This window comes from Sphingomonas prati, from assembly GCF_014643515.1.
GTDB lineage: Bacteria > Pseudomonadota > Alphaproteobacteria > Sphingomonadales > Sphingomonadaceae > Sphingomonas_R > Sphingomonas_R prati.
Map to the genome: position 1 here is coordinate 284,404 of NZ_BMJP01000003.1, position 57,671 is coordinate 342,074.

At 68.8% G+C, this 57,671-nt stretch carries 40 protein-coding genes and 4 pseudogenes (1 of these 44 running past the window's edge); 20 read left to right on the plus strand and 24 right to left on the minus strand.

Annotated elements, in window-relative coordinates; all coding sequences use genetic code 11:
• Positions 1-53: the 5' end (the start) of a protein-disulfide reductase DsbD family protein gene (locus tag IEX50_RS11850; RefSeq protein WP_373285307.1), read on the minus strand. Its footprint begins 1,996 nt before the window's first position; only the first 53 of its 2,049 coding nucleotides appear in the window; the start codon lies at positions 51-53; its stop codon lies beyond the left edge, outside the window.
• Positions 54-132: 79 nt separating this feature from the next.
• Between IEX50_RS11850 and IEX50_RS11855 the strand changes: the two genes are divergently transcribed.
• Positions 133-1,764 carry an alkaline phosphatase family protein gene (locus IEX50_RS11855; protein WP_157176196.1) on the plus strand — a complete coding sequence of 544 codons (1,632 nt, stop codon included), beginning with the start codon at positions 133-135 and terminating at the stop codon, positions 1,762-1,764.
• Positions 1,765-2,133: 369 nt separating this feature from the next.
• On the opposite strand, the gene IEX50_RS11860 is transcribed toward IEX50_RS11855, so the two are convergent.
• The 5 genes from IEX50_RS11860 to IEX50_RS11880 form a co-directional block, all read right to left on the minus strand.
• Positions 2,134-3,063, minus strand: a complete 930-nt coding sequence (locus IEX50_RS11860) for a right-handed parallel beta-helix repeat-containing protein (protein WP_157176109.1) — start codon at positions 3,061-3,063, stop codon at positions 2,134-2,136.
• A gap of 206 nt (positions 3,064-3,269) precedes the next feature.
• A complete protein-coding gene (metH, locus tag IEX50_RS11865; RefSeq protein WP_184075214.1) occupies positions 3,270-5,906 on the minus strand; it encodes a methionine synthase in 2,637 nt (878 codons plus the stop codon).
• 68 nt (positions 5,907-5,974) lie between these two features.
• Positions 5,975-7,036 carry a homocysteine S-methyltransferase family protein gene (locus tag IEX50_RS11870; RefSeq protein ID WP_157176110.1) on the minus strand — a complete coding sequence of 354 codons (1,062 nt, stop codon included), beginning with the start codon at positions 7,034-7,036 and terminating at the stop codon, positions 5,975-5,977.
• Between the two features lie 162 nt (positions 7,037-7,198).
• A complete protein-coding gene (gene metF, locus IEX50_RS11875; protein ID WP_157176111.1) occupies positions 7,199-8,146 on the minus strand; it encodes a methylenetetrahydrofolate reductase [NAD(P)H] in 948 nt (315 codons plus the stop codon).
• Positions 8,143-9,099: an ArsR/SmtB family transcription factor gene (locus IEX50_RS11880; protein ID WP_157176112.1), complete on the minus strand. Its 957-nt coding sequence runs from the start codon at positions 9,097-9,099 to the stop codon at positions 8,143-8,145. The genes metF and IEX50_RS11880 overlap by 4 nt, the downstream gene beginning before the upstream one ends.
• 112 nt (positions 9,100-9,211) lie before the next feature.
• Here IEX50_RS11880 and IEX50_RS11885 point away from each other — a divergent pair, with 112 nt between their 5' ends.
• The 3 genes from IEX50_RS11885 to IEX50_RS11895 all read left to right on the plus strand — a co-directional run bounded on the left by IEX50_RS11885 (position 9,212) and on the right by IEX50_RS11895 (position 12,197).
• Positions 9,212-10,279 carry an MlaA family lipoprotein gene (locus IEX50_RS11885; RefSeq protein WP_184075212.1) on the plus strand — a complete coding sequence of 356 codons (1,068 nt, stop codon included), beginning with the start codon at positions 9,212-9,214 and terminating at the stop codon, positions 10,277-10,279.
• A gap of 22 nt (positions 10,280-10,301) precedes the next feature.
• Complete coding sequence (locus IEX50_RS11890; RefSeq protein ID WP_157176113.1) at positions 10,302-10,607, plus strand: hypothetical protein; 306 nt, start codon at positions 10,302-10,304, stop codon at positions 10,605-10,607.
• A 216-nt stretch (positions 10,608-10,823) separates the two neighbouring features.
• Positions 10,824-12,197: a glycosyltransferase family 4 protein gene (locus IEX50_RS11895; protein ID WP_157176114.1), complete on the plus strand. Its 1,374-nt coding sequence runs from the start codon at positions 10,824-10,826 to the stop codon at positions 12,195-12,197.
• Here the strand turns inward: IEX50_RS11895 and IEX50_RS11900 are convergent.
• The 6 genes from IEX50_RS11900 to IEX50_RS11925 form a co-directional block, all read right to left on the minus strand.
• On the minus strand, positions 12,168-13,130 hold the full coding sequence (locus IEX50_RS11900) for a phytanoyl-CoA dioxygenase family protein (protein WP_229673941.1): 963 nt from the start codon (positions 13,128-13,130) through the stop codon (positions 12,168-12,170). The genes IEX50_RS11895 and IEX50_RS11900 overlap by 30 nt on opposite strands.
• Positions 13,123-14,268, minus strand: coding sequence for a DegT/DnrJ/EryC1/StrS family aminotransferase (locus IEX50_RS11905; RefSeq protein WP_229673943.1), 1,146 nt, complete (start codon positions 14,266-14,268; stop codon positions 13,123-13,125). The genes IEX50_RS11900 and IEX50_RS11905 overlap by 8 nt, the downstream gene beginning before the upstream one ends.
• A 66-nt stretch (positions 14,269-14,334) precedes the next feature.
• Complete coding sequence (locus tag IEX50_RS11910; RefSeq protein WP_157176115.1) at positions 14,335-15,042, minus strand: CpsD/CapB family tyrosine-protein kinase; 708 nt, start codon at positions 15,040-15,042, stop codon at positions 14,335-14,337.
• A 70-nt stretch (positions 15,043-15,112) separates the two neighbouring features.
• On the minus strand, positions 15,113-16,582 hold the full coding sequence (locus tag IEX50_RS11915; RefSeq protein WP_157176116.1) for a GumC family protein: 1,470 nt from the start codon (positions 16,580-16,582) through the stop codon (positions 15,113-15,115).
• The gene (locus tag IEX50_RS11920) at positions 16,579-17,748 is read right to left on the minus strand and encodes a hypothetical protein (RefSeq protein ID WP_157176117.1); all 1,170 of its coding nucleotides are present in this window, start codon (positions 17,746-17,748) and stop codon (positions 16,579-16,581) included. Before IEX50_RS11920 ends, IEX50_RS11915 begins: the two co-directional genes overlap by 4 nt.
• Positions 17,729-18,337, minus strand: coding sequence for a polysaccharide biosynthesis/export family protein (locus IEX50_RS11925; protein WP_229673946.1), 609 nt, complete (start codon positions 18,335-18,337; stop codon positions 17,729-17,731). The genes IEX50_RS11920 and IEX50_RS11925 overlap by 20 nt, the downstream gene beginning before the upstream one ends.
• A gap of 344 nt (positions 18,338-18,681) precedes the next feature.
• Between IEX50_RS11925 and IEX50_RS11930 the strand changes: the two genes are divergently transcribed.
• The gene (locus tag IEX50_RS11930) at positions 18,682-19,554 is read left to right on the plus strand and encodes a WecB/TagA/CpsF family glycosyltransferase (protein WP_229673948.1); all 873 of its coding nucleotides are present in this window, start codon (positions 18,682-18,684) and stop codon (positions 19,552-19,554) included.
• A gap of 15 nt (positions 19,555-19,569) precedes the next feature.
• Here the strand turns inward: IEX50_RS11930 and epsE are convergent, their stop codons facing one another.
• Both epsE and IEX50_RS11940 read right to left on the minus strand, forming a co-directional pair.
• Positions 19,570-20,793, minus strand: coding sequence for an exopolysaccharide biosynthesis GT4 family glycosyltransferase EpsE (epsE, locus tag IEX50_RS11935; RefSeq protein ID WP_157176119.1), 1,224 nt, complete (start codon positions 20,791-20,793; stop codon positions 19,570-19,572).
• Between the two features lie 34 nt (positions 20,794-20,827).
• Positions 20,828-22,855 (minus strand): hypothetical protein, encoded by a 2,028-nt coding sequence (locus IEX50_RS11940; protein ID WP_188699474.1) that lies wholly within the window; start codon positions 22,853-22,855, stop codon positions 20,828-20,830.
• 218 nt (positions 22,856-23,073) lie between these two features.
• Here IEX50_RS11940 and IEX50_RS11945 point away from each other — a divergent pair, with 218 nt between their 5' ends.
• Together IEX50_RS11945 and IEX50_RS11950 are read left to right on the plus strand one after the other, a co-directional pair.
• Entirely contained in the window at positions 23,074-24,429 is a 1,356-nt protein-coding gene (locus IEX50_RS11945) for a glycosyltransferase family 4 protein (RefSeq protein WP_221237601.1), read from the plus strand.
• A 5-nt stretch (positions 24,430-24,434) separates the two neighbouring features.
• A complete protein-coding gene (locus IEX50_RS11950; RefSeq protein WP_157176122.1) occupies positions 24,435-25,973 on the plus strand; it encodes an O-antigen ligase family protein in 1,539 nt (512 codons plus the stop codon).
• Here IEX50_RS11950 and IEX50_RS11955 read toward each other — a convergent pair.
• The 3 genes from IEX50_RS11955 to IEX50_RS11965 are packed head-to-tail and all read right to left on the minus strand — an operon-like array spanning position 25,917 to position 29,862.
• Entirely contained in the window at positions 25,917-27,266 is a 1,350-nt protein-coding gene (locus tag IEX50_RS11955; RefSeq protein ID WP_157176123.1) for an oligosaccharide flippase family protein, read from the minus strand. The two genes, IEX50_RS11950 and IEX50_RS11955, sit on opposite strands and share 57 nt — an antisense overlap.
• Positions 27,267-27,296: 30 nt before the next feature.
• Complete coding sequence (locus IEX50_RS11960; protein ID WP_184075210.1) at positions 27,297-28,445, minus strand: glycosyltransferase; 1,149 nt, start codon at positions 28,443-28,445, stop codon at positions 27,297-27,299.
• A gap of 13 nt (positions 28,446-28,458) precedes the next feature.
• Positions 28,459-29,862, minus strand: a complete 1,404-nt coding sequence (locus IEX50_RS11965) for a glycosyltransferase family 4 protein (protein ID WP_157176125.1) — start codon at positions 29,860-29,862, stop codon at positions 28,459-28,461.
• 152 nt (positions 29,863-30,014) lie between these two features.
• Between IEX50_RS11965 and IEX50_RS11970 the strand changes: the two genes are divergently transcribed.
• The 10 genes and pseudogenes from IEX50_RS11970 (at position 30,015) to IEX50_RS12000 (ending at position 45,304) form a co-directional block, all read left to right on the plus strand.
• Positions 30,015-31,220, plus strand: a complete 1,206-nt coding sequence (locus IEX50_RS11970) for a glycosyltransferase family 2 protein (protein ID WP_157176126.1) — start codon at positions 30,015-30,017, stop codon at positions 31,218-31,220.
• Complete coding sequence (locus IEX50_RS11975; protein ID WP_157176127.1) at positions 31,217-32,128, plus strand: glycosyltransferase family 2 protein; 912 nt, start codon at positions 31,217-31,219, stop codon at positions 32,126-32,128. The genes IEX50_RS11970 and IEX50_RS11975 overlap by 4 nt, the downstream gene beginning before the upstream one ends.
• Before the next feature lie 131 nt (positions 32,129-32,259).
• Positions 32,260-32,505, plus strand: coding sequence for a hypothetical protein (locus IEX50_RS11980; protein ID WP_157176128.1), 246 nt, complete (start codon positions 32,260-32,262; stop codon positions 32,503-32,505).
• Positions 32,506-32,618: 113 nt separating this feature from the next.
• A pseudogene (locus IEX50_RS17865) lies at positions 32,619-33,392 on the plus strand (formyltransferase family protein); the annotation flags it as partial.
• Positions 33,393-33,398: 6 nt separating this feature from the next.
• Positions 33,399-34,853, plus strand: a pseudogene (locus IEX50_RS17870) (AMP-binding protein); the annotation flags it as partial.
• 57 nt (positions 34,854-34,910) lie between these two features.
• Positions 34,911-36,746, plus strand: a pseudogene (locus IEX50_RS17875) (MupA/Atu3671 family FMN-dependent luciferase-like monooxygenase); the annotation flags it as partial.
• Positions 36,747-36,827: 81 nt separating this feature from the next.
• The gene (locus tag IEX50_RS17880) at positions 36,828-37,160 is read left to right on the plus strand and encodes a phosphopantetheine-binding protein (protein ID WP_444544619.1); all 333 of its coding nucleotides are present in this window, start codon (positions 36,828-36,830) and stop codon (positions 37,158-37,160) included.
• A gap of 4 nt (positions 37,161-37,164) precedes the next feature.
• On the plus strand, positions 37,165-43,650 hold the full coding sequence (locus tag IEX50_RS11990; protein WP_157176130.1) for a type I polyketide synthase: 6,486 nt from the start codon (positions 37,165-37,167) through the stop codon (positions 43,648-43,650).
• Positions 43,647-44,651: a glycosyltransferase family 2 protein gene (locus IEX50_RS11995; protein ID WP_157176131.1), complete on the plus strand. Its 1,005-nt coding sequence runs from the start codon at positions 43,647-43,649 to the stop codon at positions 44,649-44,651. Before IEX50_RS11990 ends, IEX50_RS11995 begins: the two co-directional genes overlap by 4 nt.
• A gap of 38 nt (positions 44,652-44,689) precedes the next feature.
• Positions 44,690-45,304: a 4'-phosphopantetheinyl transferase family protein gene (locus tag IEX50_RS12000; protein ID WP_157176132.1), complete on the plus strand. Its 615-nt coding sequence runs from the start codon at positions 44,690-44,692 to the stop codon at positions 45,302-45,304.
• 7 nt (positions 45,305-45,311) lie between these two features.
• On the opposite strand, the gene IEX50_RS12005 is transcribed toward IEX50_RS12000, so the two are convergent.
• The 5 genes and pseudogenes from IEX50_RS12005 to IEX50_RS12025 all read right to left on the minus strand — a co-directional run bounded on the left by IEX50_RS12005 (position 45,312) and on the right by IEX50_RS12025 (position 50,633).
• Positions 45,312-46,832, minus strand: coding sequence for an undecaprenyl-phosphate glucose phosphotransferase (locus tag IEX50_RS12005; RefSeq protein ID WP_157176133.1), 1,521 nt, complete (start codon positions 46,830-46,832; stop codon positions 45,312-45,314).
• Complete coding sequence (locus tag IEX50_RS12010; RefSeq protein ID WP_157176134.1) at positions 46,825-47,085, minus strand: helix-turn-helix domain-containing protein; 261 nt, start codon at positions 47,083-47,085, stop codon at positions 46,825-46,827. Before IEX50_RS12010 ends, IEX50_RS12005 begins: the two co-directional genes overlap by 8 nt.
• A gap of 153 nt (positions 47,086-47,238) precedes the next feature.
• Positions 47,239-47,457 carry a response regulator transcription factor gene (locus tag IEX50_RS12015; protein WP_157176135.1) on the minus strand — a complete coding sequence of 73 codons (219 nt, stop codon included), beginning with the start codon at positions 47,455-47,457 and terminating at the stop codon, positions 47,239-47,241.
• A 54-nt stretch (positions 47,458-47,511) separates the two neighbouring features.
• On the minus strand, positions 47,512-48,225 hold the full coding sequence (locus tag IEX50_RS12020; RefSeq protein ID WP_157176136.1) for a response regulator transcription factor: 714 nt from the start codon (positions 48,223-48,225) through the stop codon (positions 47,512-47,514).
• Between the two features lie 815 nt (positions 48,226-49,040).
• Positions 49,041-50,633: pseudogene (locus tag IEX50_RS12025) on the minus strand (inorganic phosphate transporter).
• Between the two features lie 289 nt (positions 50,634-50,922).
• On the opposite strand from IEX50_RS12025, the gene IEX50_RS12030 reads away from it, so the two are divergent.
• On the plus strand, positions 50,923-52,329 hold the full coding sequence (locus tag IEX50_RS12030; protein ID WP_229673950.1) for a dicarboxylate/amino acid:cation symporter: 1,407 nt from the start codon (positions 50,923-50,925) through the stop codon (positions 52,327-52,329).
• Here IEX50_RS12030 and IEX50_RS12035 read toward each other — a convergent pair.
• Both IEX50_RS12035 and IEX50_RS12040 read right to left on the minus strand, forming a co-directional pair.
• The gene (locus IEX50_RS12035) at positions 52,306-53,253 is read right to left on the minus strand and encodes a methyltransferase (RefSeq protein ID WP_157176137.1); all 948 of its coding nucleotides are present in this window, start codon (positions 53,251-53,253) and stop codon (positions 52,306-52,308) included. The genes IEX50_RS12030 and IEX50_RS12035 overlap by 24 nt on opposite strands.
• A 72-nt stretch (positions 53,254-53,325) precedes the next feature.
• Positions 53,326-54,294 (minus strand): hypothetical protein, encoded by a 969-nt coding sequence (locus IEX50_RS12040; protein ID WP_157176138.1) that lies wholly within the window; start codon positions 54,292-54,294, stop codon positions 53,326-53,328.
• Between the two features lie 261 nt (positions 54,295-54,555).
• Between IEX50_RS12040 and IEX50_RS12045 the strand changes: the two genes are divergently transcribed.
• Together IEX50_RS12045 and uxuA are read left to right on the plus strand one after the other, a co-directional pair.
• Positions 54,556-56,226, plus strand: a complete 1,671-nt coding sequence (locus IEX50_RS12045) for an MFS transporter (protein WP_157176139.1) — start codon at positions 54,556-54,558, stop codon at positions 56,224-56,226.
• Positions 56,227-56,427: 201 nt separating this feature from the next.
• Positions 56,428-57,615 carry a mannonate dehydratase gene (gene uxuA, locus IEX50_RS12050; protein ID WP_157176203.1) on the plus strand — a complete coding sequence of 396 codons (1,188 nt, stop codon included), beginning with the start codon at positions 56,428-56,430 and terminating at the stop codon, positions 57,613-57,615.
• Positions 57,616-57,671: the final 56 nt, after the last annotated feature.

Here is a 57,671-nt window from a genome sequence, read left to right on the forward strand (position 1 = left end):
AACTGCGCTTGCGCCACACCGGGCAGCACGATCAGCGCCAGCAGCCATGTCATGATTCGGAAACAGGATCCGCGCATCGCCACTCCCAACATGCTGCCGCCGCGCTATAGCATGCCGTTCGCGCTGTGGAGAATGCCCGTGTCCTTGTCGCCTTTCGTCGTTGCGACCGCTCTCGCCGCGGCTGCCGTCGCCCCCGCAGCGGCCCAGCAGCCGGCTCCGAAACTGCTCGTCGCCATCTCGGTCGACCAGTTCTCGGCCGATCTGTTCGCCGAATATCGCCCGCTCTACACCGCCGGGCTCAAGCGCATGTCGACCGGCGCGGTCTTTCCGTCGGGTTATCAAAGCCACGCCGCCACCGAAACCTGCCCGGGGCACAGCACGATCCTGACCGGATCGCACCCCGCCCGCACCGGCATCATCGCGAACAACTGGTACGACCTGTCGCTCGCCCGCGCGGACAAGAAAGTCTACTGCACCGAGGACCCGACCGTCGCCGGCTCCAGCTCGGACAACTACACCGTGTCGCCGCAATATCTGAAGGTCCCGACGCTCGGCGACCGGATGAAGGCCGCCAACCCGGCCAGCCGCGTCGTCTCGGTCGCCGGCAAGGATCGCGCCGCCGTCATGATGGGCGGCCACGCGATCGATCAGGCCTGGTATTGGGGCGGCAAGTCGTTCGTCACGCTGCCCGGCCGCACCGGCGCGGTGCCCGCCACCGTCAACCGGATCAACGCGGACGTGCTGGCGACGCTCGCCCGCCCCGGCCGCGCGGTCCTGCCCGCCGCCTGCGCGTCGCATTCCGCCGCGGTCCATGTCGGCACGCGCGACGTCGGCGTGCTGATCGACCGCAAGGCGGAGGATTTCGCCCGCTTCCGCACCGCGCTCGATTTCGACCGCGAGGTCGCCGACCTTGCCATCGGCCTGATCGGCGAGCTGAAACTCGGCAGCGGCCCGGCCCCCGACGTCATCTCGATTGGCCTGTCCGCCACCGACTATGTCGGCCACGGCTACGGCACCGAGGGCGCCGAGATGTGCACGCAGCTGCTCGGCGTGGACAATGCGGTCGGCCGCATCCTGGCTGCGCTCGACGCGCGCAAGGTGCCTTATGCCGTCGTGCTGACCGCCGATCATGGCGGCACCGACCTGCCCGAACGGAGCCACGCGCGCGGCGTGCCGGACGCGGTCCGCGTCGACAAGGCACTGCTTCCGGATGCGATGGGCGCAGCACTCGCCACGGAGTTCAAGCTGACTGGCCGCGTGCTCTACGGCGACGGCCCGTTCGGCGACATGTACCTGTCGCGCGACATCCCCGCCGAGCTCCGCTCGCGCGTGCTGGCCGCCGCCAAGGCGCGCTACCTCGCCAGCCCGCAGGTCGCCGCCGTGTTCACCGCGGACGAACTGCGCCGCATGCCGACCCCGACCTCGACCCCGGTCGAGGAATGGTCGCTCGCCGACCGCTTCCGCGCCAGCTTCGACCCCGAACGCTCGGGCGACTTGCTCGTCGCGCTCAAGCCCCACGTCACCCCGATCGCCACGCAAGGCGGCACCGTCGCGACGCACGGCTCCCCCTGGTCCTACGACCGCCGCGTGCCGATGCTGTTCTACCGCCCCGGCATGATCGGCTTCGAACAGCCGCTGTCGGTCGAGACGGTCGACATCCTGCCGACGCTCGCCTCGCTCATCGCCCTGCCGGTGCCGAAGGCGGAGATCGACGGGCGTTGTCTGGATCTGGATCCGGGCCCCGCCGACACCTGCGCGAGGTAGCGGCTACTTCTTGACAGGGCGCAACCCCGAACGAACACCATTCTTAACCGACCGGCATCCCGGACTTGATCCGGGGTCCAGGTCGCAAGCGCGACGGTCTTTGTCATGTGAGGTCGCTCAATCCCCCACCCTCGTTCGGTTCGAGCCTGTCGAGAACGCTGCGCAACGTTCTCGACAGGCTCGAACCAAACGGGTGGAGCGTAAGCAACCAGCCAAGCCCGTCCATCCCAGGCGAAGTCGAGGTACCCTTCGACGCAGTCGAGAAGCCGACACCACCCCCCTCAGCTACGCTCGGGGGAAAGCGTGCCTCGACTTCGCTCGGCATGGACGGGGGTTGGAGGTCGCGCTCAGCCTACGCTGTAGAGCCCCTCAGTTCCGCACATCCAGCAAGGTGATCCCCTTGCCCAGCTGGTTCCCCGAGATCTTCAGCGGCTCATGGCTCCAGTCCGCCACGAAGTTGCTCGGCGAGGTCACCCCCGGCGCCAGCGACGCGCGGTTGCCCGTGATCACCAGCCCCGCGGACGGGTTCGTGCGCGCTTCGGGCGCCACGGTGATGAACGCGCTGTGGTTTTCCTTGTCCTTGCCCATCACGAATTCGTTGCCCGCGATCCGCCCGGTGGAGCCGCTCGACAGGTCGATCATGTAGTTGGTGGTCTTGCCCTGCGTATCGTCGAAACTGTTGTCGACGATCGTCACGCGCCGCGCGCGCGCCTTGGCATAATGCCCGCCACGCCCGCGCTCGAACCGGTTGTTGGTCAGCTCCAGCGTCCCACCCGTGCCGGTATACAGCCCGTGCGCGCAACCGCCCGCCCCTTCGCAGGTGCCGAGGCCGGAGAAGGTCGACCGCCGCACGGTCAGCACCTGCGCCGGATCGTCGGTGGTCAGGATCCCCTGCTCGCTGTCGCGGAACGCCGTGCCCGTCACGGTCAAATTGCCCTTCTCAAGCCGGATGCCCGCGCCATTATGGTCCGGCACCGTCACGCCCCGGAACACCAGCCCGTCCACCGCCGCGTCGCGCCCGCGCAGCACCAGCGTCGCCTTGCCCTCGCACGTGCCGCCGTCGAAGATCGCGGTGCCCGCCGTCACGGCCGCGAACGCCACGCGCCCGTCGCTCACGATCGCGCAGTCCTTGTACGTGCCCGCCGCGATCCGGATCGTCCCGTCGCCCCCACCGATCGCGTTCACCGCATCCTGCAACCGGAAGAACCCGCGCCCGGTCTCCGCCACGGTGAACGGACCGGAGCCTTGCGCAAACGCGGAGGCGGACAGCAGGGCGGCGGCAAGGATCAGCTTTTTCATAGGCCGGACTATGCCGCCGACCGCGCGGAAGTCGAGCCGCTTTCCGCGCTACGCGACCCGATATGGGACCGGTCAAATGCCCTGCCCCCAAACACTCCGTTCGCTTCGAGTAGCCGTCGAGCCTGTCGGGACGGCGTATCGAGAAGGGATCGACATCGTCGTGCTGCCGTAGTTCTCGACAGGCTCGAACCGAACGGAAGCGGCGACTAGTCGAGGTTCGGCCGCACCCAGCGCTCCGCCGTCTCGATATCCACCCCGCGCCGCGCGGCATAATCCTCCAGCTGGTCCCGCCCGATCCGCGCCACACCAAAATATTCGCTGTCCGGATGCCCGAAGTAGAACCCCGAAACCGCGGCCGTCGGCAGCATCGCGAAACTCTCGGTCAGCGTGATTCCCGTCGCATCGGTTGCCTTCAGCAGGTCGAACAACGCCGGCTTCAGGCTGTGGTCCGGACACGCGGGATACCCCGGCGCCGGCCGGATGCCGCGATACTGCTCCTTCACCAGCGCCTCGTTGGTCAGCTGTTCGCCCGTGGCATAGCCCCACAGGTCGGTGCGGACATGCTTGTGCAGCCGCTCCGCGAACGCCTCGGCCAACCGGTCGGCCAGCGCCTTCAGCAGGATGTCCTGATAGTCGTCGTGCGTCGCCTTGAACCCGGCGAGATGCTCGTCGATCCCGTGGCCCGCGGTCACCGCGAACCCGCCGATCCAGTCGCCCGCCGGATCGACGAAATCGGCTAGGCACATGTTCGGCCGCCCGCTGCGCTTCGCGATCTGCTGGCGCAGCATCGCGAACGGCACGTCGCCGTCTTCGGTCTGCACCACGATATCGTCGCCGTCGCGCCGGCACGGCCACAGCGCCGCGACACCCTTTGCGGTCAGCCACTTCTCCGCGATAATCCGGTCGAGCATCGCCTGCGCATCCTCCCACAGGCCGCGCGCGCTTTCGCCGACGATCGGATCCTGCAGGATCGCGGGATAATTGCCCGCCAGCTCCCACGCGCGGAAGAACGGCGTCCAGTCGATATAGTCGCGCAGATCCTCCAGCGGCCAGTCGGCGAACACATGCGTCCCCGGCTTCAGCGGCGCACCCGGCTTCTGCGTGAAATCGGCGACGAAGCCATTGGCCCGCGCCTCGGCAAGCGGGGTCAGCGCATTCTGCCCCTTGCTCGCCCGCGCGACGCGCACCGCCTCATATTCCGCTGCGGTCCGCTCGACGAAGCCGTCGCGCTGCGTATCGGACATCAGCGTCGACGCCACGCCCACCGCGCGGCTCGCGTCCAGCACATGCACCACCGGTCCGTCATAGACCGGCGCGATGCGCAGCGCGGTGTGGACCTTCGACGTCGTGGCCCCACCAATCAGCAGCGGCATCGTCATGCCCTTGCGCGCCATCTCGACCGCCACCGTCACCATTTCGTCCAGCGACGGCGTGATGAGGCCCGACAGCCCGATCATGTCGACATCGTTGTCCGCGGCGCATTTCAGGATGTCGACCCACGGCACCATCACGCCCATGTCGATCACTTCGTAGCCGTTGCACTGCAACACGACGCCGACGATGTTCTTGCCGATATCGTGCACGTCGCCCTTCACGGTCGCCATGATGATGCGGCCCTTGGCGCGCGCGCCCGGCTCCTTCTGCGCCTCGATGTAGGGCAGCAGGTGGGCGACCGCCTTCTTCATCACGCGGGCCGATTTCACGACCTGCGGCAGGAACATCTTGCCCGATCCGAACAGGTCGCCGACCACGTTCATGCCGTCCATCAACGGCCCCTCGATCACCTCGATCGGCCGGGCGTACAGCTGCCGCGCCTCCTCGGTATCGTCCACGACATGCGCGTCGATGCCCTTGACCAGCGCATGTTCCAGCCGCTTGACCACGTCCCAGCCGCGCCATTCGGCCGCCGCCTTCTCGGCCACCGCATCGGTCCCGCGGAACTTCTCGGCCAGCGCGATCATCCGCTCGGTCGAATCCTCGCGCCGGTCCCAGATGACGTCCTCGCACGCCTCGCGCAGTTCCGGATCGATCGCGTCGTACACGTCGAGCTGGCCGGCATTGACGATGCCCATGTCCATCCCCGCCTGGATGGCGTGGTACAGGAACACGCTATGCATCGCGCGCCGCACCGGCTCGTTCCCGCGGAACGAGAAGCTCAGGTTCGACACGCCGCCCGAGATATGGGCATGCGGGCAACGCACGCGAATATCGCGGCACGCCTCGATGAAATCGATCGCATAGCGGCGATGCTCGTCGATCCCGGTCGCGATCGCGAAAATGTTGGGATCAAAGATGATGTCCTGCGGATCGAACCCGATCCCGACCAGCAGGTCATAGGCCCGCGAACAGATCTCGACCTTGCGCGCGCGCGTGTCGGCCTGCCCCACCTCGTCGAACGCCATGACGACCACGGCCGCGCCGTACGCCATGACCTTGCGGGCATATTTCAGGAACTCTTCCTCGCCCTCCTTCATGCTGATCGAATTCACGATCGGCTTGCCGGACACGCACTTCAGCCCTGCCTCGATCACGCTCCACTTGGAACTGTCGACCATCACCGGCACGCGCGCGATGTCGGGTTCGGCGGCGATCAGCTTGAGGAAAGTGGTCATCGCCACCTCCGCGTCGAGCAGCCCCTCGTCCATGTTGACGTCGACGACCTGCGCGCCGGACTCGACCTGCTGCCGGGCGACTTCGACCGCCGCGGTATAGTCGCCCGCCATGACGAGCTTCTTGAACCGCGCCGAGCCGGTCACGTTGGTCCGCTCGCCGATATTGACGAAGTTGGCCGACGCCACGACCGGGGTCTCGTCGTCTTCGGGGATCAGGGGTGCGGTCGCCACGTCGATTACCTTACTTGGCCAGCGCCCCGGCGCAGGCCGGGGGCTAGGTGAAACAGTTGCGCCTACGTCTATGCTGCCAGGATCATGGGATCGAGACCCGCCAGCGTCGTCTTCACCTTCAGGTTCGGCACCTGTCGCGGGGCATGCCCCTTCACCGCGGCCGCCATCGCCGCGATATGGCCCGGCGTCGAACCGCAGCATCCGCCGACCACGTTGACCAGCTGCCCCTCCGCCCATTCGCGAATGAACTCGCCCGTCGTCTCCGGCTGCTCGTCATATTCGCCCAGGTCGTTGGGCAGTCCGGCGTTCGGATAGACCATAACCAGCGCGTCGGCGATCCCGGAGATCACCTGGACATGCGACCGCAGCAGGTCCGCCCCGAACGCGCAGTTCAGCCCGATCGTCAGCGGCCGCGCATGGCGCACCGTGTACCAGAACGCCTCGACCGAATGGCCCGACAGGTTGCGCCCCGACATGTCGGTGATCGTCATGGAGATCATGACCGGAACCTCGACGCCGCGCCGCTCGGACACCTCGATCACCGCCATGATCGCCGCCTTGGCGTTCAGCGTGTCGAAGATCGTCTCGATCAGGATGAAGTCGCATCCGCCGTCGAGCAACGCCTCCGCCTGGTTGGCATAGACGTCCTTCATCGTGTCGAAATCGACCGCGCGGAAACCCGGATCGTTGACGTCGGGCGACAGCGACAGCGTCTTGTTCGTCGGCCCGATCGCGCCCGCGACGAAGCGTGGCCGCCCGTCGCGCGCCTGATACTCGTCCGCCGCCTTGCGCGCGATGCCAGCCGCCGCCAGATTCATGTCGCGCACCAGGTGCACCGCGCCATAATCTTCCTGGCTGATCGTGTTCGCGTTGAACGTATTGGTCGACACGATGTCCGACCCGGCATCCAGATACGCCCGCGTGATCGCATCGATCACGTCCGCCCGCGTCAGCACGAGCAAGTCGTTATTGCCCTTCTGGTCGAGCGACAGGTCGTAGTCGCCGCGATAGTCGGCTTCCTGCAAACCATAATTCTGGATCATCGTCCCGAACGCACCATCGGTGATCAGCACGCGGTCCGCCGCCTGTTCACGAAACCGGACGGCGGCGGTAGAGGGGGTGAGCGTCATCGTGAAACACCTTCAATCATCAAATGGCACCTAAACGCCGTTTGGTTCGAGCTTGTCGAGAACTCGCCGCGGACCCAGGTCCCGTTCGGTTCGAACCTGTCGAGAACCTCGTGCAGGGTTCTCGACAGGCTCGAACCAAACGGGTTGGGGGTCAGGCCAGCCTTAAGCCGCCAGCTCCAGCGCCCGCTCGCCAACCACCGGCCGCTTGCCGAGCAGGTGACAGATTGCATAGGCCAGTTCCGCCCGGTTGAGCGTGTAGAAGTGCAGGTCGCGCACGCCGCCGGCATACAGCTTGCGACACATCTCGGCCGCCACCGTCGCCGCGACAAGCTGGCGCGTCGCCGGATGATCGTCCAGCCCGTCGAACAGCCGGTCCATCCACGGCGGGATCGCCGCGCCGCACATCGCGGCGAACTTGCGCGTCTGCGCCACGTTCGACACGGGCAGGATGCCAGGCAGCAGATCGGCCGTGATCCCGGCCGCCGTCGCGCGGTCCCGGAACCGGAAGAAGGCGTCGGGCGAAAAGAAGAACTGCGTGATCGCCCGCGTCGCGCCAGCATCGATCTTGCGCTTCAGATTGTCGATATCGGTATCGGCGCAGGTCGCCTCCGGGTGCATCTCGGGATAGGCCGCGACCGAAATCTCGAACGGCGCGATCCGGCTGAGCCCGGCGACCAGCTCGGCGGCGGACTGATAGCCATCGGCATGCGGCGCGAACTTCTCGCCCTCGCGCGGCGGATCACCGCGCAGCGCCACGATATGCCGCACGCCCGCGTCCCAATAGGCCCGCGCCACCTCCGCGATCTCGTCCTTCGACGCATCGACGCAGGTCAGGTGCGCGGCGGCCGGAGTGTCGGTCTCGGACGCGATCCGCGCGACGGTCGCATGCGTCCGCTCGCGCGTCGACCCGCCCGCGCCGTAGGTCACCGAAACGAAGTCCGGCTTCAGCGGCAGCAGCGTCGAGATCGCGTTCCACAGCGCGATCTCCATCTTCTCCGTCTTGGGCGGGAAGAATTCGAACGACACCTTCGCGTCGCCCGCCAGGTCGGCGAACAGCGGGGCATCCAGCGCGCAACGCGCCTCTTCCAGTTCGGTCACGGACAATGTCATGCGGCGATCCTCTCGGGCAGGGCACCGGGCGTCTTGCGGCCCAGCCATAATTTCACGGTCAACGTTCCACCGGCCAGTTCCTGCACGTCGTCCAGGACCAGTCCGGCCGCGGCGAACCATTTCGCCAGCTGCGCATCGTCGAATCCCAGCCGGACATGCGCGGCCCGCTGGCGCAGTTCCTCGCGCTCGTGCCGCGCGAAATCGACGATCAGCAGGCGTCCGCCACGTGCCAGCAACCGCGCGGCCTCCGCGATCACCGCGCCCGGCTGCTGCGCATAATGCAGCACCTGATGCAGGATCGCGGTGTCGGCGGATGCGGGCGCCAGCGGCAGCGCATACATGTCCCCCTGCCGCAGCTCGACATTGCCCAGCCCCGCGTCGGACAGCTTCGACCGCGCCATCCGCAACATTTCCGGGCTGCGATCCACGCCGGTCGCGCGCAGCGATAGGGGCGCGAGCAGTTCGATCATGCGACCAGTACCCGTGCCGATATCGACCAGCCGACCGACGCCGCCCTCGGTCAGCATCGCCACAGTAGCCGCCTCGACCTCGCTCTCGGCGACATGCATCGACCGGATTTCGTCCCATTCGACCGCATGTTCCGCGAACCATGCCTGCGCCGCGACGGCGCGGTCCGCACGTACCGCAGCCAGCCGGTCCAGATCGACCGTCGCCTCGTGATCGTCGCGATCCGCCCAGGCGTCCGCCGCGATCAGCAACGGCTCGACCATTGCCCGGTCGCCCAGCGCCACGAACACCCAGGCGCCTTCCTTGCGGCGATCGGCCAGGCCGGCATCGGTCAGGATCTTCACGTGGCGGGACACGCGCGGCTGGCTTTGCCCCAGCACCTGCGCGAGTTCACCCACCGACAGCTCCATCGCACGCAGCAGCGTCACGATCCGCAACCGGGTCGGATCCGCCAGTGCGCGGAAGATATCGAGAGGGATCGTCATATTGATATAAGGACATAAAGATATCTTTATATCAGCGCAAGCGCCTTGTGCGCTCGGGGCGGCTGTGGCACCCGCCCGGCAGGGCAATAGAACGCCCGGATCGGATATAGTTATGCGTACAGCCATCGCGACCTGCTCGGTCGCTTTCTTGCTCGGCGGGGTCTCGACAGTCGCCGTGGCGCAGACCACCCGCCCGGCCGCCGCCGCGCCGGCGTCCGTCGCGCAGCCGCAGGCTCCGGTCACCGCGACGACGACCTTGACGGCCCCCGACTCCACAGCGGCCGATGCCGGATTCGCGGCGGATGGCCTCGCTGCCGCTCCCGAACCGCGCGATCGCTATGAAAAGCTGAACCGCGGCATCTGGGGCTTCAACCAGTTCATCGATCGGATCATCCTGAAACCCGTGTCGTCCGGTTACCGCGCGGTCATTCCACGCGTCGCCCGCCGCGGGATCACGCGGGTCTTCAACAATCTCGGCGAACCCTGGTCGTTCGTGAACAACATGCTTCAGGCCAAGCCGAAGCGCGCGCTCCGCAATCTTCGCCGCTTCGTCGTCAACACGACGATCGGAGTCGGCGGCCTCGCCGATCACGCGACGAAGATCGGCATCCGCCCGGCACCGGAGGATTTCGGTCAGACGCTGGCCGCATGGGGGATCAAGAACAGCGCCTATGTCGTGCTGCCCGTCTTCGGCCCGTCGACGGTGCGCGACGGCATCGGCACCGGCGTCGCGTTCGTCGCCGATCCGTACCAGATCGCGTTGAACCAGACGGATCTGTCGCTCTGGACGAAACGCGGCATCGGCATCGTCTCGCTGGTCAACGCGCGCGCGAACCTAACCGAAAGCGGCGCGGACAGCTTCCTGGCGTCCAGCCTCGATCCCTACGCCGCCGCCCGCTCCGCCTTCTGGCAGCGCCGCACCGCCGCGCTCGCCAACCAGGACGACGGCCCCGCAATCGGCGCGAACGCGACCAACTCGTCGGCGGCCGCGCCGATCAGCAGTCCGGCCCCGGCCGGCGACATCGCGCCGGATCCCTTCCTCGCCGACGACCCCGGCACCGATCCCGCCACGGGCGCCACGCCGCCCGCCGACGCGACCGTGCCGCAGTCCGGTGCAGCAGCCATCAAGCCGCAGCCCATCGCATGGAACCGGCCAGCATCAACCTATGTTGTCAACTGACCATATTGGGGAAGGACCCGCCATGAAGAAGACCGTTTTCGCCACGACGATCCTGCTGTCCGCACTGACCGTGGCGGCCTGCAGCCCCACCGCGCAGAACGAAGCCGGCCAGGCCGCCAACGCGATCTCCGCCGACATCAACGCAACCGCGTCCGAAGCGACGGCCGACACGTCGAACGCGCTCGACGCGGCCGGGTCGAGCATCGACAACGGTGCCGCCGCACTCGGCGCCGCGACCGAGAACGTGATCGACAAGGCCGATGCCGAAGCCGACCGCACCGGTGCCGCGCTCGCCAACGGCGCGGAGGCCGTCGACAACAGCATGTAATCGACGCCCTGCACCGCCGCCGTGTCGTCCGTGACGCGGCGGCGGTTCCAAGAATGACTGCTTCGCCGTTTCAGAGGGCGGGACCGTACATCTCCATCCTCGAACGAGCGGTCCGATGAGCTACAGCGGTAAAACCGGGGGTGGGAAAGACGCATAGGATCGCCTGACGGGACCGGGCAATCACGGCCGTTGCCAACGGCTTAAGAAACGCTTCCCATGTCGGACACCCGGTTTCACGATACTCGTTCAGGCACCGAACAGCGCCTGCTCGAGCTGCAATCGAAGCGCGAGGCGCAACCGGCCGGGCCAACCGCGGATGTCGCGACGGAACCTCCGGCGGCGACCATCCCGACGATCGCCTATTTCACCAACGTCTACCCCAAACCCAGCCACACCTTCATCCGCACCGAGATCGCGGCGCTGGAGGCACAGGGGTTCGCGGTCGTCCGCATCACGATCCGCCCGCCGGCCGATCCGCTCGTCGATGCCGACGACCGGACCGAGGCCGATCGCACCCAGCGACTGCTCGACCATGACACCGGCCCGCTAATCGCTGCCGTCTTGCGCCAGCTCCGCCGCAATCCCCGCAATCTCCTCAGCGCCACCGCGACGCTGTTCGCCGCCCGCGCCGCATGGCTCACGCCGGTCCGCTCGCTCGCCTGTCTGGCGGAGGCATGCCGGCTCGTCGCCATCGCGGACGCGCACGCCGTCAGGCACGTCCATGTCCATTTTGGGACGAACCCTGCCACCGTCGCCTGGCTGGCCAACCGCATCGCCGGGCTAAGTTACAGCATGACCGTCCACGGGCCGGATGAATATGACGCGCCCGTCGCGTGGCGGCTGCGCGAAAAGATCGCCGACGCGGCCTTCGTGGCAGCCGTGTCGGACTATGGCCGGGCACAGCTGATGCGGTGGGCGGCACCCGCCGACTGGTCCAAGCTCCACGTCGTCCGCTGCGGCCTGCGCGGCGAGTGGTGGAGCTCACGCCGCACGATTGAAGGCCCGACTGCGTCCACCGTCCTCGTCTGCGTCGCGCGCTTGAGCGCGCAAAAGGGCATCCCACTGCTGCTCGACGCCGCCGCCGCCCTCCTCGCACGCGGTCGCAAGTTCCAGCTCCGCATCGTCGGCGACGGCGAACTGCGTGCCGCGCTCGACGATGCCATCGCCGCACGCGGTCTCGGCCGGGTCGTTTGCCTGCTCGGCTGGCGCGATGCAGCGGCCGTGCGCGCTGAGATCCTGGGCGCCCGCTCGCTCGTCCTGCCCAGCTTCGCCGAAGGGTTGCCTGTCGTGCTGATGGAAGCACTCGCGATGGAACGCCCCGTCATAGCCACCGCGATCGCGGGGATTCCCGAACTGGTGGACGACGACTGCGGCTGGCTGATCCCCGCCGGATCCGTCGAGGCGCTCACCACGGCAATGGACGCCGCCCTTTCCGCCTCGCCCGTCGCGCTGCGGGCGATGGCGACATGCGGCCGCGCGCGGGTCCGGCGCGATCACGACGGCGACGTCAACGCCGGCCGCCTCGCCACCCTGCTGCGCGCCGCGTTGGCCCCGCCGCGTTCAGATACTCGCCGGCGGAATCATCCGTAGGAGAAGCGGGACCTGCCGCCACCAGAGCGCGCTGGTCAGCTGGCGCGGCGGCAGCCCGACGGACAGCTGCTTGATGTCGCGCCGCGACAGCCCGGTCCGTTCGCACAGAAACGGGTGTCGCGGCCGCTGCGCAAAATAGCTGTAGAAGATCGCCTTGCGATCCCGCGCCACCGCCGGCCGCCCGCGGTGGAAGAAGCGCGCCGTATCAGTGAACACGACGGTTCCGGCCGGCCCTTCGCACGACACGATGTCCGCTGCGTAGTCGGCGCCGAGCAGTTCCACCAGTTCGCGGTCGGACGACAGTGCGTAACGGAACCCGCCCGCATCGTTCTGGCGCGAGTCCGACCGCGCGATCATCTCGAACGGCCCGCCCGCCCCGTCGACATCGTTCAGATAGACCGCGATCTTCAGCATGCGGCGGTCTTCCCAGTCGCGATGCCACTTGCGTGTCGAAATCTCGCGCCCGTCCGCGACCGTATAGTTGATGCACACCCCGTCATACGCCGCCGGCAACCCGATATAGGTTTCGGCGATGTCGAGCAGCCGATCCGACAAGCCCCAGGTAAACAGGTTGGGCGCCGTCATCATCTGCGGCGCCGGCACCACGTTGAACACCGCCCCCGCAGCGATCCGACGGTGCGCCTCGTCGGCGTGCGCGTCCGCCAGTTCCGTCGCACGCGCCAGCATGGCATCCGACCCGGACAGCCCGAGCGCCGCGATCGGCACCATCGCGATGCCGTCGCGCTCCAGTCCAGCTACGATCTGCGCATCGATCCCGTGCAGTCGCGGCCGTTTCGGCCGGAACGCGTCGACCGCGGCATCGTAGCGCGGCCCCATCATCCGCCGGACGGGTGCCAGGTTCATCAGCCGCAACGCGGTCCGGGCCGGCAGGTCACGCAGACGGGCCATCGCCGCCCGACGCGTCTCAACCACCGGTCATGATCCGCACGATGGTATCGACATCGTCCGGCGTGATCTCCGGATGGATCGGCAGACAGATCACCTGCGCCGCGATCCGCCGCGCGTTCGGCATGGGCTTCCGCGCGGACGACAGGTCCTGATACCAGGGCATGTCCGACACCAGCGGGTGGAAGTAGCGCCGCGCCAGGATGCCGGAGCCCTGCAACCGCATCCACAACGCATCCCTGCTCTCGGGATAGTCCGGTTCAACCAGGATCGGAAAATAGGAGTGGTTGAGTGTCCATTTCGGCGACACCGGGAACGGACGGATCCCGGCGATGTCGGCCAGCTTGCTGCGGTACCGCGCGGCGATCGCCCCGCGCGCCGCGATCGACCGGTCGATGTAGCGCAGCTGCAACAGCCCGAACGCTGCCTGGAATTCGTTCATCTTCGCGTTCAGCGCCACTTCGGGAAGCACGCTATCCTGCACGAACCCGAAATTGCGCAACTGGTCGATCCGCTGCTTGGTCCGGTAATCCGGCGACACGACCGCCCCGCCCTCAACCGTGTTGAAGACCTTCGTCGCATGAAAACTCAACGTCGCCATGTCACCCTGGCGTAGCAGGCTCTCGCCACCGTCGCGGACGCCGAACGCGTGGGCCGCGTCGTAGATCACCTTCAGCCCGTGGCGCGCGGCAACCTCGGCGATCCCGGTGGTATCGCACGGCTGGCCAAAACAATGGACCGGCAGGATCGCGGTCGTGCGCAGCGTGACCGCCGCGGCGACCGCGGCGGGATCAAGGTTGCCGGTGATCGGATCGACATCCACGAACACCGGCACCGCCCCCACCAGCCGTAACGCATGCGCGGTCGCGACGAAGGTGAACGGCGTCGTGATCACCTCGCCCCCGACACGCAGCGCGCGCAGCGCCAGCCACAGCGCGACCGTGCCGTTCGACACCAGCGACAGATGCGGCACGTCCAGATAGGCGGCGAGCCGCGCCTCCAGCTCCTCGTGCATCGCACCACTGTTGGTCAGCCATTTGCGTTTCCAGATTTCCTCCAGATACGGGACATATTCGTCCAGCGGCGGCATGAACGGCTGCGTCACCAGCATCACGTTCGATGGGGCTGCCGGTGTCGGCAGCGCGATCTGGCCCGCGGCGGTCATGCCGCCCACCAACGTGCGATATCGGCATGGCTGGGCGCCGCATGGCGCGGTCCGGGGTCGAGGCGATCATCCCTTGTCATAATAATATCCGTCCATGTTGCGGACGGATCGTCCCGTCAGCGATTTGTTCAGCACCGATCCGATCACCGGTGTGGGGCTGAGGATGCGCAGAGCTTGTGCGATGTCGCTGCCGCGCGTGCGGCCTTCCTCGACGATCATCAGCACCGCATCGACGTTGCGCGCGATCAGCATGATGTCGTCCAGCACCAGCACCGGCGGCGTATCGACAATACAGATCGGTTGCGCCGGATGGTTCCGGATCGCGGTCAGGAACACCGCCAGCCGCGGCGCGGCCAGCAGGCTCGCGCTGTCGGCGCGCGACTCACGTGCGCCGTGGATCGTCAGGTCGGCCCCGGCAATGCGCGTCCCGGTCGACGGCCATGCCGCGGTTCCGTCCAGATAATCGTCGATACCGCTCGACGGCGTGATCCCGAACCGCCCGGCCAGCCGCGGGCGCCGCAGGTCCAAATCGACCAGCACGGTCGGATGGATAAGGCTGAGCGCCGCCGCCAGGTTCGCCGTGACGAACGTCTTGCCGTTTTCCGGCTGCGTCGACGTCACCGCCAGAATGCGCCCCCCCGGCCGGTGGAACCGGTGGAGGATCTGCGACCGCAGCAGGATGAAGCTGCGTGACCGGATATCGAGCGGGGCGAAACCGAACACGCCCGACTCGGCCAGCAGGGCCCGGTTCAGCACCACCGCTTCCGTCGGCATGCAATCCGGCCTGACCCGACCGACCGGACGGTCGTGTGGCACGGTTGGCTCGGCCGTCATCTGGAGGACATCAGACCGGTTCATGGGACCTCCACGGGGTCAACAGGCGGACGACGCCGGTGGCCACGCCACTGCGGTTGCCGGTTCGCAGCACCGGCACGGAGACGAGCGGCAACGCGCCCATCGACTGGATTACCCCGCCCTCGCCGTGGATCGCGCCGGTCAGGATCTCCCACGCGAGCAGCGCGACCATCCCGGCCCCCAGCCCCGCGACAATTCCGGCGGCGATCCGTGTCAGGCGGTCCGGACCGAGCGGATCGTTGGGCAGGCTGGGCGCGTCCACGACCGAGAACCGCTCCCCCTTGTCCTCCGACTGGAGGTTGGCGGCGACCTGCGCCTCCAGCTGCTTTTCGCGGATGTCCTGATACCGCATCTGCAGACTGGTATAGTCGCGCTCCAGGTTATTCAGTTCGTAGCTGGCCTGGGGGGCGAGCGAGGTCTTGTGTTCCATCCCCGATATCGACCGGACGAGGCCCGAACGCCGCTCCGCCAGCATCCCGATCCGCGACCGGCCCGCGGCCACTTCCGCCGCGATCGCGCCGCCCCCGGCCGGTGCCGGCTGGCTACGGACCAGTTCCGCCTGCCGCGCCACCGCTTCGCGCGCCGCGATAACGTCGGGGAAATCATCGGCATAAACGCTGCTCAACTGGTTCAGCCGCTCTTCTGCGCGGCGCAGCGCCTCGGTCCCCTGTCGCGGCGTCGCGGCAATCTCCTGACCGCGCGCGGCAAGCAGGCCGTTCTGCTGCTGCAAGCCCTGCTGCTCGGCGTCGATCCGCGACACCTCCGCGCGCAGACCCGCGCCCGATTGCGCGCTCATCGCCACCTGATCGGGCAAGGCGCCGGCATAACGCGCCTCGATCTCGCGGCGCTTGCCGGCCATCGTGACAAGCTGTTCGCGCAACTCGTCCGCCCGCCGGCCCAAGAACGACGCCGTGCCCGCCGCCTGCTCGGTCCGCAACTGCTTGTCGGCATTCAGGAACATCGCGGTCAGCCGCTCCGTCACCGCCTTCGCCTGCGCCGGATCGCGGTAGGTGAAGGACAGTCGGAACGCGATCGTGCTGCCGTTCGGCGCGGGCCCGGCACTGCCGTTCGTGCCGACCAGGTCGACGCTGATCGCCTGGCGCATCTGCGCGATGACGTTGTCCAGCGGCAGCCGCCGGCGCTCCTCCGGATACAGCCCCATCGTCGACACGATCTGGCCAAGCGCGACGCGGCTCATGATCTGCTGACGGATCTTGGCGATCCGCTCATCAGCATAATTGGCCTGGGCCGCCGGCATTACGCTCGTCGGGATCTGCTGCGATGCGATCAGCAATGTCGACGACGACTGGTAGGCGGGTGTCATCAACAGGACCGCGCCGACCGAGATCGCGAGACCCAGCAGGACGGGGACGATCAGCCACCAACGCCGGCGGTAGAGGATCGCGGCCATCTCGTTCAGGCCGAACGTGGCGGCGGGCGGGGCTTCGGTCTCGATCATCGCCGGTCCATCGCGTAAGTCAGCTGGAGGCCTCCGAACGCAGCGCCGATCCGCTCCCCGCCGATCAGCCGGCGGCGCAGATACTGGACCTGCGCCGATGCGGTCAGTGTGCTGCCGATCGTGCGTTCGAAGCGTGCGGTGGCACGGACCGCGTCGAACGACGGGACGATGTCGCCCTGGATCATCGCGCGCTGATATTCGCCCGAAAGGTCGACGACGCTGCGGCGCCCGATCCGTTGCCGGTACGATGCGCCCGCGACCGCGCGCCGCTGCAATCCGCCCAGCCCGCTGATCTCGGAGTTCAGCGATCCGCGCACGCACAGCACCGGACCGGGCAATGCGCGGCACAGGTCCGCTCGGCCGCTCAGCAGGGTCCGCGCCCGCTGGTCGACCGGCGCGTCCAACACCGCTTCGGTGCGGCTGCTGCTCCGCTCTGCGCCCAGTTCCGCGGTCGCGGTCCAGCCACCGCCCAGCTGCCGTTCGATCGTTCCGTAGAGCCGCTGTGTCGACAGGTCGGACGCACGCCGGGTCTTGCTGAACGTTGCACCGCCGCGCACACCGACCCGGGTGACCGGGTCAATACGCCGGACATAAGCCAGCCCCGCGTCCAGCGCGCGCGTATCGTCCAGCAGGTCGGTTCCGGTGAAACCGCTGCGTTCGTAGCCGATCTCCGGCCGGATTATCGTATAGGCATCGGGACTGATGATGGCGGACAGTCGCCCGCGATACGCCATGCGGATACTGCCCGGATCAGCGGCCGCCTCGACGCTGCTGGTCAGCAGGTCGACCGCTAGGTCGCGCGCGACGCCGGCCGACGCCGTGATGGTCAGATATTCGCTGCGCCGAACCTCTCCGCTCGCATTCACCCGCCCGGTCACGAAATTGCCGTAACGCCGGCTGTACGCGCGATCGGTGATCACCGCGTCCAGGTCGTAGCGCGATCCGTCGGCGGTGCGCACCGCGATGCTGGGTCGGACCGATGCCTCCACGCCCAATGCGCCCCGCTTCCGGCCGGGCAGCAGGAACGGGTTGTGCGATGCGAACACGCTCATGTCCGTCTCCAACCGCGATACGGTCTGTGCAGCGATCGGGCTGGCCAGGACCAGAGCGATCGCGGCCGCACCGCCAAAGGCGCAGCGGCGCGGATCATGGAATGACCAGGACATCGCCGCTCCGGAGCGTGGGCAGCGCATCCGGCAGCATCCCGGCATCGAGCCGCCGTGCGCCCTTCAGCACGTTCGTCAGCGCGATCGGCTCGACCACCTGACCGTTACGGGTGTGGCGCAGGATCACGGCATGCTTGGCATCGGCAAACTCGGCCAGCCCGCCCGCCATGCTCAGCGCCTGCACCACGTCGATCGTGCGGCCGGATGCATAACTGCCCGGGTTGCGGACCTTGCCGACGACGAAGAAATTCATGCCGGCGGTGTTGCGAACCGTCACGGTCACCTCGGGCACGCGCTCGCGGAAATTGCCGGCGATGCGCGTGCGGATCTCGGTCGCGATCTGCGCCACAGTTCGGTCCATGGCGGCGATCGTCCCGGCCAGCGGGATCGCGAACGTGCCGTCCGGCAGGATCCGCACCGTCCGCTGCATCCGCTCCTCACCCCAGACATAGATGTCCAGATCATCCCCGGCGTTGATGCGATATTCGGCTGACGCGGCCGCCGTGCGCGGTGCGGGCGCGTCAATGGCCGTCTGCGCCTGTGCGATGCTGCTCGGCCCGCCCATGATCATCAGGGCCGCCAGCGTCATGAGCGCGCAACGCGGCCGCGAGTGGGCGACGGGACTGTTCCTGCGATCCATGAATATGCCCCTTTCCCAACAGGGGGCAGCTTAGCGACACGGTGTCCGTCGGATATCGGGAGGTGGCCCGTCTGATAAGGGCGTGCGGCATTTTCGGACCTGCCGCCCCCCTCCCGCATTTGCGGGCTGACGATCGATCAGGTGGGAAACGACCGCGCACTCCGCACGCCGGCCGGAACACGCTTTTTAGGCTAGCGTCCGGCCCGGCGACTTAACGGAACCGACGCTGCTCAAGACCCAAACGGATCGCGACGACGACAGGCTTCCGAACGCGCCGAAGCGGGAGGTCACCTGTGCTGCAACGTCTTGAAACCATCGACGCCGATCTGCTCGATCGCGAACCGTCGCCCGCCCCTTTCGCGATGCCGACGTCCCCATCCCCGGTGCTCCCGCCGCCGGTGCGCGCGGTCCCGGCGCTCGGTTCGACCGCGAACTTCATGGATTTCAGGTTCCAGCTCGGCACGCAGGACGGCATCATGGGGCAGATCGCGGCGCGCGCGCCCGACGCCCCCTTTGCTTATGTCGTAACGCCGAATGTCGACCATGTGGTCCGCATCCAGCATCTGCGGTCCGATCTCTGGCCCGCCTACCGTCATGCCTGGATGACGCTGTGCGACAGCCGGATCCTCGCGCGGCTGGCCGCGCGCACCGGCCTGCGCCTGCCGGTCATGCCGGGCAGTGATCTGACCAGCGCGCTGTTCAACACCGTCATCGCGCCCGACGACAGGATCGCGATCCTCGGCGGTGATGCCGCCACGGTCGACGATCTCTGTGCGCGCTATGGCCTAACCAACGTCTTTCACCATGTGCCCAGCATGGGATTCATCGAAAGCCCGGCCGATGCCGCCCGCGCGGTCGATTTCCTCGTCGCCACCCGCGCGCGTTACAGCTTCCTTGCGGTCGGATCGCCGCAGCAGGAGATGATCGCCTACCGCGTCGCCAAGCTCGGCCTCGCGATCGGCATCGGGTTCTGCGTCGGGGCCAGCCTGGATTTCCTGACCGGTCGGCAGCGCCGCGCGCCGCGCGCGATGCAGAAGGTCGCGCTGGAATGGCTGTTCCGGCTGCTGTCGAACCCGCGCCGGCTCTGGCGGCGCTACCTGGTCGACGGCCCGTTGATCCTGCACGTCTATCGCAGCTGGCGGCGACGCAGCCGGGCCCTGCGCTGACGCCGTCGCCGGCGCTCAAGGAGGTCCACCGTCCAGCATCTGCGCCAGCATCGCCGCGCCGCGCATGCTGCTGAACCCCGCCGCGATCTTGCGCCGGCCCGCCGCGCCCAGGTCTGCGGCGCGGGCCGGATCCCGCGCCAGCGCGATCAGCTGCGCCGCCATCGCCCGCGGATCGCCCGGCGGCACCAGAACCCCGTCGACCGCGTCGTCCACCAGTTCCGGGACACCGCCCGCGCCGGTCACCACGACGGGCAGTTCCATCGCCATCGCCTCCATGATCGCAACGCCCAGCGGTTCGGCCAAGCTGGCGAGTGCGAAGAGATGCGCCGCCTCCAGATGGCCGCGCAGGACATGCTCGTCCACCGCACCCAGCAACGTGACACCCACCGCCCCCGTGTCCGCGATCAGCGCGCTCAGCACCTGGCGGTAGCCGCCGCCCCCGCCCTCATCCTCGCCGCATATGCTCAGCCGCGCATCAATCCCCGCCGCGCGGACGATCGCGACCGCCATGATAAGGTCGGCATGACCTTTGCCGGGGTTCAGCCGCCCACATGACAGGATCCGCAACGGCCCAGCGCCCCGCCACGGCGCATAGCCGCTGGTCCGCCGGAAATCGTCGAGGTCCACGCCCATCGGCGCGATGCCGGTGCGCACCGGGAACGCTTCGCCCAGCGCCGCCGCGGTGGCGGCATACAGTTGCCGCGTGATGATCAGTGCGAACGTCGTGTGCCGCCATTTCTCGTGCTGGTTCGGCCCGTAATCGCCGAGCGGGCCGTGCAGGGTCAGGCTGTACGACAGCCCCGACAGCAGCCGCGCGAACATCGCGATATGCGCCGAGTCCGCGCAGGAATGGACATGGACATGGCTCCACCCGCGCGCACGCGCCAACGCCGCCAGCCGCCCGCCCAGCACCGCCAGTGCGATCAACCTGATCCGACCACGCCGGTCGAGCCCCTGGGCACGCCGGATCGAATCCAAACACCGTATCCAGCCGCCCGGAAACGCCCGGCCAATCGCGGCCGCGGCCCCACCGATCGACGCACCGTCGCGATCGGTCAGGTACACGGTCCGCGCCATCGCCTCCGCGCCCCAATCATGCGCGTTGACGCCGCGCGCCGGCCGCCGCGTCGACACGAGCTCCGCCTCGACCGCCATACCCGCCAGGGCACGCAGTTCGCGCCAGAAGAAGCTGTGCGTCTGGCCCGGAAATTCGGGAACGAGGTAACCGATCCTGTGCATTCCGCCTTTATGCCCGCGGTCCGCGCGGCTGCCTTTACCGCGAAACGCCCCCCGCTTTTGCCGCAGGTGCCAGCGCCGACAGCGGGACCACGCCGCCGTCCCCGAACCGCACCTTCGCCACCCGCGTCACGATCATGTCGCCCGCCGGCCCCGTCACGCGCACGCCGCCGTCGGCCGCCGCGAAACGATAGGCCGCGCGCTGGCCGCCGAGCTGCAGCACGTCGTCGCCTCCCCCACCGTCGATCCGCACCGCCGCGCCGCCACCCGGGACGAAGCGGTCGTCACCCGCCCCGCCGATCAGAATGTCGTATCCGTGCGCGGTCCCGGCGATCGTCTCGCCCGCCGGGCCGCCGCGGTGGATCCGTGCATCGGCATAGGCGACCGCCGCCCCGTCCGACCTTGGCGGATTGCGCCCGATCCAGTCGCGTAACGCCTGGTATCGCGGCGTCGTGGCCTGCTTGACCGTCTCCAACGCAGACCAGTTCCCCCATTTGGACGGCGTGCTTATGATCCCAAAATTGACGTACAGCGCGCCGCCCGCCGCCTGGAACGCCCGGTAGTTGCGCGTTTCTAGCGCGTGGAACTCCGGCCGGCGCTGCAACCGTGCCAGGAAATTCGTATAGGTCGCGTCGCCATGCTGCGACATCGGCGTCGTCTCGCCGAACCCGCTTTCATAGGTGACGAGCGTCAGCCCGCGCTTCCGCGCCTGTTCGGCGTGGTAGAGGTAGAAGGGTGCGTTGACGGTATCGATGCGGTCCGCCAGCGCCTTGATCGCCCGCCCGTACCCGCCGTCCGCGTCGGTCCACCACCCCTGCACCACCGGCACCGCGGCATCGTCGTTCATCGTGCCGTCGTAATAGCCGGTGATCGCATAGTCGTCGTACCCGGCTGATGTCGGCGCCGGCCGCCCGGCCGCATCCTGCCAGTCCGGCGCGTCGAGTCCGTCCGCCTCCAGCCCCTTCCACCCGAACTGCGTGTTGTACGTCATCCGCACGCGCCCGCGGCCGGCCGGCCCGAACGCCGTTTTCCAGATCGCCCCCACCTGCGCCCCGCGCAGCCCGTACCACCGCATCCATTTCGCATCGGGGCTGAACCGCACACGCGCCTTCGCCTCGGCGAACAAGGCCTGCGGAAACATGCGGTTCCACACCTCGTTCGACAATTCGACATGCACCGCCAGGTCGGGGCGCAGATGGTCGCGGACATAGGTCGCAAAGCCGCGGACGTAGTCGTCGCTGGCGTTGATCGGCATGTTGAACCACGGTTCCGCGCCCGTCCGGTTGGCGATCTCGACCATCGCCTCCACCGGCACGCCGCGCCCGCCATCACCCCAGCGGCGGTCGGTCGGCACCGCCCGGTCGGCCCAGCGCAACCAGGGCGCCGCCCGGATCGCGGCATCTCCCTCGATCGCGCGGCCCGCCGCGTCGAACAGCACGTTAGTCGCCATCCAGTCCATGAACCGCAACACCGCAAACGGCGCGACCTTTTCCAGAAATGCCGGATTGAACGTCAGCCCCGCCGCCTGGAGCGCCACGTCCGCCTCGCGCACCACTTGGATGTCGCGCAGATAGTCGCCGCGCCCGGCCGGGTCAGTGGCCGACAACCGCAGATACAGGCTGCCCGTGTCGCTCGCGCGCACCACCATCCGTCCGGGCGTGCGCGATACCGTCGTCGATCCGCCCACGCCCACGACGTCCAACGTCCCCTGCCCGGCATAGGTGACCACGTAGCGCGCGCCCGGTTCCGCCGCCGGATTGTCATGGATGACGTTCAGCAGCGCGGACGTGTAGCGCAGCGGCGATCCCGGCCCCGGCAACCGCATGACCCACCCGGCACGGTCCAGCGCGACGGGCTCGCCGGTATCATATTCGGTGGCCGTCTGCGGCAACCACCCGCTCGATGATTTCATCAGGTCGATCATCGCCAGCCCGGGGTTCCAGTAGGCCAGCCCGTCCAGGTTCGTCCCGATCGGCAGGACCGCGCGACGCGCCGGCGGCCGCGGCTCCACCGCCGAGCCAGCCGGTCCGCAGGCCACCGAGCACAGCCCGAGGCCAAGGATCACGATCAGGCGGGAAGCCGCGATATGCTGGATAATCCCCACTTCGTTCGCACCACTTCTATCGCGATCGGAATTCCGTAAGACTGATCGCAGCTTACCGGACGATACGGACTGCATAACCGGACATGACCGGACAGACCATGTCCGTAACAGCGTAGGCATAATACAGGATCGGTATTGCAATGTATGCGGCACAACCCTTCCTGGCTGGGTCCCGGATCTTGAAACAGAGGCGGTACCGTGTTCTGTTGCTGGCCGAAGTCGCCAATCCGGACATGGTCAGCGTGCCGCTCGTCGCCTGGTCGATCGCGGCGGCGCTGGCAAAGGTCGCGGACGTCCACCTCGTCACCCATGTCCGCAACCGCGATGCGATCGCCGCCCGCGGCTGGCAGGAGGGGCGCGACTTCACGATCATCGATACCGAATGGCTGGTGCGCGGCATCTTCCGGACGGCGCGGCTGCTGGGCGCGGGCGAGGAACGCGGCTGGACGATCTTCCAGGCGCTGGCCCCGCTCGGCTGCCTCGCGTTCGAACGGGCGACCTGGGCGCGCTTCGCCGGCGCACTGCGGGCAGGCGACTACGACCTCGTCCACCGCCTGACGCCGATGAGCCCCACCACGCCGTCGATCCTCGGCCCGCGGCTGAAGGCGGTCGGCGTGCCGCTCGTCGTCGGCCCGCTCAACGGCGGGCTGCCCTGGCCCCCCGGCTTTGCGGAGCGCATGCACCGCGAACGCGAAGGGTTGTCGCGGCTTCGCGGGCTGCATCGCCTGCTGCCGGGCTACCGCGCGACGCGCCGCGATGCAGCCGCGTTCCTCGCCGGGTCGCGCCATACGCTGGGCGAAATCCCGCGCTATGCCCGTCCGCAGAGCGTCTACCTGCCCGAAAACGGGATCGACCCGACCCGGTTCGGCAAGTCGCGCGTGCGGCGTGCGCAGGCGCCGTTGCGCGGGGCGTTCGTCGGCCGGTTGGTCCCCTATAAATGCGCCGATCTGCTCATCCGCGCCGCAGCGGACCTGATCCGTGCCGGCAAGCTGACTCTCGACATCATCGGCGACGGACCGGACCGCGCGATGCTCAACGCGCTCGTCGCGGACCTCGGGCTCGATCACGGCGTCACGCTGCACGGCACCGTCGCGCATGCCCGCGTGCAGGACCTGCTAGTCGACTGCGATTTCCTCGCCTGCCCCAGCATCCGGGAATTTGGCGGCGGCGTGGTGCTGGAGGCGATGGCACTCGGCGTCGCGCCGATCGTCGCCGACTATGGCGGCCCGACCGAACTGGTCGACGACGACACCGGCATCCGCGTCCCGTTCAGCGGCCCGGATGATCTCGTCGCCGGCCTGCGCGCGACTTTGGAGGCACTGGTCCGTGATCCGACCCGGCTCGATCGGATTGGCACCGCCGCAGCGGCCCGCGTCGCGGCCCTGTTCACGTGGGACCGGAAGGCGGAACAGCTGCTCCGCGTTTACGACTGGGTGCAGGCGCAGGGCCCCCGCCCCGACCTGCTGATCACCCCGCCGGCGGACGCGCCCGCGCCTGCCGAGCCCGCTGCCCCCGCCGCCGCAATGCAGGGCTGACGCGCATGGCCACCGTCGTCATCCTGGTGCTCAGCTTGATCACCTTGCTGCTGCTGCGCGCGGTGCCGGGGCCGATCGGTCGGTTGGCCGGTCCGCATCAGCTGGCGCTCGCGCTCGCACTGCCCATCGCGGCCAATTTCGGCGGCACCTATACGCTGTTCGCGATCGGGACGATGGGCCTGATGCTGCTCGCCCCCGCGATCACCGGCCGCGGCCTGGAACTGCCGCACGCCGCCGATGTCGCGCTCCGTGCCCGGCTCTACGTCTTCGCACTGCCGATGATGCCGATCCTGACGCGCACGGTGGCCGTATCGGGCCTCACGCTCGTCCAGATGACCTACGTCAACCTGCTGTCGCTCGGGATGGTGATGGCCATGATCCGCGCGGGGCAGAGCCTGCGTACGTCGTCGCTCGCCGGCTGGGATGTGCTGGCCGCGATCATGATCCTGGTCCAGCTGTTCATGAATGCTCGGGGCCAGGATGCCGGCTTTGCGGTACGCGCCACGCTCAATGTCCTGATGAACCTCGGCCTGCCCTATCTGATCGTCAGCCGCGCCTGCCTGCGCGCGCGCGCACCCGATATGCTGCTGTTGTCGCTCGTCGTCGCGGGCTGCGTGCTGGCGGTCATGGCGCCCGCGGAATCGGTTCATCACTGGCTGTTCTACGATTCGATGCCGGCGGCGGCGAACGCCGATCCGGAACTGATCTCCGGCTATACCAAGCAGCGCGACGGGCTGCTCCGCGCGCACGTCACCTACGGCGAATCGACCGGGCTCTCGCTGCTGTTCGGCCTGCTGATCGTCATGGTCTTCGCGTTGCGCGACCGGATCGGACCGCGCCGCATCGCCGCTGGTCTCGCCCTGCTGTTGTCGGCCGGGCTGCTCTTCACCTTTGCGCGGGTCGGCTACATCGTCGTCGCACTCGGCCTGCCCGCCTGCGCCGCCTACGAGCGGCGCTGGCGTCAGCTCGCGACGCTGCTGCTGGTCCTGCCCGGGCTGATGGGCGTCCTGCTCGTGGCGGCGCGCTATCTCCCGGTCGTCGCCGCCTCGATCGGCATCAGCGACGATGCCGCCGGCTCCGTCGACTACCGCTCGCAGCTGCTCACCGCCGGGCTGCAACTGATCCGCGAAAACTGGCTGACCGGCATCAGCTTGAAGACGTTGCTGGAGGAACTCGCCTTCCTTCAGACCGGTGAACAGATCGTCGATCTGGTCAACCAGCCGCTTGTCATCTTCATCCAGGCGGGCGTGTTCGGCGGCCTGCTCTATTTCGCAATGTTCGGGGCGGTGCTGGCCACTTTGTTCGCCCGCGGCCCACGGCTGGACGCCGATGCCCGCGCGGCCGGTGCCGCCTGTTTCGCCGGGCTCATCGGCATGATGGGCAGCCTGACGACGACCAGCTTCGGGCGGAACGAGATCACCTACATCGTGCTGCTCGCCGCGGGTGCCGGCGTCGCCGCGCGCCGTCGCCGCCCACGGCCGGTGGCGTCACCCGCCGCCGAACAGCAGGAAATACAGTTCGTTCCCGCCGACGCCCATCAGTAACCCGAAACCCAGCGCCGCCAGCATCAACAGCTCCTCACCGATCCGGAACACTCCGATCCGGCCGAGCTCGTACCAGCAGTACAGCATGACCGGGATCTCGATCAGCCCCACTGCGGCAACCAGCCCGATCGGCCCGGCGATCAGGAACCCGGCCGTCCCCATCGCCAGCAGCCAGCCCAGCCGGACGAGGTTGGCGATCAGCAACGTCCGCACCCGCCCCGCGACGATCAGCACCTCGCGCGCGGCATAGTTGTTGAGCGCGAAGGCCGGCGCGATCGACAGGATCTGCATGTACCGCGCCGCATCGGCATAACGCGGATCGTAGAGCAGGTGGATCACCGCCGGCGCCATCGCGATGAACCCGCCCATCGCGACCAGATACAGCAGCATTACCCAGCGCCGCCCGGCATAATAGACCGCGGCAAGCACATCGCTCCCCCGCCGCAGCGCATCGGCATAGGCCGGCAGCAGGACGCGGTTCGGATAGAGCTGCGTAAAGGCGGACGGCGCACCGGACAGGTTCGACGCCAGCACATACAGCCCGAACACCCCGAACGGGACCAGCCTGGACAGCGCGAACTTGTCGAAATTCGACAGCAGCACTTGGATCGTGTGCGCCCCCGCGACGGTCCGCCCAAACCGCCACATCGCGGTCACCTCCGCCCGGTCATAGCCGAACCGCCGCCGCGATCCGGGGAACAGGAGATAGCTCAGCACGGATCGCAGCGCCGTACCGATCAACCCGCCGATCACGATCGCCCAATAATTGTGCAGCAACAGCGCGAGCAGGATGCCGATCACCGTCTGTGAAACCGCGGTCACGATATCGAGCAGGCTCAGCATCGCCAGCCGCTGCCGCCTGATGGCCGACAACGGGGCGAGCGAGGATATCCCCTCGATCACGAACTGGAATGCGGTGACGACGATCACCGCGTGCATCGCCGGCTTGTCGAGCAGCCCGGCGATCGGTCCGGCCAGCACGAGCAGGATTAGCGTCAGCAGCGCCGACCGGACCAGCCGCACCGTCCAGACGATGTCGAGCAGCCGCGGCTCGTCCCCGCGCGGATGCTGGACGATGTAGACGCCGAACCCAAAGTCGGAGATCATCCCCATCACGACCAGAATGGCCGCGGTGATCCCCGCCACGCCGAAATCGGCCGGTGACAGCGCGCGCGTCAGGATGATCGTGCTCAGGATACGCAGTGCGTTGGCGGCCACGATCGTGCCCGCGACCATGCTGGTGCCGCTGGTCAGCGCGGTCCGCCACGTCGGCGGGAACGCGGCACTAGCCATGTCGGGACGGCGCCCCCCGCCTGCCCCCGCTCACGCCGCGGCCGGCGTCAGGAGTTCCAGATACCGGTCGGCCGCATGCGCCGTCGTGAACTGCCCCAGCCAGCCGTCGGCGGGCGGAGCCGCGGGCGCGCGTTCCGACAGCACGCGCAGCATCTCGGTCGCCAGCCGGTCGCTGTCGCCGACCGGGATCAGCGTACCGTACCGCCCACCGGCCAGCGCTTCCGCGGGGCCGGACGGGCAATCGGTAGCGATCACCGGCGTGCCGACCGCCATCGCTTCGATCACGACATTGGCCAGGCTTTCGAAATCGGACGACAGCACCAGCAGCGCGGCCTTCGCGACATAGGCATGCGGATTCGGCGCGAAGCCCGGCATGGCGACGTCCTCGTCCAGCCCCAGCGTGCGGACCAACGTCTCCAGCATCTCCCGCTCCTGCCCGTCCCCCAGGATCAGCAGCTTCACGGTCCGCGTCGCGCGCACCTGTGCGAACGCGCGGATCAGCATCGCGAAATTCTTCTGCGGTTCCAGCCGGCCGACCGCGATCACCACCGGCACGTCCGATGCGGTGAACCACGGATGATCGACCGCCTCGCGCGATTGCGCGATCAGCGCATCGCTCACGATCGGGTTGTAGATGCATTCGATCGATCCCGGATCGATGCGCAGCACGTCGGCCAGGTCGTTCGCCGTCCCGCGGCTGACCGCGACGATCGAATCGGCGTGCGGGTACAGGTAGTGCGCCAGCGGGAAGAACCAGTAGCGCGCCTGCCACGGCCGCGGCGCGGCGCGATCGACCGACGGGAAACAATGCTCCGTCAGCATCAGCCGCAACGGGATTCCCGCCAGCCGCCGCGCCACCACGGCATACAGGTTGGGAAAGCCGAAGCTGGTACACATCATCGCGCGCGGCCTCCGCTCGCGCAGGAACCGCACCAGCTTCACCATCCGCGTCACCGGGTCGCGCGCGCCCAGCACGCGGTACGCGATGCCGGCCGGGATCAGTGTGCGGAACGGCGAATAGGGATTGTCCAGGTCGACCAGGATCAACGGCACCAGCCCCCGCGCCTGGAATTCCTCGGCTAGGTTGAACACGACCCGGTCGACCCCGCCATTGTGCAGCTGCCGCGTATAGAAGACGATATCGATGCGACCCGGCGGGCCAAGCTCATCATCGGTCATGCTGCCACTCCGGTCATGCGGGAACGGGGACGGCGGTCGCCGTCTGCGGTGTCTCGGCCACGGGCCGCTGCTCGGCGATCGTCGCGGACAGGATGGCGAGCACCCGCCGCGCCTGTTCGTCCCAGCCCAGCCCGGCCTCTTCCAGATGCCGGCGGGCCGCCGCACCCAGCCGACGGCGCAGCGGTGCATCGTCGGCCAGGGTCCGCATCGCGGCGGCCAGCCCCTCGACCAGCGCATCCTCCGACGCCGGATCGATCAGCAGCGCGCAGTCGAGCCCGGCATATTGCGCGGCACCCGCCCAATCGACGCCGATGATCGGCAGGCCGGTGGCCATCGCCTCCATCATCGCCATCCCGCCGCATTCGCGCAGCGACGGCGTCACGAAGACGTCGGTCCGGGTCAGCAGGTCGACATAGGCCTCGATCGGCAACCGCCCATGCAGCACGACCTGCGCCTCCAGCCCTTCCAGCCGGACCAGCGCGGCGATCGTGTCGAGCAACTCCCCGTCGCCGACCAGATCAAGCCGCACGCGACGCCGCGCCTGCCCGTCGCCAGCATCGTCCCGCGCCAGCAACGCGAAAGCGCGCACTAGATAGCCGATCCCCTTCCAGTCGACGAAGCGCCCGCAGAAGATGAACGACACGACCCCGTCGGGATCGTCCGGCAACGGCGCCCGTTCCTGCCACCGGCGCAGGTCGACCGCGCTTTCCATCTGCATGTGAATTCGCCCGCTCGTCCGCGCCGGCAGCGCGGCGCGCGTCCGCTCGTTGGCGACGATCAGCGCGGCGGCGCGGCGCTTGCCCGGGATCAGCCCGTGCAGCACCGCCGACCCCGCCCGCGCCGCCCATATCATCAGCGTCACGACCGGCCCGTCCAATGTGCGGAACGCGGGCGGCAACGCCATCCCGCCGCTCATCGGCCCGATCACCACCGGCCGCCCCAGCTCGAACAATGCGCTTACCGCCTTAGCCGCGATCGGCGTCGGCTGGAACACCACGTCCACTCGCTGCTTCGCGATCACCGCCCTCGCCATGCGCCGCACCCGGAACTGCGTCAGAATCTGGATCAGCTGGTTGACGACCAGGTCCTGCACACGGTGCGGCAGGAACCGTTCCAGCGCGAACAGTCTGCGCTGCAGCCACCCGTCCGCCACGAACCGCACCCGCGCGAACATCGCCGGCGGCAGGTCCCGCCTCAGATCCTCGCGCACCCGCTCATGGCAGATGACGTCCACCTGGTGCCCCGCGGCCAGAAACTCGATCAGATAATGATAGGGCAGGATCGTCTCGCCGCTCAGCCGCAGCGAGATATTCTCCGCGACGAGCAGGATGTGCATTGGCCGGTCGGGTTCGATCGCCTCCATCTGCATCCCGCCGTCCTCTTCCCGGTCGTGTCCGCCGTTCGATACCCGCGCCACCGGACGCTCCGCCAGTTGCGACCAACCTGTGCCGTCGTCCCCCCGCCGGGAAATCCCCACGGGATACGTCGTGGGGCCGCACCGGTATTCTCCCGTACCGCCCGCTCCGCGATGCTGCCCGGACGCAGGAGTGGCCCCATGAACCGACCCCCATGCCGAACAAGACCGCCTCGGTCGGGACGTCCGTCTTGACCGCGCTGGCCTGGCTGCTGGCAGGTATCGCCGCCTGGCCGATGACCGTGGTGATCGTCGAATGCCTCGCCGGCGTGCGTGCGCCCGTGGCCGCATCGCCGGACGACGCCGTCGACCCGCCACCGTTCGGCGTGATGGTCCCGGCGCATGACGAGGCGGCCGGCATCGGTCCGGTCCTGGCCGCGATCCATGCCGAACTCCGGCCCTGCGACCGCATCCTGGTCGTCGCCGACAATTGCACGGACGCCACCGCGGCGATCGCGCGGGCAGCCGGTTCGGACGTCGTCGAACGCACAGCGCCGGACCTGCGGGGCAAGGCCTACGCACTCGCGTTCGGGCGCGACCAGCTCGCTGCTGATCCGCCGACGGTCGTCGTGCTGGTCGACGCCGATTGCCGGCCCCTGCCTGGGGCGCTGCGCCGGCTGGCGGCCAGCGCCGCGCGACACGATGCCGCGGTGCAGGGGCGCTACCTGCTCGATCCGCCGACGACAGCCGGTGCCGCGGTCCGGATCTCGGCCTTTGCATTTATGGTTCGCAACATGGTGCGCCAGCGCGGGCTCGACCGGATCGCCGGCATGGCGCAGCTCCAGGGGTCGGGCATGGCGATGCCGTGGCGGATCTTCTCCACAGCCCCGCTCGCCACCGCCTCGCTGGTCGAGGATCTGAAGCTCGGGCTCGACCTCGCGCTGTCCGGCGAGACGGTGCGCTTCGCGGACGACGCGCGATTTCTGGCCGCCACCGCGTCGCTCACCGCGACCGCGACGCAGCGCACCCGGTGGGAACAGGGCATGCTGGCCACCGCCACAGCCTACCTGCCCCGCCTGATCGCCGCCGGCCTCGCACGACGGCCCGCTTTGCTGTTGATCGCCGCGGACCTCAGCGTGCCGCCGCTCGCCCTGCTCGCCGCGCTCGTCGGCGCGACGCTGCTCGTCCTGGGGCTAGTGGGCGTGATTGGCAGTTCGGCGGCACCTTTCCTCTTCCTGCTTACGGTCGGTTGCCTGTTTGCCGGCGTTCTCGCGCTCGTCTGGTCGCGGCTCGGTCGCGCCGTCCTGCCCCCGCGCATGATCACGGACCTGCTCGGCTACGTGGCCTGGAAACAGCCGATCTACCTTCGCCTGCTCCGCCGCCGCGAGCAAAGCTGGATCCGCACGAGTCGCGACCCATGAACCGAACCCAGCCACTCAATTCGCCCGTCATCGGCGCCGTCGTCATCGGCCGCAACGAAGCCGCCCGGCTCGGGCGTGCGCTGGCCAGCGTGCGGGAACAGATCGCCACGATCGTCTATGTGGATTCGGGATCGCAGGACGCGAGCCGGGAAATCGCCGCGTCGCTCGGCGTCGACGTCGTCCGGCTGCCGATCGCCTCGGGCTTCACCGCCGCACGCGCACGCAACGCCGGGTTCGCCCGCCTGCGGACGCTCCTCCCCGCAGTCGACCTCGTTCAGTTCGTCGACGGCGACTGCGACCTTGAACCCGGCTGGGTCGCCGCCGCGACCGCGTTCCTGCGCGCCGTGCCCGACGCCGCTGTCGTCTGCGGCCGGCGACGCGAACGCTTCCCGGATGCCAGCCGCTACAACCGACTGTGCGACCATGAATGGGACACGCGGATCGGCCGGACGGAAAGCTGCGGCGGGGATGCGCTGTTCCGCGCGGCCGCCTTTGCCGCCGTCGACGGCTTCTGCGACACGCTGATCGCGGGCGAGGAACCCGAACTCTGCCACCGCCTGTCGCGCGCCGGCTGGACGATCCACCGCATCGATCACGCCATGACGCGGCACGATGCGGCGATGACCCGGTTCGGCCAGTGGTGGCAGCGCAATCGGCGCAGCGGCTATGCCCACGCCCAGGCTCTGACGATGCGCGACGGGCTCGACACCCGGCTGCTGCGGATCGTCGCCAGCAACATCTTCTGGTCCACCCCGGTCGGCTGGCCGCTCTGGCCGCTACTCTGGTTGCGCCTGCTCGTCCGGCGCGGTGCGCTGTACGCGACCTATACGACCATCGGCAAGCTGCCGCATCTCCATGGACAGATCGACTATTGGTCGCGGCAAAGGCGGCTTATAGAATATAAATGATGGCGCAACCATCAATGCGCGGATGGTAGAATCCACCACATAATCGACCAACTTGGCGATCTTAGCGGATCGTCCTACCAGACTATATCGATCTTTTATCAGGGTCGTTGCCGAATACGGGGGGAATGATCATGCGATACTTGTGGGTCACGTCCGTGCCCGTCGCCTGCACGCTGTTGCTCGCGACGCCCGCGCCGGCCCGCACCTGCGCCGCTGCTACGACGGCGTTGCCCGCTACGGTCTGCCGCGCGGATCGTGATCGCAACGCTCGCGACGTCGCTGTCACCTGGGGCACCGCACTCGCCCTACTCTGCAGCGCCGGCATCGCCGGGGGCCAGGCCGCGCGCCGCCGCTCGGCCCGGGCGGTCCTGTCATGACGCCGGACGGGCTACCTGACCGGAGCGAGGCCTTCCCCGCCTTGCCTGTGCGCGGACCACGGTGGCGCTGCGTCCTGATCGGGTCGGAAACGCTGCTGATGCGGTGCGGCGACATGCTGATCGCCGCCGGGCACCGGATTGCGGCGGTCGTCAGCGACGCGCCCGCCATCCGTCGTTGGGCGGAGGACGCCGGCATCGCGCCGACGACGCTGGCGCAGCTCCCGGCGCTTGCTCCGTTCGACTATCTGTTCAGCATCACCAATCTGTCCGTCTTGGCGGCCGAGACGCTCGCATTGCCGCGCAAGGCCGCGATCAATTTCCATGACGGCGTCCTGCCCGACTATGCCGGCCTCAACACGCCGGCCTGGGCGCTGCTGAACGGCGAACTCCGCCACGGCGTGACGTGGCACGCGATGACCGCTGACGTCGACCGCGGCGACATCCTCGTCACGCGGTCGTTCGGGATTGAGGTCGGCGAAACCGCTCACTCCTTGAACACGCGTTGCCTGGCCGAAGGGATCGCCTCTTTCGCCGTGCTGATCGACGGCCTCGCCGCCGGAACGATCTCCGGCCGGCCGCAGGACGCCGCGCCGACACGTTACTACAGCCGCACCGATCGCCCGTTCGCCGCGGCAATGATCATGTGGGACCGCCCGGCGGACGCCATCGCCGCCATGGTGCGCGCACTCGATTTCGGCGGCCACCGCAATCCGCTCGGCATGCCCAAGACGTCGTTCCGCGGCACACCGTTGCTGGTGGTGGAGGCGACACCGCTCGCCGATGCCTCAACCGCCGCGCCGGGCACGATCGTCCGCGCCGACCGCACCGCCCTCCATGTCGCGACCGGCACCACCGATCTCGCGCTGGTCCGCATTGCCGGGATCGACGGTCGCATGATCGCGCTGCCCGATGCGATCGACCGGTTCGGGCTGTGCCCCGGCAGCCGGCTCGAACCCGCGACCGATCTGGCTGCGCTGTCGGTCCATGACGCCGCCTGCGCCGGGCATGAACATTGGTGGCGCCGGCGCCTGGCGCAGTCCCGCCCGCCGGTGCTGGACCTATCACCCGGTGAGCCCGCCGAGGAACGCGTCGTCACCGACGACGCGGTCGACGGTCATGCCGACGGCCAGCTCCTGCTCGCCGCCGCGGTAGCGTGCCTTGCCCGCGTCGCCGACCGATCCGGGTTCGAAATCGGCTTTTCCGATCCGGTCTTCGCCGCACAGGACGCGCCGGTCGCCCACTGGGTCGCGCGCCGCCTGCCGCTGCGCATCGATATCGATTGGCAGGCGGGGCTCGGCACGCTGGCCGCCGCGCTCGACACCGACATCCGCCGCCTCCACCGCCATATCGGCTACGCCATCGACCTCGTCGCGCGCAGCCCCGAACTCACCGGGATCGATACCGACCTGCCCGTCGCAGTGACACTGGTCGATCGGCTCGACGACGCGGATGCCGACGCCGACGCCGCCCTCACGCTCGCGATCCGGACGGATGGCCGGGGTTGCCGCTGGATCCATGATCCTGCCCGGCTCGACATGGCCCTGTTCGCAACGATCCGTTCTGCGTTCCACGCGCTGCTCGCCGCCGGCCACGCCGATCCCGATCGTCCGGTGGCACTCCTCCCGCTGATGGCCGACGCCGACCAAGCCCGGATGGTCCATGGCTGGAACCAGACGGCGGCCCCGTGGCGCGACGATGCCTGCGTCCATCACCTGTTCGCCGAACAGGCCGCACGCACGCCCGACGCGCCGGCGCTGACCTGCGACGGCGTCACGCTGAACTATGCCGATCTGGACGCGCGTGCGAACCGCTTCGCGCGCCACCTCGCGTCGCTCGGCGTGGGCCGCGGAACGCTGGTTGGGCTGCACCTCGAACGCTCGCTCGACATGGTTGTCGCATTGATCGGCATCCACAAGGCGGGCGGCGCCTATGTCCCGCTCGACCCGGCCTACCCCGCCGCCCGGCTCGCCCACATGATCGCCGACAGCGCCGCGCTGCTGATCGTCAGCCGCACGGCGCTGGCCGCCACGCTGCCGCCCGGTCCGGCCCGCGTGCTGTGCATCAATCAGGACATGGCCGTCATCGCGCTGTTGCCGGACACCGCGTTCGACGGCGGCGCGGGGCCCGCCGACCTCGCCTATGTCATCTACACCTCCGGATCGACCGGCCTGCCCAAGGGCGTCATGGTCGAACATCGCAACGTCGCGAACTTCTTCGCCGGCATGGATGCGCTGATCAAACCGGGCGGCGTGTGGCTGGCCGTCACCAGCCTCAGCTTCGACATCTCCGTCCTCGAACTCTGCTGGACGATCGCGCGCGGCGCGCATGTCGTGATCGCGCCGGCCGATGCCGCAACGTCGCGTGCCACCGCCGCACCCCGCGGCCCCGTCGCGTTCAGCCTGTTCTACTTCGGCAATGCCGACAGCAGCGAAGAGCCAGATCCCTACCGCCTGCTGCTGGACGGCGCGCGCTTTGCGGACGACCACGGCTTTTCCGCGGTCTGGACTCCGGAACGCCATTTCCATGCGTTCGGCGGCCTTTATCCCAACCCGGCGGTGACCGGCGCGGCGATCGCGGCGATCACCACGCGCGTCGCGATCCGCGGTGGCAGCGTCGTCGTGCCGCTGCATCACCCGCTGCGCGTGGCGGAGGAATGGGCGCTGGTCGACACGCTGTCGCACGGCCGCGCCGGTATCGCCTTTGCCGCCGGGTGGCAGCCCGATGATTTTGTCCTGCGGCCCGATGCCTTTGCGGACCGGCCGGCCGCGCTGATGACCGGGATCGACGTCGTCCGCGGCCTGTGGCGGGGGGAGGCGCGCAGCTTCCCCGGCCCGCTCGGATCGGACGTCGCGGTGCGCAGCTTTCCGCGGCCGGTCCAACCGGAACTGCCGTTCTGGATCACCACCGCCGGCAACCCGGACAGTTTTGCCGCCGCGGGCCGGGCCGGCGCGTCGGTCCTCACCCATCTGCTGGGCCAGACGGTAGCCGAACTGGCCGACAAGATCGCCACCTACCGCGCCGCGTTCGCCGCTGCGGGTCATGCGGGATCGGGCCAGGTCGCGCTGATGCTGCACAGCTTCGTCGGCGACGATGCCGACGCGGTGCGCGACGTCGTCCGGCAGCCGCTGACCGACTATCTGCGGACCTCCACCAACCTGCTCAAATCGTTCGGCTGGTCGTTTCCCGCCTTTCGCCGTCGTCCGGGCATGACCGATACGCAGCCCGATCTCGCCGGACTGGACGATGACGAGATGGCCGCGCTGCTCGATCACGCCTTCACCCGCTATCACGACACCGGTGGCCTGTTCGGCACGCCCGCGCATTGCCTCGCGATGGTCGATCGAGTCCGCGCGGCCGGTGTCGATGAGATCGCCTGCCTGATCGATTTCGGCGTGCCGGCGCAGACCGTGCTCGATCACCTGCCTGCGCTCGATCGGCTGCGGCAGCTGTCGATCGATCCGCCGCAGCTCGATCAGAGCCCGGTCGCGCTCATGCTCCGCCACGGCGTCACCCATCTCCAGTGCACGCCCTCGCTGGCGCAGATGCTGGTCGCGGACGACGCGGCCGCACCCGCACTCGCGCGGCTCGACATGATGATGGTGGGGGGCGAAGCATTCCCCCCCGCGCTCGCCCGCCGGCTCGAAACGCTCGTCGGCGGCAACGTCGTCAACATGTACGGGCCGACCGAAACGACGATCTGGTCGACGACGCACCGGCTCGACGGCACCCCCGGCGCGGTCCCGATCGGCCGCCCGCTCGCCAACCAGTCCTGCTTCGTGCTCGACAGTCGGCAACAGCCGGTACCGCCCGGCATTGCGGGCGAACTGGTCATCGCCGGCGCGGGCGTTGTGCGGGGCTATTTGGGCCGGCCGTCACTGACCGCAGAACGCTTCGTGCCGTTGCCGTTCCTGGACGATACACGCGGCTACCGGACCGGCGATCTTGTCCGGCAACGCGCCGACGGTCTGCTCGACTATCTCGGGCGGATCGACAACCAGGTGAAGATCCGCGGCCACCGCATCGAACTGGGCGAGATCGAGTCCGTCCTCGCCACGCACCCCGCCGTGGCGCAAGCCGCCGTCGTCGCGCGGGAGGATACGCCCGGCGACGTCCGGCTGATCGCCTATCATGTCCCCGCCGCCGGGGCCGCGCCGGACGATCTGCGCGCCTACCTCCGCACGCGGCTGCCCGAATTCATGGTCCCCGGCTTCGTGGTCGCGCTGCCGGCGCTGCCTCGCACGCCGAACGGCAAGCTCGACCGCGCGCAGCTGCCGCCGCCCGAACAGGTCCAGCCGGCCGCGCCCGCCGCGTTCGCGGTGCCGATGGAGGGGCTGGAGGCGCGGATCGCGACGGTCTGGCGCGACGTGCTCAAACTCGACGCGGTCGGCCGGAACGACAATTTCTTCGATATCGGCGGCCATTCGCTGCTCGCGGTGCAACTGCACCGCAGTCTGCGCGATTTCGTCGGCCGCCCGCTCGCCCTCACCGATATCTTCCGCTTCCCCACCGTCGCCGCGCTCGCCCGCCACCTGGCGGACGGGGAGGACGACAGCGCGGCCCAGGCGGCGGAGGCGCGCGCGTCCGGGCGCCGCGCCGTCCTGCGCCGGGGCCGCACCGGGGCGCGACCCGCGCTTGCCACCGTGACGAGGGGCTGACCCCATGGACCATGCGACCGATCTCTTCCGCGCCGACGACGGAACCGCCGACGGCGAAGCCGCAGCGGACACCGCGATCGCGATCGTCGGCATGGCCTGCCGCTTCGCCGGCGCGCGCACCCCCGCGGACTATTGGGCCAATCTGCGCGACGGCGTCGAATCGATCGCCCGTTATTCGGACGAGGAACTGCGCGACCGCGGTGTCGATCCGGCGTTGCTCGCCTCCCCCGACTATGTGCGCGCCGGTGCACCGATCGCCGACATGGACTGTTTCGACGCCGCCTTGTTCGGCCTGTCCCCGCGCGACGCGGCGATCATGGATCCGCAGCACCGCCATTTCCTGGAATGCGCGTGGGAGGCGCTGGAGGACGCCGGCCATGTGCCGGCGCGCTTTGACGGCGCGATCGGGGTGTTCGGCGGGTCGGGCCACAACAGCTATCTGGCGAGCAACCTGCTCACCAATCCGTTGCTCGTCCGCGATGTCGGCCGCTTCCTGTTGCGCCATACCGGCAACGACAAGGATTTCCTGACAACGCGCGTCTCCTACCTGCTCGACCTGAAAGGGCCCAGCCTCAACGTCCAGACCGCCTGCTCCACCTCGCTCGTCGCGGTGCATATGGCGGCGCAGAGCCTGCTGACCGGCGAATGCGACATGGCGATCGCAGGCGGCGCATCGATCGAACTGCCGCACGGCCATGGCTACACCTATGACGAAAGCGGCATCCTCTCGCCCGACGGCCATTGCCGGCCGTTCGACGCGGCGTCCGAAGGCACCGTGTTCGGCAGTGGCGTCGGCATCGTCGTGCTGCGCCGGCTGGCGGATGCGGTGGCGGACGGCGACCATGTCTATGCGGTCATTCGCGGATCGGCGATCAACAACGACGGCGCGGGCAAGGTCGGCTATCTCGCCCCCAGCCTGGACGGGCACGCCCAGGCGGTGACCGAGGCGCTCGCGGTCGCCGGCATATCGGCGGACACGATCGATCATGTCGAGGCCCATGGCACCGGTACGCCGGTCGGCGATCCGATCGAGGTCGCGGCACTGACCCGGGCATTCCGCCGCCACACGTCGCGCACCGGCTATTGCGGGCTCGGATCGGTTAAGGCCAATATCGGCCATACCGATACCGCGGCCGGCGTCGCAGGACTGATCAAGGTCGCGCTGGCGCTTCACCACGGGCAAATGCCGCCCACACTCAATCACAGCACCGCCAACCCAGGCTGCGACATCGCACAGACGCCGTTCAGCGTCACCACCCGGCTCACCCCCTGGCCACGCGCCGCGCATGGGCCCCGTCGCGCCGGGATCAGCTCGCTTGGCGTGGGCGGCACGAACGCGCATGTGATCGTGGAGGACGCCCCCGAACGGACGAAGGAAGCCGCCGGCCGCGGGCACCACATCTTCACGCTGTCTGCCCGGTCGGCCTCCGCGCTCGACGCGAACGCTGCGGCTCTCGCCTGTCATCTCGCTTCGCACCCCTGCCTCGACCCAGCCGACGTAGCCTACACGCTGTCGATCGGGCGGCAGGCGCTGCCGCATCGCCGCGTGATCGTGGCCGACGGGATCGCCGACGCGGCGGACGCGCTCGTCACGCCGGCCCGCGTCCATTCGGCGCAGGCCGGCGACGCGCGCCCGGTCGCGTTCCTGTTCTGCGGCGCGGGGTCGCAGCACGTCGGCATGGGGCGCGACCTCTATGACGCCGAACCGGTGTTCCGCGACATGGTCGACGCCTGCATCGATCATTGCCGCGCGCTGGATATCGATCTGCGGCGCTGGCTGTTCCCGGCGGTCGACGACATCGAACAGGCCGCCGCCGAACTGAAACGCCCGTCGGTGGCGCTACCCGCTTTGTTCACCATCCAGGTGGCCCTCGCCCGGCTGTGGCAGGCCTGGGGCGTCACCCCATCCGCCATGATCGGCCACAGCTCGGGCGAATATGCTGCGGCGCACTTGGCCGGCGTGATCGGGCTCGAAGACGCGCTCCGCATCGTCGCCACACGCGGCCGCCTGTTCGAATCCGTACCCGGCGGCGCGATGCTGAGCGTCGCCGCGTCGGAAGATGCGTTGCGCGCGCTGCTGACGCCCGACCTGACCATCGCGGCGATCAACGGCGCGGAACTCTGCGTCGCCTCCGGCCCGGCGCCGTCGATCGACCGGTTGCAGGCGACGCTGGCGGCGGCCGATGTCGAATGCCAGCGCGTGGCGATCGACGTCGCGGCGCATTCCGCGATGCTCGATCCGATCCTCGACGCGTTCCGCGCCTGCCTTTCGACCGTCCGGTGGAGTCCGCCGACGCGGCGCTTCGCATCGAACCTGACCGGCGACTGGATCACCGCGGTCGAGGCGACCGACCCCGAATATTGGGTCCGTCACCTGCGCGAAACGGTCCGCTTCACCGACGGCCTCGCCCGCCTGATGCAGGACCGCGACCAGATCCTGCTCGAGGTCGGGCCGGGCCGCTCAGTCTCCAGCCTCGCCCGCCGGCATCCGGCCCGCTCCGCGGACCAGCCGGTGCTGAACGCGATGCGCCACCCGACCGAGGCGGTCAGTGACTTGGCGCATCTGCTGACGGTAGCGGGCCGGCTCTGGACGCTCGGCGTCGCGATTGATTGGGATGCCTATTGGTCGCGCGAAACCCGCCTGCGCGTGCCGCTGCCGACCTACAGCTTCGACCGCACCCGCCACTGGATCGAGCCCGGCGTGACCGCGTCGCAGGGACCGCAGCACGACGTCACGGAACGGCGCCCCGACATCGCCGACTGGTTCTACGCACCCGTCTGGCACCGCAAGCCGCTGCTCCCCGGCGGTGAGTCGACCGACGGACCCGTGCTGCTCTTCCAGGACCGCGAAGGTCTCGGGACAGCGATCGCGGATCGGCTCCGCACGGCCGGCCGCGTCGTGACGACGGTCCAGACCGGTCGCGTCTTCCGCCGCAACGGACCCGACGGCTTCATCCTGCCGGCCGGCGACAGAACCGCCTACGACGCGCTCGTCGCCGCCCTCGCCGCCGATGGTCGCCTGCCAACCGAAATCTTCCACTGCTGGCTGGTGACCGGCCAGACACCCGCGCGCTCCGACCGCCGGCAGATCGACGGTACTCAGCAAACCGGCTTCTACAGCATGCTTTTCCTGGTCCAGGCGCTGGCCGAGGCGGGGAGCGGTGCGCTCGCCATCGCGGCGATCTCGGACGGTATCCAGCGGGTCTGCGACGAACGACTGCTCGCCCCGGCCAAGGCGACGGTCCTCGGCCTCTGCCGCACCGTCGCGGCCGAGTATCCGGACATCCGCATCCGCAGCGTCGACGTCATCCTGCCCGCGCAGGCCGGCGCGCGCGACCTGCTAGCCGCCGCGCTGATCGCCGAGAACCATGCGACCGACACCGCCGCCACGATCGCGTACCGCGCAGGCGAGCGTTGGGTCCAGTCGTTCGATCCCGCCCCGCCCGCCACTTTGCCAGGACCTGCGCTCCACCTGCGCACGCGTGGCACCTACCTGATCACCGGCGGGCTCGGCGGGCTCGGCCTCGCGCTGGCACGACATCTCGCCGCCACGGTGCAGGCGCGGATCGCGCTGCTGTCGCGCACCGCGTTGCCCCCGCGGGATCAGTGGGACGGCGTGCTGGCGCAGGAAACGGATGATCGCGACGCAACCGTCATCCGCCGCATCCTGGCGGTCGAAGCGGCCGGCGGCGAGGTACTGGTCGTCACCGCCGACGTCGCCGATGCGCAGGCGCTGCGCCGCGCGATCGCGTTGGTCCGCGACCGGTTCGGGGCGATCGACGGCGTCTTCCACGCCGCCGGCGTGCTCGACGACGGCGTCATCCAGTCCAAGACGATGGCGGCGGCGTCCGCAGTCATAGCCCCCAAACTGGCCGGCACGCTCGCGCTGGAGGCCGCACTTGCCGCCGATCCGCCGCGCTTCATGCTGCTGTTCTCGTCGGTCAGCGCCTTCGCCGGCCTGCCGGGGCAGGCCGATTACGCCGCCGGCAACGCCTTCCTGGACGCCTACGCCCAGTCCCGCCGCGATGACGAGCGCACCCGCGTGATGGCGGTCGGCTGGAGCCGCTGGTCCGACGCAGGCATGGCGGCGATCACCGGGCCCGACACGGCCGGCCCGCCCGAACCGATCGGCGCGGGCCTGCCGGTCAACCATCCCTTCCTCGATACGCGGCACGACCTGCACGACGGCGGCCTGCTCGTCACCGCACGGATCGGCCCGGCCACGCATTGGCTCCTCGACGAACATCGCCTGGCCGACGGCAGCGCGCTGATCCCCGGCACCGGTTTCCTCGAACTGGTTCGCGCGGCCGCTACACTGACCGCCGACGGCGCCCTCCTGCTTACCGACGCCGCGTTCCTCGCGCCGTTCGCGGTCGGCGCCGGCGATACACGCGACCTGCGCATCCATATCGCACCGATCCACGCGGGGGCCCCGGTCCCGTTCGTCCTGTACGGCCGCGCCACCTCGTCTCCGGACGCCGGCTGGACGCTTCACGCCCGCGGCACGATCGGCCACGACACCGACGCCGCGCCCGCCCCGATCGACCTCGACGCCATCGGGCGGCGTTGCGCAGAACCCGTCCGCGTCGTCGGCGTCGCCGCCCCGCATCTGCGGTTCGGCCCGCGCTGGGATACCATCCGCGACGCACGCCGCGGTCCGGACGAGGCGTTGCTGTCGCTCCGGCTCGCCGACGCCTTCCAGGCCGATCTCGACCGCGTCCGGCTCCACCCGGCGCTGCTGGACATGGCATCGGCCGGTGCGCAGTGGCTGATCCCCGGCCATGATCCCGCCCGCGATTTCCTCGCCCCCATGCGCTGGGGCCGGTTGCGCATTCTCAGGGCCCTGCCCGCCGACATCGTCGCGCACGTCCGCCTACGCCCGACCGAACCGGACGCGGCGCTCGCGATCTTCGACGTCACGGTGTGCGATCAGGCCGGCGCCGTTCTGGTCGACGCCAGCGGCTTCACCATGATCCGTGTCCGCGACGCGACACTGCTCGCCTCGCCTGCCCCGATCGCTCGCCCGATCGTGCCGGCCGAAGCGGCGCCCGCCATGTCGCTGACCGCGCGGGAGGGGATGGCCGTCATCGACCGCATCCTGGCCGCCGGTGCCGCCGCGCACCTCGTCGTCTCGCCGGTCGATCTCTACCCCGCGGTGGCCGGCCTCCACGCCGCGCTCGCCCCGCGCGCCAAGGCCCCCCGCGCCGACGCCGTCGATGCGCCGCGGACCGCGACCGAACAGGCGATCGCCGACCTCTGGTGCAACATGCTCGGGGTGGACAATGTCGGGCGGTCCGACGATTTCTTCGATCTGGGCGGCCATTCGCTGCTCGCCGTCCAGTTCATCAACCGGTTGCGCAAGCAGACCGGCATGGTCCTGCCGCTCGCCGCCCTGCTCCAGGGTCCGACGATCGCCCAACTGGCGCTTCTCCTCGATCCCGCCGCACAGGACGACACGGATGCCGACACGCCGCCGGTCGCCGCCGTCACCAGTCTCGATACGGTCCGGTTGGTCAGCGACGCCGCGCCCGCCCGCCGTGCGCCCGATCTGATCGCGATCCGCCCCGGCGATCCGCGGTCCGCACTGTTCATCGTGCATGACGGGCTCGGCGAAACGCTGCTCTACCGCTCGCTCGCCTACCGGCTTACGGCGGGCCAGGCGGTGTTCGGCATCGAACCGGCGCGGCGGCCCGATGGCAGCATCGGCTACGTCAGCATCCCGGACATGGCCGCCGACTATGTCGCGCGCGTCCGCCGGCAACAGCCCGACGGCCCCTATCTGATCGCCGGGCTCTGCGCGGGCGGCGTCATAGCGTTCGAAATGGCGCGCCAGTTGCAGGATGCGGGCGCGACGGTCGCGTTGGTCGCGATCTTCGATGCCGCAGACGTCGAAGCCGACATGCGCCGCTTCTACGTCATGCGTGCGCGGATCGATCGACTTCGCCATCTGATGCAGTCCGCGCGCGGCACGTCGCCCGTCGCGATCGCCACGGTCGGATCGCAACTGGTCCGCAAGGCGGGCAATACGCTGGCGTGGGAGGTGCGGTCCCGCATCGAACGCCGCCGTCAGTTGCGCTCGGTCACGCAGGCACCAGACGCCTCGCTACCGGGCGGCGCAACACTCGCCGGGCCCGACCTCGCCTTCCTCCAGCTTTACGAGATCGCGCACCGCGCGCATCGGCCCGCCGGCTTGTTCAGCGGCGGCGACGTGCTGCTGTTCAGGGCGTCGGGACCCAGCGTGGACGAGGAGGACGAACCGTTTGCCGAACGCTACGCCGATCGATTGCTCGGCTGGGGCAAGCGGGTGGAGGACGACATCATCCTGATTCCGGTCCCCGGCGGGCACTTCACGCTGCTGCGCGAACCGCATGTCACCGCGGTCGCCGAACGGTTGCAGGACGCGATCGACACCGCGCTGCGTCGCGCGGCTGCGTCAACTGATTCGGCTCCGGCGGTTTCGCCCGTGGCCACGCTTGCGGCTGTGTCATGACGCAACCATCCACGCCGGCCACCATGCTCGCGGTCATCGTGAACTACCGCACTGCCGACCTCGTGATCGATTGTCTCGAAAGCCTGGTAGCGGAGGTCGCCGCCGTCCCTGGGCTCAGCGTCTGCGTAGTCGACAACGCGTCGAACGACGGGTCCGACGAACGGATCGCCGCGGCGATCGCTTCGAACGGGTGGCATGGCTGGGCGACATCGATCGCGGCGCCGACCAATGGTGGGTTCGCCGCCGGCAACAATGTCGCGATCCGCCCCGCGCTGGCCAGCGCCAACCCGCCGGATCTCTGCTGGCTGCTCAACCCCGACACACGCGTCCAACCCGGCGCGACTGCCGCAATCCTGGACTTTTTCACCGATCACCCCGCGGTCGGCATCGCCGGTACCGCACTGGTCGAGGAGGACGGCAGCCCATGGCATTATGCCTTCCGCTTCCACAGCGTGCTCAGCGAGCTGGAACGCGGCGCGCGGCTGGGGCCGGTCTCGCGCCTGCTGTCCCACCGTGCCGTTCTCCGGCCGATGGGCGATCGCATCCAGCCGGTGGACTGGGTGTCGGGGGCCAGCATGATCGTCCGCCGCGGGGTGTTCGAAATGATCGGCCTCATGGATGAACGCTACTTCCTCTATTATGAGGAGACGGATTTCTGTCGGCGGGCCGCCCGTGCCGGCTGGCCGACCTGCTACCTGCCACAGGCGACCGTCATGCACATCGCCGGGCAGAGCACGGGATTGACCGGGCCGCGCCCTGCGCTTCACCGCGTGCCGGACTATTGGTTCGAATCACGGCGGCGCTATTTCCTCCGCCATCACGGGCGCGCCTATGCCGCGCTCGCAGATGCGGCGTGGCTGGCCGGTCATGTTGGCTGGCGGTTGCGGCGCTGGCTGTTCCGCCGGCCCGATCCCGATCCGCCCCGGCTGATCCGCGATTTCCTGCGCCACTCGGCCGTGTTCCCGCGCGCGGCAGGCATGCGCGCCGCGCGCATCTTTTGAAGGACGCCGGCACGGCGATCGGCGGCGATTGCCTACCGATGGCGATCTGGCTGGTCGATCTAACCGTCGAACCCGAACAGCGGCTGGTCGATCGGCTCTCCGATGTTGAACAAGATCGCGCGGCACGCTTCCTTCGCTCGGTGCCTCGCCGACGTTATCTGGCGGCGCATTGCGCACTGCGGCAGCTGGTTGAACGGCATTGCCATGTTCCGGCCGCAGCGCAACGCTATCACCGAACGGACGCCGGACAGTGGCACTGCGACGGCCTGTCCGGCTGGCACCTCAGCCTCAGCTATGCCGGCGACGTCGGGTTGGTCGGGCTGGGCCAGCACGGCGCGATCGGCATCGACCTCGAAACCGACCGACCCATTGTAAACGCCGCCGGCCTGGTCCGCAGCTATTGCTCGCGCGCCGAACGGCTCGCCTTCGCGCTGCTGCCGCGTGCCGATCGGAACGCCGGCTTCCTGCGCGCCTGGACCCGGAAGGAAGCGTGCGCAAAGGCGCTCGGCCGCGGCCTCTCAATCCCGCTGGCGGAACTGGACTGCGGGATCGACGGAGCCCACCGCACCCTCTGCTACAGCGACCGACGAATCGACGTCGGCTCGTTCCGGCCGGCCGCGGGGCTCGTCGCCGCATGGGCGCAGCTCCGCTGATCGCGCGTCAGTAAGCCGATCGCTGGCCCAGCACGGTCAACGCCGTCCGCGCCAGAATGTAGATGTCGAACCAGATCGACCAGTTGTTCACATAATGCATGTCATGTTCCAGCCGTCGGATCAGCTGGTCCGTCGTCGTGGTCTCGCCGCGCCAGCCGCACACCTGCGCCCAGCCGGTCAGCCCGGGCTTCACCTTGTGCCGATCTGCGTATGTCGCGACGACCTCGCCGAACGGCACCCCGCCCGCCCGCGTCGCGGGGGCATGGGGGCGCGGTCCGACCAGTGACATCTGGCCGATCAGCACGTTGATCAGCTGCGGCAGCTCGTCGAGGCTTGTGCGCCGCAGGAACCCACCGACCCGCGTCACGCGCGGATCGCGCCGGCCGGCCTGCACGATCGGGGCCGCGCCGGCCTGGACATACATCGTCCGGAATTTGAGGATGTGGAAAGGCCGGCAGTTCAGCCCCTCGCGCAACTGGCGGAACAGCACCGGCCCGCCGCTGTCCAGCCGGATCGCCACCGCCACCGCCAGCATCAGCGGCGCGCACAGGATCAGCGCCACCAACGCCAGCGTCCGATCCATCAACGCTTTCTGAAAACGCTGCCCCGGCGTCAGCGGCCGTTCGCCGACGGTCAGGAACCGCAACCGCGCCTGCGCGGTCGCCGACCGCCCCGCCGGCACCAGCGGCCCGCGATCGGGCAGCAACAGTATATCGACCGGCGTCGCCGACAGGGCACGCACGATGGCATCAATCCGCGTCTCGTCCGCCCACGGCAAGGTGAGGAACACCCGGTCGATCGTGCCCGCCCGGATCATCCGCACCAGATCCGCCACGCCGCCAAGATACGGCAGCGGCAACCCAGTGGCCACGTTCGCCGCCACCGGGCGATCGTCGAAGAACCCGAGCAGCGGCATCGCGAGCCCGTCGCTCCGTTTCAGGTGATCCGCGAACGCGACACCCTGCCGCCCGGTCCCGACCACCGCGGTGCGGCCCTGGAACAGCCCGGCGTGCTTCAACCGACGTGCCGCCTGCAGCACCAATATCCGTCCGGCAACGATCGCGATCAATCCGGTCGCGAACCACAGCACCAACCCCCGCCACGGCAGCGCAATCTGCGCGTCGAACGCATGGCCCAGCGTCGCCAGCGCCAGCACCGTCGCGACCCACGCGTTCAGCACGCGTGGCAACGCCCGCCGCACCAGCAGCAGGGCATCCGTATCGTAACCGCCCGTCGCCTGCGCGATGCCGCTGTGGCACGCAATCGCGATCGGCACGATGCCCCAAAGCGGCAGGCGCCATGCGTCGCACGCCAGCGCCGCCAGCATGATCGCGGCGAGATCGACCAGCCACGTCGCGATCGCGACAAGCTGGAACGGCAAGGCGCGACCAAGGCGGGCGACGACCGGCGACGACACTTCGGCCGGCGCGATCACGCACGCGCCGGCCGCCGCCACATCGCCCGATCCAGCCGGATCGGCGGCCCGCAGTTCTACCGGTTCCGCGTAGCCGACTGCGGCGTCAGCCACCGACGACCAGCGCCAGCGGCCGCTCGGCAGCCTGCACCGGCAACAGCCCCTCGCGGATGACGTGCGCGATCATGTGTGCGCGGTTACGCGTCCGCGTCTTCAGTCGCACATTCTCGATGTGCCGCTCGACGGTGCATGGTGCAATCTCGAGCTCCAGCGCCGTTTCCTTTGCGGACATCCCGCAGGCCACCAGCCGCAAGACCTGCGCCTCACGTCCGGTCAGCCGCGTCAGTTCACTGACTTGTCGTGCCATTATCTATCCCCCCTATTTGCGGCCTGCCCGAGTCCCCCGGCCGTATCGGTATCACCAGTATGAAGGTATTCAGACTAACGTCGCATGCGCATTCGGGTAGGTCCGTCGGGGTTAGCGCTCCCAGAACCGACGCCGTCGGCGGCGCAACACGCGCTAGAGAATGTCGTTTTCAAGTGCGAACGCGACCATATGGGCGCGGTTGCGCGTCCGCGTCTTCAGGCGGACATGGTCGATATGCCGTTCGACGGTGCGCGGCGCGATGTCGAGCTGCTTGGCGATTTCCTTGGCGGAAAGACCACGCGCGACGGCTTTCAGGACTTCCAGTTCGCGCGCCGTCAGCCAGGACAGCAGATCCTCGGGCGTTGGGTTCACGGGCCCCGCCTCGCCGGTTGCCCGGTTCGCGGCGCGGCAACCCGTCTGCCCCGTTCAGCCCGCGGCACGGACCAGAACCGGTCCGGACTTCGGCCCCGGGATCGGCACGGTGGCCGCAAGCCTTGGCACTTGAAGGCCGCCATGTGCGCCGTAGATCGCGGCCTGCGTCCGGTTCGCGACCCCAAGCTTGCGCAGGATCGCCTTCACATGAACCTTCACGGTGGATTCGGAGATGTCCAACCGGCGCGAAATGACCTTGTTCGACCAGCCGGTGATCAGGCAACAAAGGATCTCCTCCTCGCGGACCGACAGGTTGGCGCTTTCGAGCAGGTGCCGCGCATGATCGCGTTTCGGCCAGTCGTGGTAGCGTTGCAGCGTGTCGGCAAGATGAGACGGCATCACCTTCTCCCCCATCGCCACCAGCCGGAGCGACTGCACCAGCGGGCCAAACGACATGGCGCGGCAGATGTAACCGTGAACGCCCGCGCGAAAGGCGCTGGCCATCGCCTCGAACTCGAACGTCTCGCTCAGGATGACAAGTTTCACGTCGGGAAACCGGCCGCGCAGCAGCCGCACGCCAGCCGCATCGTCGGCCGCGATGCGACCGTCCACCACGATCAGCAGATCGTCGTCATTCTCCCCGGACAGTTGCGCCAGATCTCCGACAGACTGGGTCACGTCGAAATGCTTTTCGGTCAGGATGTGGCGAAGCCCTTCTCGCACGATCGAATCAGGACCCAGTAACGCGACCTTGAACGACTGTTGCACGGCGAGCTCCTATTTGGTTCTACGCAAAGCCGAATTTCTTCGGTTGGCGGAAGATCCGGGGCTTCCGCAGGGGTCACGAACTCTCATCGCGGACGGTCCGCGGGGGCAGCGCATACCACGAAACGTCGTTAACAAAACATTCACAATGTTAATCAACGCAAAATCGCAGGCGTGTATTTCGTACAACTAGTCTTTGACCTCCCGACCGCGATCGGCCCGGTTAGTATGCGCATGGGACGAACAATCACAAAAGCGCGACGAAACGACTCGCGGTTCCTTCCAAATTTTTGCGTGAACAGCGGGATCGGACTGCCGCCGACGTGGGACTTCCTCGACCAGCCAAAGCTATGGGAGCATCCCACGAGAGTTCCGGAACCGGGGCGGGTTCAAACCGTAGCGATCACGTCCCTGCAGCGGAAAACTCGAACAACACCGATCCGACCAAAGGCTGAAACCGCGTCGGTACCGTCCCGATTAAGCGTCCCCTGCACGGGGTACTATCCGCCTGTTTCCGTGGTGCTTTCGTGCCATTTTCCCGCAGACACTCCATGCCGACCAGGCACGCGCCGACTGTATCGCGGCATGGACCGGAGTGTGTTTACTCCGCAAGCCGATCGACTTGCGCCGTCACGATAGACACCCGGCTTCGTTAGTGGCCGCAGATGGCCGGACGAAGGCTCACAGTACAGCGATCACCCTCCATCCGACGCACGGTTACGCCGCTGCACCGCCGCGTTGCCGATCCTAGATCGACTGTTCAGAACCGCCGCGGAAGCAGCCGCCCCGCCCTGCTCAAGAGCGGGGCTGCCGAACAATCAGCCGTTGCCGGTCGCCCGGACGATCGTCAGGAACAGCGCGTAGAGCAGCCCGGCCAGCAGCATCGCCGCCGGCAACGTCATGATCCACGCCAATGCGATGTTGCGCACGGTACTCTTCTGGAGCCCGGAGCCGTTCGCCACCATCGTCCCCGCCACACCGCTCGACAGGATATGGGTCGTCGACACCGGCATGCCCTTCACCTGCGCCAGCAGGATCGTGCTCGCCGCCACCAGCTCGGCTGCCGCCCCCATGCCGTAGGTCAGATGCGCCTTGCCGATCTTCTCGCCGACCGTGACGACGATCCGCTTCCACCCGATCATCGTGCCCAGCCCGAGCGCCAGCGCGACCGCGATTTTGACCCAGGTCGGGATGTAGCGCGTCCCCTGTTCCAGCAGGTGCTAATACGCGGTCAGTACCTTGTCCCCGCCGCTCGGGAACCGCGCGACCGCTGCCTCCTTGTCCTCGTTCAGCAGCCGCAGCGTGTCGTAGGCGAGGTACATCTCGTTGCGCACATTCTTGGTCTCGGCGGCCGGCACGCGGCGAAGCGATCCGTAGCTGCGCAGGTCCCCGACGATCTGGCCCGAAACATTATCCAGCGCGGCATAGACCTGCGGCGTGTCGGGCTGGTGCGTCCGCAACGCGCGCTGCAACGTGGTGCGCGCCTCCGGCGGATCCATCGTCACGCCGGCCGCCTTGCTCCGGAACACCGTCTGCGCATCCGACGCGGCCTGGATGAAGGCGGGCGTCGAACTGTCGGGCATCGTGCGGTTCAACGCATAGGCGGTCGGTGCGACGCCGATCAGGATCAGCATGATCAGCCCCATGCCCTTCTGCCCGTCGTTGCTACCATGCGCGAAGGACACCGCGGTGCAGGTAAAGATCAGCAGCGCGCGGATGTGCAGGGGCGGCGGCTGCTCACCCTTCGGCTCCTCGTACAGTTTCGGATCGGGCAGCACACGCTTCATCGCCCACAGCAGCAGCATCGCGGCGACGAAGCCGATGACCGGGCTGATCAGCAGCGCCAGCAGCACGCTTTCGGCCTGGCTCCATTCCACGCCGGCGGTCGCGGCCGCCCCGCTACCCAGCCACTGGTTCGCCACGCCAACGCCGAGCACGGAGCCAATCAGCGCATGGCTCGACGAATTGGGCAGCCCCATGAACCAGGTGCCAAGGTTCCACACCACCGCGGCGATCAGCAACGCGAAGATCATCGCATAGCCGCCCGCACTGCCGACGTTCAGGATCAGGTCGACCGGCAACAGGGTGATGATGCTGTACGCCACCGCACCCGTCGACACGATGACGCCGATGAAGTTCCAGACGCCCGACCAAACCACCGCGAAGACGGGTTTGAGCGAATGGGTATAGATCACGGTCGCGACCGCATTGGCGGTATCGTGAAACCCGTTCACGAACTCGAACCCCAGCGCGATCAGCAGCGCGAGGCCCAGGAACAGGAACGCCCCGATCGCCAGCGGCTCGCCCACGCGCTGCGTATCGAGAAAGACGCTGACGCCCGCATAGACAAGCCCGGCGAGCAGCGCGACGAGGAAACCGATCGTCGCCGCCGGATGGACCTTGTGGTCCATCGCGACCCGCGGCGGTGCCTCGCCGACCCGGTCGATCACGGACGGTGCTGCTGCTGTCATCGATCACTCCTGCGTCGCGCATGTCAAAAATGCGCCGGCCCGACGTCGGACCGCTAAAACTCGCCTTCGATGCCAACCGCGTCAGATTTGTTACAACGCCCCGGTCGGCGGGGTGAACCGGCTCGCCAAGGCTCATCGCCCGATCGGCAACACACGGTCTCGATTGGTGCAATCCTGCGCCCGATCCTAACCTATATCTAGCTGAAACGGCTATTTGCGGCGCAGGAACTTGGTATCGCCTGCAATCGCGCGGGCGTCGGCGGAAACCATCTCCACCGCCGGCGGCCTGCTGGAGACGACCGATGCCGCTGACCCGTTTGTGCATGAGAACCGTGATGCGCCCGGACGCGGCTCGCTCGTGACCGAGTCGCACGCCTCGCCGACGGACGGCCGTCGTGCGTTCCGCATCAATCGCACCGCGCGGATCTTTTTGGCGTTGGTCGGGGGCATCCTGCTCGGCACCTTCCTTGCCGAACGACAACCCGCCTTGCTGGCGAACGTGCTGGCGGTCGCCGGTCCGATCGGGCGGCTGTGGCTCAACGGGTTGACCATGACGGTCGTGCCGCTGGTGTTCGGGCTGTTGGTGACCGGCATCGCCAGCGCGGCGGAAAGCGCATCGGCGGGCGGCATCGCGCGACGCGCGCTCCTGTGGTTCGCGGTCCTGCTGATTGCCGCGGCCGGGGTCAGCGCGCTGCTGTCGTCCGCGCTGCTCGCCGTCTCGCCGCCGGCCGAGTCCGCCGCGCTGCTCACCGGGCCAACGACCGCCGCCGCGCCCGCCCCGGCTGACGGCCCGACCGACTGGGTCGGCGGGTTGATCCCGACCAACCCGATCAAGGCCGCGGCCGACACGGCGATGGTCCCGCTCGTCGTCTTCGCCATGCTGTTCGGGTTCGCGATGGCGCGGATCGCGGCACCGCTGCGCGCCGCCCTCGTCACCGCATTCCGCGGGATCGTCGAAACAATGCTGGTGATCGTCGAATGGGTGCTGTGGCTGGCCCCGCTCGGGGTCTTCGCGCTCGCGCTGGCGGTCGGTGCGCAGCTCGGGCTCGGCGCGGCGGGCACCTTGCTCCATTATGTGCTGATCGTCGCGGCGGCCTGCCTGTCCGCCGCACTGCTCGCGATGCTCGCGGCGGTCGTGGCGGGGCGCATGTCGCCCGTCGCTTTCCTGCGTGCGGCTTTGCCGGCGCAGGTCGTAGCGGTCAGCACGCAATCCTCGCTGGCGTCGCTGCCCGCGATGATCGCCGCGGCCCCCGCGCTCGGGTCGGATCGCGATGCGGCCGGCGTCATCTTTCCGCTCGCCGTCTCGATCTTCCGCGCGGCCAGCGCGGCGGCCAACATAGCGGTCGCGGTCTATCTGGCGCATCTCCACGGCGTGCCGCTGACCAGCGCAACGCTCGCGGTCGGCGTCGTCACTGCCGCGGCGGTCAGCCTCGCGGCGGTCGGGCTGCCGGCGCAGGTGTCGTTCTTCGCCACGATCGCGCCGGTGTGCGTCGCGATGGGCGTGCCGATCACGTTGCTGCCCGTCCTGCTCGCCGTCGAATCGCTCCCCGACATCTTCCGCACGTTCGGCAACGTGACCGCGGATCTCGCGGTCGTGCGGCTGGCCGGTCGATCAGGCGCGCGTGAAGACGGCTGACACCAGCGCGATGCGCTCCACCTTGGCATATTGCGGCCGGTCCAGCTCCTCGCCGAACACGTCGGGGTCGATCTCGCGGTAGCGCAACGTGCAGCCATGGTCGGCCGCCGCCTGCACTAGACGGGCCTTGAGCGGATCCTGCCCGTCAAGGATCGCGCTCCCCGTGTAAAGAATGGCCCGCCCGGTCCCAGACAGCTTGCCGAGCGCGGCGAGCGTCAGGTCGAACGGCAGCTGCGCGCCGTGCATCCCGCCGCCGTCGCGGTAGGCGCGGCTGTCGTCGTCCATCAGATAGGGCGGGTTGAGCAAGGCGAGATCGAACGGCGCGGGCACATTGTCCAGGCCGCTGGTCTCGATCGTCTCGATCGCGAACCCCGCCGCCGCCGCGTTGATGCGGGCCAGGCGCAGAGCGTGGCCATTGATGTCGGTTGCCACGACCGTCGCGCCGGGGCACAACGCCGCCGCCGTGACCGCCCCGACGCCTGCGCCGACGCCGATATCGACGATGCGCCCCCCCGCCGGCAGCGGCTGGCGCTCCAGCTCATCGGCGATCAGGTTGGCGAAGCGGTAGCTGTCCGGCCCCAGGAACACCGCGTCGGTGCCCGCGGTCGGATAGGCCGAGTGCCAGAAGGCGACATCGCGCACGGTCGACAGCCGAACCATGCTGCGCAGCGCGACGCCCGTCTCGTCGAGCATCCCGACCTCGCGCAGCGCCTCCTCGATCGCAGGCGGGATCGCCCCGCTCTCGAACGGCACGCTCCAACCGAAGACCTCGGTCAGCGACCCCGCCCGGCGGTCCGGCAACCGGGTCAGCACCCGGCCGTGCGTCTCCGGTGTCGGCGTGACGTGACGATAGCCATCCGCGACGAGCTGTCGCGACAGGTCGAGAAGGGCTTGGTCGGCTTTTGAAAAATGCTGCATCCGCATCACTTAAGCCCCCTGCCCGGCGGCGCAACCGCTTGCCCGTTCCGTCCTCGCCCAAACCGGACGATACCAGGCTCAGCAACCGTCGAGCGCGTTGATCGATCGAATGAAGGCACGGCCGTCCCGGTCGGCAAGCCGGATGACCGCGGTGCCCTCGCAACGCGATCGGCCGGCCGAATAACGGTAGCTGACCCGATAGCGACCCGCGTCCAGCGGCACGACCCGCGTCAGGCGGATCGGCTCGGCCAGTCGTCCGTAGAACCGATCCATCGCATCGGGCGCAAAGGCGCCGCTCGCCCGCTTCTCGGGTACGATCTGCGCCGACGCCGCCCGGCCATTCCCCTCGCCCAGCGCCGCGTAGAACCGCCGAACCGTCGCCTCGCCCGCGTCACCCGCCGGGACGACCGACCGCGGCTCGGTGCTACGGGCGTCCGTTGCCCGTTCTGCGGTTCGCTCAGGCACGCGCTCTACAACCGACCCCGCCGATGCGTCGTCCGGAATGCTCGCTGCCTGCTGCCCCGGGTCGATCGCCGGCGACGGCCGGTACGCGCCGGTCGAGAGGTTGAACGCGGCCAACCTGCCGATGATCGGCTCCGCCCCGGTCAGCCGGTAGACGTAGCCGCTGCCATCGGCCGCCGCCTGCGCGGTATAGTCGATATCGGCCTCCAGGCTGCGCTCGCCGCCGAACGCGCGCTCGGCACCCGCCGGGACCTGCAGGATGAACCGGCCCGAACATTGCGTCCGGTCGAGCGCCGGGTCCCACCCGTTCACGACCGGATCCTCGATCCGCACGATCGAATAGTCGGCCAGGATATCGAGGTTGGTCCGATCGCCCTGATGCTGGCTGACGGCCCGGTCGAACACGATGCTCTTCAGCCGATCATAGGCGATCGACGACGCGCAGGCAGCCCGGTGGCGCTTCGCCTCCGCCCGCGGCTTGGCGGCATCGGGCGCTTGCTTTGGCTCGACCTTGCCGCACCCGCCAAGCGTAAGCGCCAGTATGACCGCGACGCCGCCGCCGATCGCTTCAGACAGTGTCCGCATGTTTCAAATCTCGTCGATCGCCGCGCAACGGCGTTGCATGGCAGAACCGGACCGGTAGGCGACCTCGTCGCCGCACGATAGCCTGCCCGAGCCACGCCGCGGCCCGAACGGGTGACGCAGCGCCCAACCGGACGGGCAGCGCGCCCGCCCGAAAACCAAGCCCGGACATCGGGCACCGGCCGCGCATCTGAACGTTTGACGCGCGAAACGGATCACGCGCCGCTGGAACGAGCCGGGAGCAGCATCTATGGGGGTTGGGGAATGACGGACATCGACGACACGCCCGCCACTCCCTCGCCGCTGAAGCCGTTCCGCTATCCCATCTTCCGCGACGTATGGCTCGCCAACCTGCTGTCGCGGTTCGGCGGGCTGATCCAGTCGGTCGGCGCGTCGTGGCTGATGGTGTCGCTGGGTGCGTCCGCCACGTTGATCAGCCTCGTCCAGACATCCACCACCCTGCCCATCATGCTGTTCTCGCTGCTCGCCGGCGCGCTGGCCGACACGTTCGACCGCCGCCGGCTGATGCTGATCGCCCAACTGTTCATGCTGGTCGTGTCGCTGCTGCTCTCGCTCGCGGCCTGGTTTGGCGTGCTGACCCCCTGGCTGCTGCTGGCGTTCACTTTTCTGATCGGGACGGGCGCCGCGCTGAACGGCCCGGCGTGGCAGGCATCGGTCGGCGACATGGTCCCGCGCGACGACCTGCCCGCGGCGGTGGCGCTCAACAGCATGGGGTTCAATGTCGCGCGCAGCACCGGGCCGGCGGTCGGCGGGCTGGTCGTCGCCGCATTCGGCGCGGCCGCCGCGTTCGCGGTCAACACGGCCAGCTATCTCGGGCTGCTGTTCGTCCTCACCCGCTGGCGGTCGCCGGCCCGTCGCGAGCAGTTGCAGCGCGAAACGCTGGGCCGCGCGATGGGTGCGGGGCTGCGCTACGTCGCGCTTTCGCCTTCCATCCTCACCGTCCTGGTGCGCAGCCTGGTGTTCGGGTTGGGCGCGAGTGCCATTCCCGCGCTGATGCCGCTCGTCGCGCGCGATCTGGTCGCGGGCGGCCCGCTCACCTTCGGCCTGCTGCTCGGCGCGTTCGGGATCGGCGCGGTCGTCGGCGCCTATTTCTCCAGCGGACTACGCCGGACATTGTCGACCGAGGGGTTCGTGCGGTTCGCCCTGATCGCGCTGGCCGCCGCCTCGATCGCCACCGCCTTCAGCCACTCCGTCGTCCTGACCATGGCGGCGCTGTTCGTCGGCGGCGCCGGCTGGGTGCTCGCGCTTTCGACCTTCAACGTCACCGTCCAGATGGCGTCGCCGCGCTGGGTCGTCGGTCGCACGCTCGCGCTGTACCAGATGTCCGCATTCGGCGGCATGGCGCTGGGCAGCTGGCTCTGGGGCAGCGTAACGGAGCAGGCGAGCCTCGAGACGGCTTTGCTCTGTTCGGCGGGGGTCTCGCTCGGCTGCCTCCTCATGGGCCTCGTCCGGCCCCTCCCGATGGCGGGGAAGGCGGACCTCGAACCGCTCGGCCGGTGGAAGGCACCCACGCTGGCCGTGCCGATCGAGGGCCGTAGCGGGCCGGTGGTTACCACGATCGAGTACCGCATCGATGACGACAAGCTCGCCGAGTTCCTCCACCTCATGGTCGAGCGGCGACGCGTCCGGCGGCGCGACGGCGCGCGCCACTGGCTGCTGCTGCGCGATCTGGAGCAGCCGGCGGTGTGGGTCGAACGCTACGATACGGCGACCTGGACCGAGACCGTCCGGCACAACGAGCGTGCGACACGGGCCGATGCCGACATCGGCGAACGTCTGCGCGCGCTGAATGCCGGTAACGAGCGGCCGCACGTCCGCCGGATGCTGGCCCGCGACCTCGACGCGGTCCTCGACGACGCCGACATCACCGCCGCACTCGCCCAGCCGCTCACCGATCCGTCGCGACAGGCGTGATCCCCGGGCAGACCGAGGGATGAATGGTCTGACTAACCGACCTGTTGAGCGACCAAACGGCCGACAACTAGGTCGCTCCCATTCGGCAAACCGGCCTTACCACTCGTTAAACGTGGTTTATCAATTCGTGCCCTGTTAGAGTTGCGGGGAGTATCGGGCGAAGCGGTGTTGACGACAACGGAAGGTGAGCGACGCGTGGCGATGACGGAGACGATGCGTTGGTTCGGTCCGTCCGATCCGGTCACCCTGCGCGACATCCGACAGGCAGGCGCCGTCGGCATCGTGACCGCACTTCACGAGATTCCCAACGGCGATGTCTGGCCGCACGCCGCCATCCTGGCGCGCAAGACGATGATCGAGGAAGCCGGGCTCCGCTGGGCCGTCGTCGAAAGCCTACCCGTCCCGGAGGCGATCAAGACGCGCGGCCCCGGTGCGGAGGACTGCATCACCGCCTATTGCCAGAGCCTGACGAACCTGGCCGCCTGCGGTATCCGCACGGTCACCTACAACTTCATGCCGGTCATCGACTGGACCCGGACCGACCTGGCATGGCCGATGCCCGACGGCGCGCTGGCGCTCCGGTTCGAACTGGAGGCCGCGGCGGTCTACGACCTGCACATACTGCGCCGGCCGGGTGCCGAACGCGACTATCCGGACGAGCTGCGCGAGCGTGCCGCCCGCCGGTTCGCCGCGATGGACGAACCGGAACGCGCGAAGCTCGAACGGACGATCATCGCCGGCCTGCCGGGCAGCGAGGAAGGCTTTACGGCCGACCGCTTCCGCGCCGCGCTGTCCGCCTATGACGGGATCGATGCCGACACGCTGCGCGATACCCATGTCGCGTTCCTGCAAGCGGTCTGCCCCGTCGCCGACGCGCTCGGGGTCCAGCTCGTCGTCCACCCGGACGATCCGCCCTTCCCGCTCTTCGGCCTGCCCCGCGTGGTCAGCACGGAGGCCGATGTGGCGAACCTGTTCCGCCGCGTGCCCAACCCGTCGAACGGCCTGTGCTTCTGCGCCGGATCGTTCGGGGCGCGACCGGACAACGATCTTCCGGGCATGATCGACCGACTGGGCGACCGGATCGGCTTCCTCCACCTCCGTTCGGTCCAGCGCGAACCGGGCGGCGCATTCCACGAGGCCGCGCACATGGCGGGCGATGCCGGCATGGTGACGCTGGTCGCCGCGATCCACGCGGTGCAGGTCCGCACGTGCCGCTCGATCCCGATGCGTCCCGATCACGGGCACCAGATGCTCGACGACCTGACGAAGAAGACCCTGCCCGGCTACTCGCTGCTCGGGCGCATGCGCGGTCTGGCCGAGTTGCGCGGGCTGGAACGCGGGATCGCGCATATGGCCGCGCAGGCGGAGATCCGGCGCGACGATCCCTGACGAGACCACCGGGATTGCGACGGACGACAAGCGGGCAAACCGCGCGAGACGGAGAG

What these genes read in the sequence shown, in the direction of transcription:
- IEX50_RS11855 (WP_157176196.1), top strand. Translation starts at nt 133, where the DNA reads ATGCCCGTGTCCTTGTCGCCTTTCGTCGTTGCGACCGCTCTCGCCGCG.
- IEX50_RS11860 (WP_157176109.1), bottom strand. Translation starts at nt 3,063, where the DNA reads ATGAAAAAGCTGATCCTTGCCGCCGCCCTGCTGTCCGCCTCCGCGTTT.
- IEX50_RS11870 (WP_157176110.1), bottom strand. Translation starts at nt 7,036, where the DNA reads ATGACGCTCACCCCCTCTACCGCCGCCGTCCGGTTTCGTGAACAGGCG.
- metF (WP_157176111.1), bottom strand. Translation starts at nt 8,146, where the DNA reads ATGACATTGTCCGTGACCGAACTGGAAGAGGCGCGTTGCGCGCTGGAT.
- IEX50_RS11880 (WP_157176112.1), bottom strand. Translation starts at nt 9,099, where the DNA reads ATGACGATCCCTCTCGATATCTTCCGCGCACTGGCGGATCCGACCCGG.
- IEX50_RS11885 (WP_184075212.1), top strand. Translation starts at nt 9,212, where the DNA reads ATGCGTACAGCCATCGCGACCTGCTCGGTCGCTTTCTTGCTCGGCGGG.
- IEX50_RS11890 (WP_157176113.1), top strand. Translation starts at nt 10,302, where the DNA reads ATGAAGAAGACCGTTTTCGCCACGACGATCCTGCTGTCCGCACTGACC.
- IEX50_RS11895 (WP_157176114.1), top strand. Translation starts at nt 10,824, where the DNA reads ATGTCGGACACCCGGTTTCACGATACTCGTTCAGGCACCGAACAGCGC.
- IEX50_RS11905 (WP_229673943.1), bottom strand. Translation starts at nt 14,268, where the DNA reads ATGACCGCCGCGGGCCAGATCGCGCTGCCGACACCGGCAGCCCCATCG.
- IEX50_RS11910 (WP_157176115.1), bottom strand. Translation starts at nt 15,042, where the DNA reads ATGCCGACGGAAGCGGTGGTGCTGAACCGGGCCCTGCTGGCCGAGTCG.
- IEX50_RS11915 (WP_157176116.1), bottom strand. Translation starts at nt 16,582, where the DNA reads ATGATCGAGACCGAAGCCCCGCCCGCCGCCACGTTCGGCCTGAACGAG.
- IEX50_RS11920 (WP_157176117.1), bottom strand. Translation starts at nt 17,748, where the DNA reads ATGTCCTGGTCATTCCATGATCCGCGCCGCTGCGCCTTTGGCGGTGCG.
- IEX50_RS11925 (WP_229673946.1), bottom strand. Translation starts at nt 18,337, where the DNA reads ATGACGCTGGCGGCCCTGATGATCATGGGCGGGCCGAGCAGCATCGCA.
- epsE (WP_157176119.1), bottom strand. Translation starts at nt 20,793, where the DNA reads ATGCACAGGATCGGTTACCTCGTTCCCGAATTTCCGGGCCAGACGCAC.
- IEX50_RS11950 (WP_157176122.1), top strand. Translation starts at nt 24,435, where the DNA reads ATGGCCACCGTCGTCATCCTGGTGCTCAGCTTGATCACCTTGCTGCTG.
- IEX50_RS11955 (WP_157176123.1), bottom strand. Translation starts at nt 27,266, where the DNA reads ATGGCTAGTGCCGCGTTCCCGCCGACGTGGCGGACCGCGCTGACCAGC.
- IEX50_RS11960 (WP_184075210.1), bottom strand. Translation starts at nt 28,445, where the DNA reads ATGACCGATGATGAGCTTGGCCCGCCGGGTCGCATCGATATCGTCTTC.
- IEX50_RS11970 (WP_157176126.1), top strand. Translation starts at nt 30,015, where the DNA reads ATGCCGAACAAGACCGCCTCGGTCGGGACGTCCGTCTTGACCGCGCTG.
- IEX50_RS11975 (WP_157176127.1), top strand. Translation starts at nt 31,217, where the DNA reads ATGAACCGAACCCAGCCACTCAATTCGCCCGTCATCGGCGCCGTCGTC.
- IEX50_RS11980 (WP_157176128.1), top strand. Translation starts at nt 32,260, where the DNA reads ATGCGATACTTGTGGGTCACGTCCGTGCCCGTCGCCTGCACGCTGTTG.
- IEX50_RS17880 (WP_444544619.1), top strand. Translation starts at nt 36,828, where the DNA reads ATGGAGGGGCTGGAGGCGCGGATCGCGACGGTCTGGCGCGACGTGCTC.
- IEX50_RS11990 (WP_157176130.1), top strand. Translation starts at nt 37,165, where the DNA reads ATGGACCATGCGACCGATCTCTTCCGCGCCGACGACGGAACCGCCGAC.
- IEX50_RS11995 (WP_157176131.1), top strand. Translation starts at nt 43,647, where the DNA reads ATGACGCAACCATCCACGCCGGCCACCATGCTCGCGGTCATCGTGAAC.
- IEX50_RS12000 (WP_157176132.1), top strand. Translation starts at nt 44,690, where the DNA reads ATGGCGATCTGGCTGGTCGATCTAACCGTCGAACCCGAACAGCGGCTG.
- IEX50_RS12010 (WP_157176134.1), bottom strand. Translation starts at nt 47,085, where the DNA reads ATGGCACGACAAGTCAGTGAACTGACGCGGCTGACCGGACGTGAGGCG.
- IEX50_RS12035 (WP_157176137.1), bottom strand. Translation starts at nt 53,253, where the DNA reads ATGCGGATGCAGCATTTTTCAAAAGCCGACCAAGCCCTTCTCGACCTG.
- IEX50_RS12040 (WP_157176138.1), bottom strand. Translation starts at nt 54,294, where the DNA reads ATGCGGACACTGTCTGAAGCGATCGGCGGCGGCGTCGCGGTCATACTG.
- IEX50_RS12045 (WP_157176139.1), top strand. Translation starts at nt 54,556, where the DNA reads ATGACGGACATCGACGACACGCCCGCCACTCCCTCGCCGCTGAAGCCG.
- uxuA (WP_157176203.1), top strand. Translation starts at nt 56,428, where the DNA reads ATGACGGAGACGATGCGTTGGTTCGGTCCGTCCGATCCGGTCACCCTG.